Annotated in this window: 44 protein-coding genes (1 of these 44 running past the window's edge); 39 read left to right on the top strand and 5 right to left on the bottom strand. The window is 40.3% G+C overall.

Going from position 1 to position 57,671, the window contains the following annotated elements:
- The 5 genes from BLP54_RS11190 to BLP54_RS11170 form a co-directional block, all read left to right on the top strand.
- Positions 1–4,770: the end of a ribonuclease E domain-containing protein gene (locus BLP54_RS11190; RefSeq protein ID WP_090169688.1), read on the top strand. The gene continues 6,258 nt to the left of window position 1, outside the view; 4,770 of the gene's 11,028 nt are visible here — the last part of the coding sequence; the start codon falls outside the window, past its left edge; the stop codon is at positions 4,768–4,770.
- Positions 4,771–4,933: 163 nt separating this feature from the next.
- Complete coding sequence (locus tag BLP54_RS11185; RefSeq protein WP_090169686.1) at positions 4,934–5,779, top strand: Rpn family recombination-promoting nuclease/putative transposase; 846 nt, start codon at positions 4,934–4,936, stop codon at positions 5,777–5,779.
- 131 nt (positions 5,780–5,910) lie between these two features.
- The gene (locus BLP54_RS11180) at positions 5,911–7,089 is read left to right on the top strand and encodes a class B sortase (RefSeq protein ID WP_090169684.1); all 1,179 of its coding nucleotides are present in this window, start codon (positions 5,911–5,913) and stop codon (positions 7,087–7,089) included.
- Positions 7,090–7,132: 43 nt separating this feature from the next.
- A complete protein-coding gene (locus BLP54_RS11175) occupies positions 7,133–9,034 on the top strand; it encodes a hypothetical protein (protein WP_090169682.1) in 1,902 nt (633 codons plus the stop codon).
- Between the two features lie 10 nt (positions 9,035–9,044).
- Positions 9,045–9,692: a lysoplasmalogenase family protein gene (locus BLP54_RS11170; protein ID WP_090169681.1), complete on the top strand. Its 648-nt coding sequence runs from the start codon at positions 9,045–9,047 to the stop codon at positions 9,690–9,692.
- A 5-nt stretch (positions 9,693–9,697) separates the two neighbouring features.
- Here BLP54_RS11170 and BLP54_RS11165 read toward each other — a convergent pair whose 3' ends face one another.
- Positions 9,698–12,250, bottom strand: a complete 2,553-nt coding sequence (locus BLP54_RS11165; RefSeq protein ID WP_090169679.1) for a hypothetical protein — start codon at positions 12,248–12,250, stop codon at positions 9,698–9,700.
- A gap of 137 nt (positions 12,251–12,387) precedes the next feature.
- On the opposite strand from BLP54_RS11165, the gene BLP54_RS11160 reads away from it, so the two are divergent.
- The gene (locus tag BLP54_RS11160) at positions 12,388–14,574 is read left to right on the top strand and encodes an LTA synthase family protein (protein ID WP_090169676.1); all 2,187 of its coding nucleotides are present in this window, start codon (positions 12,388–12,390) and stop codon (positions 14,572–14,574) included.
- Between the two features lie 48 nt (positions 14,575–14,622).
- Here the strand turns inward: BLP54_RS11160 and BLP54_RS11155 are convergent, their stop codons facing one another.
- The 4 genes from BLP54_RS11155 to murC form a co-directional block, all read right to left on the bottom strand.
- A complete protein-coding gene (locus tag BLP54_RS11155) occupies positions 14,623–15,801 on the bottom strand; it encodes a ribose-phosphate pyrophosphokinase (protein ID WP_090169674.1) in 1,179 nt (392 codons plus the stop codon).
- Between the two features lie 26 nt (positions 15,802–15,827).
- Positions 15,828–16,820, bottom strand: a complete 993-nt coding sequence (locus BLP54_RS11150; RefSeq protein ID WP_090169672.1) for an ATP-binding protein — start codon at positions 16,818–16,820, stop codon at positions 15,828–15,830.
- A gap of 12 nt (positions 16,821–16,832) precedes the next feature.
- A complete protein-coding gene (locus tag BLP54_RS11145; protein ID WP_090169670.1) occupies positions 16,833–17,957 on the bottom strand; it encodes a DnaD domain protein in 1,125 nt (374 codons plus the stop codon).
- A 214-nt stretch (positions 17,958–18,171) separates the two neighbouring features.
- Entirely contained in the window at positions 18,172–19,551 is a 1,380-nt protein-coding gene (gene murC / locus BLP54_RS11140) for a UDP-N-acetylmuramate--L-alanine ligase (protein ID WP_090169668.1), read from the bottom strand.
- Positions 19,552–19,861: 310 nt separating this feature from the next.
- Here murC and BLP54_RS11135 point away from each other — a divergent pair, with 310 nt between their 5' ends.
- From BLP54_RS11135 to BLP54_RS10970, 33 genes are all read left to right on the top strand, one after another.
- A complete protein-coding gene (locus BLP54_RS11135; RefSeq protein WP_090169730.1) occupies positions 19,862–21,136 on the top strand; it encodes a glucose-1-phosphate adenylyltransferase in 1,275 nt (424 codons plus the stop codon).
- Complete coding sequence (glgD, locus tag BLP54_RS11130) at positions 21,133–22,266, top strand: glucose-1-phosphate adenylyltransferase subunit GlgD (protein WP_090169665.1); 1,134 nt, start codon at positions 21,133–21,135, stop codon at positions 22,264–22,266. The genes BLP54_RS11135 and glgD overlap by 4 nt, the downstream gene beginning before the upstream one ends.
- Positions 22,267–22,271: 5 nt before the next feature.
- A complete protein-coding gene (spoVG, locus tag BLP54_RS11125; protein WP_028247506.1) occupies positions 22,272–22,532 on the top strand; it encodes a septation regulator SpoVG in 261 nt (86 codons plus the stop codon).
- 6 nt (positions 22,533–22,538) lie between these two features.
- Positions 22,539–23,108 carry an aminoacyl-tRNA hydrolase gene (gene pth, locus BLP54_RS11120; protein WP_090169664.1) on the top strand — a complete coding sequence of 190 codons (570 nt, stop codon included), beginning with the start codon at positions 22,539–22,541 and terminating at the stop codon, positions 23,106–23,108.
- 129 nt (positions 23,109–23,237) lie between these two features.
- Positions 23,238–24,485 (top strand): BTAD domain-containing putative transcriptional regulator, encoded by a 1,248-nt coding sequence (locus tag BLP54_RS11115; protein ID WP_090169662.1) that lies wholly within the window; start codon positions 23,238–23,240, stop codon positions 24,483–24,485.
- A complete protein-coding gene (locus tag BLP54_RS11110; protein WP_090169660.1) occupies positions 24,485–24,907 on the top strand; it encodes a hypothetical protein in 423 nt (140 codons plus the stop codon). The genes BLP54_RS11115 and BLP54_RS11110 overlap by 1 nt, the downstream gene beginning before the upstream one ends.
- Positions 24,908–24,930: 23 nt before the next feature.
- The gene (locus tag BLP54_RS11105; RefSeq protein ID WP_090169658.1) at positions 24,931–25,905 is read left to right on the top strand and encodes a transglutaminase-like domain-containing protein; all 975 of its coding nucleotides are present in this window, start codon (positions 24,931–24,933) and stop codon (positions 25,903–25,905) included.
- An 11-nt stretch (positions 25,906–25,916) separates the two neighbouring features.
- Entirely contained in the window at positions 25,917–26,969 is a 1,053-nt protein-coding gene (locus BLP54_RS11100; RefSeq protein WP_090169656.1) for a type II secretion system F family protein, read from the top strand.
- Between the two features lies 1 nt (position 26,970).
- Positions 26,971–27,327, top strand: a complete 357-nt coding sequence (locus BLP54_RS11095; RefSeq protein ID WP_090169653.1) for a hypothetical protein — start codon at positions 26,971–26,973, stop codon at positions 27,325–27,327.
- Positions 27,328–27,351: 24 nt separating this feature from the next.
- Positions 27,352–27,891, top strand: a complete 540-nt coding sequence (locus BLP54_RS11090) for a DUF4860 domain-containing protein (protein WP_242870692.1) — start codon at positions 27,352–27,354, stop codon at positions 27,889–27,891.
- Positions 27,881–28,261, top strand: coding sequence for a hypothetical protein (locus BLP54_RS11085; RefSeq protein WP_090169650.1), 381 nt, complete (start codon positions 27,881–27,883; stop codon positions 28,259–28,261). The genes BLP54_RS11090 and BLP54_RS11085 overlap by 11 nt, the downstream gene beginning before the upstream one ends.
- 20 nt (positions 28,262–28,281) lie before the next feature.
- Entirely contained in the window at positions 28,282–28,650 is a 369-nt protein-coding gene (locus BLP54_RS11080) for a hypothetical protein (protein ID WP_143002018.1), read from the top strand.
- A gap of 18 nt (positions 28,651–28,668) precedes the next feature.
- Positions 28,669–29,775, top strand: a complete 1,107-nt coding sequence (locus BLP54_RS11075; protein WP_090169645.1) for a type IV pilus twitching motility protein PilT — start codon at positions 28,669–28,671, stop codon at positions 29,773–29,775.
- 9 nt (positions 29,776–29,784) lie between these two features.
- Positions 29,785–31,434, top strand: a complete 1,650-nt coding sequence (locus BLP54_RS11070; RefSeq protein WP_090169643.1) for a SulP family inorganic anion transporter — start codon at positions 29,785–29,787, stop codon at positions 31,432–31,434.
- Between the two features lie 32 nt (positions 31,435–31,466).
- Positions 31,467–34,994, top strand: a complete 3,528-nt coding sequence (gene mfd, locus BLP54_RS11065; RefSeq protein WP_090169641.1) for a transcription-repair coupling factor — start codon at positions 31,467–31,469, stop codon at positions 34,992–34,994.
- A 69-nt stretch (positions 34,995–35,063) separates the two neighbouring features.
- Positions 35,064–36,212: a peptidyl-prolyl cis-trans isomerase gene (locus BLP54_RS11060; protein WP_090169639.1), complete on the top strand. Its 1,149-nt coding sequence runs from the start codon at positions 35,064–35,066 to the stop codon at positions 36,210–36,212.
- A gap of 3 nt (positions 36,213–36,215) precedes the next feature.
- Complete coding sequence (locus tag BLP54_RS11055; protein ID WP_090169636.1) at positions 36,216–37,961, top strand: ABC transporter ATP-binding protein; 1,746 nt, start codon at positions 36,216–36,218, stop codon at positions 37,959–37,961.
- Complete coding sequence (locus BLP54_RS11050) at positions 37,961–39,697, top strand: ABC transporter ATP-binding protein (RefSeq protein ID WP_090169634.1); 1,737 nt, start codon at positions 37,961–37,963, stop codon at positions 39,695–39,697. Before BLP54_RS11055 ends, BLP54_RS11050 begins: the two co-directional genes overlap by 1 nt.
- Positions 39,698–39,754: 57 nt before the next feature.
- Complete coding sequence (locus tag BLP54_RS11045) at positions 39,755–41,050, top strand: UDP-N-acetylglucosamine 1-carboxyvinyltransferase (protein ID WP_090169728.1); 1,296 nt, start codon at positions 39,755–39,757, stop codon at positions 41,048–41,050.
- 1 nt (position 41,051) lies between these two features.
- Positions 41,052–41,273, top strand: a complete 222-nt coding sequence (locus BLP54_RS11040; protein ID WP_090169632.1) for a Lar family restriction alleviation protein — start codon at positions 41,052–41,054, stop codon at positions 41,271–41,273.
- A gap of 231 nt (positions 41,274–41,504) precedes the next feature.
- Positions 41,505–43,007 (top strand): methyl-accepting chemotaxis protein, encoded by a 1,503-nt coding sequence (locus BLP54_RS11035; RefSeq protein ID WP_090169630.1) that lies wholly within the window; start codon positions 41,505–41,507, stop codon positions 43,005–43,007.
- 190 nt (positions 43,008–43,197) lie between these two features.
- On the top strand, positions 43,198–45,609 hold the full coding sequence (locus tag BLP54_RS11030; RefSeq protein WP_090169628.1) for a clostripain-related cysteine peptidase: 2,412 nt from the start codon (positions 43,198–43,200) through the stop codon (positions 45,607–45,609).
- A gap of 315 nt (positions 45,610–45,924) precedes the next feature.
- Positions 45,925–46,845, top strand: coding sequence for an ECF transporter S component (locus BLP54_RS11025; RefSeq protein WP_090169625.1), 921 nt, complete (start codon positions 45,925–45,927; stop codon positions 46,843–46,845).
- 65 nt (positions 46,846–46,910) lie between these two features.
- Positions 46,911–48,098 carry a bifunctional phosphopantothenoylcysteine decarboxylase/phosphopantothenate--cysteine ligase CoaBC gene (coaBC, locus tag BLP54_RS11020; RefSeq protein WP_090169622.1) on the top strand — a complete coding sequence of 396 codons (1,188 nt, stop codon included), beginning with the start codon at positions 46,911–46,913 and terminating at the stop codon, positions 48,096–48,098.
- 537 nt (positions 48,099–48,635) lie between these two features.
- On the top strand, positions 48,636–49,463 hold the full coding sequence (locus BLP54_RS11010) for a hypothetical protein (protein ID WP_090169618.1): 828 nt from the start codon (positions 48,636–48,638) through the stop codon (positions 49,461–49,463).
- A 118-nt stretch (positions 49,464–49,581) separates the two neighbouring features.
- On the top strand, positions 49,582–50,943 hold the full coding sequence (locus BLP54_RS11005) for a hypothetical protein (RefSeq protein WP_090169616.1): 1,362 nt from the start codon (positions 49,582–49,584) through the stop codon (positions 50,941–50,943).
- Positions 50,944–50,966: 23 nt separating this feature from the next.
- On the top strand, positions 50,967–51,629 hold the full coding sequence (locus BLP54_RS11000; RefSeq protein ID WP_090169614.1) for a ribulose-phosphate 3-epimerase: 663 nt from the start codon (positions 50,967–50,969) through the stop codon (positions 51,627–51,629).
- Positions 51,626–52,330 (top strand): IspD/TarI family cytidylyltransferase, encoded by a 705-nt coding sequence (locus tag BLP54_RS10995; RefSeq protein ID WP_090169612.1) that lies wholly within the window; start codon positions 51,626–51,628, stop codon positions 52,328–52,330. Before BLP54_RS11000 ends, BLP54_RS10995 begins: the two co-directional genes overlap by 4 nt.
- A gap of 26 nt (positions 52,331–52,356) precedes the next feature.
- Positions 52,357–53,403, top strand: coding sequence for a galactitol-1-phosphate 5-dehydrogenase (locus BLP54_RS10990; protein ID WP_090169610.1), 1,047 nt, complete (start codon positions 52,357–52,359; stop codon positions 53,401–53,403).
- Positions 53,404–53,506: 103 nt separating this feature from the next.
- Positions 53,507–53,719: a helix-turn-helix domain-containing protein gene (locus BLP54_RS10985; RefSeq protein WP_090169608.1), complete on the top strand. Its 213-nt coding sequence runs from the start codon at positions 53,507–53,509 to the stop codon at positions 53,717–53,719.
- Complete coding sequence (locus tag BLP54_RS10980) at positions 53,720–54,991, top strand: type II toxin-antitoxin system HipA family toxin (protein ID WP_207646783.1); 1,272 nt, start codon at positions 53,720–53,722, stop codon at positions 54,989–54,991.
- A 552-nt stretch (positions 54,992–55,543) separates the two neighbouring features.
- On the top strand, positions 55,544–56,068 hold the full coding sequence (locus tag BLP54_RS10975; protein ID WP_090169605.1) for an EGFR-like transmembrane domain-containing protein: 525 nt from the start codon (positions 55,544–55,546) through the stop codon (positions 56,066–56,068).
- An 87-nt stretch (positions 56,069–56,155) separates the two neighbouring features.
- Positions 56,156–57,283, top strand: a complete 1,128-nt coding sequence (locus tag BLP54_RS10970) for a hypothetical protein (protein ID WP_090169601.1) — start codon at positions 56,156–56,158, stop codon at positions 57,281–57,283.
- Positions 57,284–57,671: the final 388 nt, after the last annotated feature.

Raw genomic sequence — 57,671 nt, 5'->3', positions numbered from 1 at the left:
GACAGGACAGGAAAGGCAGGCCCAGATGATACACTTTCTGTAGAGGGTCAGTATATTTGTAGAGGAACGGCAACATCTGTTAAGGATGAAACGGGTAATACTGTATGCTTCCTGGATAATTTATCGAATGCGGCGCTGAGCATGAATCCTTCTGTTTATGATTACACAGGTAAGACCGGTGTAGATTCTATTCAGCCTGTAATAAAGGGAATTTTAGGTACTAAGGGTACAGATTATGAAATATCATATGAATACAAAACTTATAAAACAGATTCTGATTTTGTAAACCCTGCACCTACAGAAGTAGTTAAAGCTGGTTATTATAATGTAAAGGTTAGCGCTACAGCAAATAGCAAGTATTATTCAGCGGATTCCGTTAAAACACTTGAATTCTGGGTAAAATATAACCTTTCTACAGCTACTATGGACTTTATCAATCCAAGTAACAATACGCAATTAGAGGAGAGCGTAGAGTATACAGGTGATCCTTTTGATATGGAAAAGAGAGTAAGAGTCACAGTAAAAGATTTAGGTGACTTATATCTCTATGATGCAGGAGGACATGGAACTGAATTAGTCAAGATTAAGGACAGTGATAAGTCATTTACAAATATAGGAGAGCATCCTGTTACAGTGCTTCCGAAGGATACGGAGCTTGTAAGATCAGATACAAGTTTGACTAAGAACTTCTATATTACTGAGGTGTCACTGAAGACCAAGGCTACATTTGAGTTTGTTGATGATGTTTCGGATTTACGATATACAGGTGGTCCTATAGAACCTGCGGTAAAAGGTTATATCCCTACCGCTACAGGTAAAATAGACCTAGTACAAGGAACAGACTATCGTGTTTCTTATACTGACAATACCAGGGCGTCTGATAGCAATTCGTCAGGTGTAAGAATTACAGGTCTTGGCTCATATGCATGCCCTGCATTTACAACGAATCTAACATTTAGAATTAAACCATTGGATTTAACAGATTCAAAGGACATTGCTAGGATTGAAATTGAAATAAGTGATGCAACATATAATGGATATTATATTAATCCAGATGATGTTGATCAAAATGATCCAGACAAGGGTTATGCAACAGTAAGACCAACATATGCTTTATACTGCAAGGATTCTAAGGGTGTAAGACGTCAGCTGTTGGAAGAAAAAGGCAATGTTACCAGTGGTGATTGGAAGGCACAGGATTGGACTAATAATTACACTGCTAAGGAAAAGGCTGAAACAAATATAGTGAATTCCGGAGCACCTTACTTTAGAATTGTGCCAGGTTCTTCTGGAAATATAATTAATCAAACAGTTGCGTCATTCAATATCAACAAGCGTGATATTAGTAGTGGCTCTGTTACTATTGCCCAGAGAACAGCAGAATACACAGGTGGAGCTATCGACGTATCCAACGTTGTAAAGCTTACAATACCTTATACAAACCCTAAGACAGGTAAGACATTTAATGTTCCACTGACACAAAAGGGTGCATATTCAACATTAGATACCTCTAAGAATTATGATTATGAGGTAACTATCACTGATAAGGATGGTAAACACTATCCAGATGGCAAAATATATAATACTGGTGTATATACAATCGAAATTGCAGGAAAGAACAACTGCGAAGGTCAAAGAGAGGAGACATTTGAGATAACACCAAGGTCTCTCTCAAACAACTTCCATTACTACTATAAGTCAGCAGATAGCAAGTTCTATCCTAAGAATTGGGAAGATTGTTATGTGCCAAGTACTAGCAGCACAACGAACCCTAAGTATGAAGTTGAAGATTCGTCAGATGCTAATGGATTAAAGATATCGATAGATGATGTACCTAAGATTAATTCACCAGAATATCCTAATAATAAGCCTAGCATTACAATCTACGACAAGGGCGCTATAGTGGTTACCACTAATGCTGATGGTACGACAGAGGAGTCTCAGGGTAAAGAGCTTGTTGAAAATGTAGATTATAAGGTAACACCACAGAACAATAGTGGTGCAGGCTCTGCCGGTTGGAGGAGAAATGGTACTGCAACACAGAACGCAGATATAGCTGATGGTTCGCCATATGTAATTATCGAAGGTTTGGGTGATTATAAGGATAGCATTAATATTCCATACAACATTGGTAAGAATATTAATAATCAGGAATGGAAGATTCATTTTAAAGCAAAAGAGGATTATGACTATGATCCAAGTACTGCAGAAGATGCATATCAGCTTACCTTTGAATACAATGGTCAAAACCAAAAGCCAACGGTAACTGTTCGAGATAAGAATGGTGCGGCTACCCTTGCTAGAGGTACTCATTATGATGTGTCATTTACGGATGAAGCTGGTAATGAGGATGCTGTTACTAATGCTGGATATAAATATGTAATTATCACAGGTAAGGGTGATTACTGTGGAACTATCAAGCAGAAGTATAGTATTACCCGAAAAGGAGTAAATGCAAAAGCATATACCCATAATGAAAAGCTGCCAGGAATAGGTGCCTTTACTAATGAGAATCCTATGAAGGCCACAAGCGATGGAAGTGCAGCAGGTACAGAGGTATTGGAGTTTGCACTATCAGGTACTAAGATTGCCAGATTAACAGAAGAAACTGCAAAGAAGTATCTCTATGATACAAAGCTGATTCCATCTGACGATTACAAAGATTATATAGGCTACTACTATGTCAAATATGATGGAGAGGAATTTGTACCTACGGTTACCGTCACAGATAAGACATTATCAACCAATAACATCATTAATAATGATGCTGATTTGCAGCCTATCAATAGTGATACTATTAGCAATGCTAATAAGGCTTCCACATTTAAATATAATGATGTGTCTAAGAAGTACGAGCTTGATACTTACTGTGATGTGAAAATCGAGTTTAAGGTTTCAGCTACTGAGGATACAGAGGCTAGTAACACAGCTGCATCTGAAGCGATAAGTTCTGGCATAGGAAATTATTATGTTCCTAAGAACAGTGCGGCGTTCCACATTCGCTACATCTTAATACCAGATAAATTTGATGAAAAGACCTTTACGGTCACTTTCAAGAATCAGCATAATGATAATAGATATGAATATGATGGAACAGAGCAGACGCCTGATATTTTAGTAAAGGCAGGATCTAAGGAGCTTAAGGAAGATATAGATTACACTATAGAGTACAAGGACAACATCTATCCAGGTGAAGCCAGCATTATAATAACGGGTATCAATAACTATGCCTTGAAGGAGAATGTAGTAACAAAGAACTTCATCATATATGGTGACATAGGTGATGCTGTTACTTATTATCTGGACACTCATGACACTGCGGATGAGAGTGATGATACCTTTGTTATGATAAATGAGCCTATCCAGCAGTACACAGGAACGTATATTACCTATGGCGAGCCAGAGATTTATCTGTTCTTTGCTCCAGATAGACGAGGCGTAAGTAAGGAACTGGCACTGAAGCATGAGGATACAGCTACAGAAAAGGCGGCATATACTGCTACAGGGCATAGGAGAATTAATGAAAACGACGAGTATTCATTAGGCGGATATGTAACCTATACAGGTGTGGCTCCATATTGGACAGGTGAGAAGGAAGTAAGATACAGTGTAGAGTTTAATGCTGATGATGTAAGAATTAAGAATCTTGAGTCTTCCTACACCTATACTGGATTTAACATTATTCCAGACTTTAAGCCAAGTATATCTACTGCTACAGTTACTAAGACAGAGATATCAAAGGGTAGCGGAGAACCATATACAGAGTTTAATGAAAGAGATCTTTCTAACTTTGAAGCAATAGAGAAGGATTACTTCAAGACACCAGGTACATTCAAAGTCAGACTGTCTTATCAGATTGGAGACAGTGCTGAGAAGAAGGGACAGGTTGAGGGTGAATACGAGATTGTGCCAGTAAATCTAAACGCTAATAACGTAAAGGTTCTCTATTCTATCAAGCAGAGATATACTGGTAGAAAGGTTAAGCCTTCAATTGTTGCTTACATTGAGTCTACAAACCTTAGATCGCTTGCTAAGCAGAGGTATGATTTGACAAAGGATAAGGATTACACTATTGATTACAATGAGAGTAATCCTAATGGCAATATTGAGAATGTAGGTTTAATGACTATTAAACGTGTAGAAGGTAATAAAAATATTGCTGCTGCTTCAAGAACAGAAGTCTTTGATATCGTGCTTGGAAGCATCACTGGACTTGGAATAATCGAGAACACAGGAACCACAGCGACAGTTAAGTGGAATCAGGAAATCTATTCTACAGGAACAGAGCTGATGCTCCAGAAGATGAACAGCAGTGGTAATTATATTGATTGCTACACAACACCTATTAAGAAATATGGTTCTGACACTACACACAAGTTTACTGGCTTAACAAGTAGTTCAAACTACCGAGTACAGGTTCGAGCCTTTGTAAATGGAAACCAGAATAAAGGGGTAATTAGCACACTTAATGTACCAACTGGTGTGGCTAGCACAGATATCACTGTAACAAGCGATTCGGCTCAATCTGCTACAATTAAGTGGGATAACTATGGTGATGCTACGCTCTACTACATCTATAGAGCTGAGACATCTTCAGGTGATGGAACTATAGTGGCTATAGTACCTACTAACATGACCTCTAAGCAGTTTACAAATACTAACCTGACAAGCGGTAAGACATATTATTACTACGTTGTCGGTTATTATTTGAACAATGCAGACCTGAAAAGAATTAATGAGTCACCACATATTCCAGTCACAATTAAATAGTTGATTTAAAATTGATGGAGGCAGCCAATGGCTGCCTCTGTTTTTTGTAAGAAGAAATTAATAAGTTGAAAAGGGAAAAAAATTATGATATAAATACAAAGTCTTTTTTCGTTTTTTTCGTTTTATAATCCCATTTGATTTGTGTCATATTAGCGGAGGTAATATGACAAAGAAAAAATTCAATATTGAAGAAGAAACTTGTTTTGTGATACCTGACGGATATCCATCTGGTGACACACCATTGGAGATTCCTATGACAAACGATTATTTATTTAAAGCGCTTTTACAGGAAAATAACAATGTGTTAAAAGGATTAATAGGTGCGTTGTTGCATCTAAAGCCGGATACTATCCAAAGTGCTACAATCGAGAATTCAATAATTCTAGGACAATCAATTAGTGAGAAGCAGTTTGTTTTGGATATTAAGGTGTTATTGAACAATTCCTCTATAATAGAACTTGAAATGCAGGTTGTGAATGAGCATAATTGGCCAGAAAGATCACTTGCATATCTAGGAAGAGAATTTGCAGAGATTGCTAAGGGTGGGAAATATATTAATATTCGCCCTGTACATCAAATAGGAATCCTTGATTTTACACTGTTTGAGGATGCACTAGAGTTTTATTCGACCTATAAGATGAAGAATGTTAAAAATGGAAGAATCTATAGTGACAAATTCACCATATCGGTGTTAGACTTAAAGCAGATAGAACTAGCAACTGATGAGGATAAGGAATATAAAATAGATCACTGGGCGAAGTTGTTCAGTGCGAAGTGTTGGGAGGAGATTTATATGCTAGCTAAAGAAAATCCTATAATAGCTGATGCAACAGAAACTCTCCATTATCTAACAGGGGATGAGCTTATCAGAGAACAATGCTTTTGGAGAGAGGAAGAGCTGATTAGTAGACAAAATCTTACGGAAGCATTGGATGAAGCAAAAGCAGAATTAGAAGAGAAAGATGCTATAATTGCTGAGTTAAAGCGCCAGTTAGCTGAAAAAGAATAAATAGTCACCCTGGGTTTTGAGACCTAGGGTGTTTTTTATTGTTGCGGTAAAAAAGAAAAAAATGTGGATTTTATGCAATTATAGATAAGAACTGCTAAAATAAAGAAAAAGTATATGGGGCGTATTAATGTATGGCGGAAAACAAAAGGTTCATCATAGGTGGCTTCGAGTTTGAGACCTACTATGAGTACAGAGCAGCACAGGAGGATGTAAAGAAAATAGAGTGCATCAATGCGGAGCTTGATATCCAAGATCCTGAGGTTGCTTTGCGCCTTTATAACGACATTCGTGACGGTATTATTACCTTCAATAGCCCTATAGGAAAGCAGTATGTAGACCACGTGGCAGACATCGTAGCCAACAAGTCTGCAGGTATGCTTGATGACAGGGAAATCATAGAAGAAGCAGCAGGAAAGGCTAAGAGTTCTAGGCTCTTTGGCCTTATTTTTGTGGGTATTGCAGCAGTATTGATTGTAGTGTTCGCTGGAATCGAGATTAAGGAGATAGCTGAGACTAGAAAAATCGCTAAGTTACAGGAAAGTGTCCAAAAAGCATCGAACACTAATAATTCACAAAATAACGTTAAAATTGATAATGAAATTGACGATATAGGTACTGTAGAGGATTCAAATGCAGGTCATGGTGAGGAAAATAACACACCTGCCAAAGTCATTGAGGATGATTTAATCAACAGCCCATGGGACACTCATTATGTAGAGGGTGAGCGAGTAATTCTTCCTGAACTTACAGAACTATATTCGGCAAACCACGATTTGGTAGGGGTTTTAGAGATAGTAGATACTGATATCAACTATCCAGTTGTTCAGACTCCAAATGATCCAGAATATTATCTTCGCAGGGATTTTTATGGCAACGATAGCACAGGCGGCACTTTATTTGTGGACTATCGATGCGACATATTAAATCCAACCACCAATACCATTATTTATGGTCACAACATGCGTAAAGGAACCATGTTTGGTGGTTTAAAGCGGTACCTAAATTATGATTATTATCAGGCACACAAAAAGATAATATTTAAAACTCTTTACGAAGAGCAGGAATATGAGGTTGTAGGAGTAGGTTTATCAGAAGTGGGATATGACGATGATGACACCTACAAATACTACGATTTTATCGACGCCATAACTGGTGCTGAGCTTCAGGAGTTTTTAGATAACATCCAGCGTTTATCTGCATTTGATGAGACTATCGATATTTCAAGCACTGATAAAATATTGACTCTCAGCACGTGTAATACTTATAAGGAAGACGGCAGAATGTTCATCGTAGCAAAGAGAGTCAAATGATTGACACTTTAATGTATGCCTTGATATTTGGGGTGGGGATGCTATGGTGAAAAAAGGATTTTTTAAAAAGACAGGATGTATTCTAATTAGCTTATCTATTATTCTCACAGGCTTCACGTTCTTTGGAAGCACTGTTTCTGAGGCTGATGGTAGCTACGAAAATGGGGCATATATTGCTACCGGTGGAGATACGATTAGTTCAACCACATTAAACGCTACTCAAAAAAGTGAGTTATCGAAGGTAACTTCATCTGGAGATCTTGCTATTAATGAGGCTGCCTTACAGAATTGTCCATCATTAAGTCAGGTTTATGTAGATGGTTCGCTGACATTAGATCGTTTTTCGTTAGCAGATAATCAGAGTTTGACTTCTGTATATGTAACTGGAAATATGTATGGTGCTCATGGAAATACCTTTGCAGGAAGTGATTCAGTAAGCATTACTATTGCTGGTCAGAATCCTGGCTCTGGATATTATATGGAAAATGGAGTGCTTTACAATGGTAGCACCCTTGTTTATGTAACCTGGAGTGCAGGATCAAGACTAGTAGTACGTAGTGGTACTACAAAGATAGATGATCATGCATTTGATAATAGTATTGTAACAGAATTAGTATTTAATAACGGTGGAGCAGATTCTATAGTTGCTAATGGATTTGGAGAACAAACAAATTGGCCACGCGATAACACTATCTGCTATGCATATGGTTCTACAGAAACATCTGCTTCGGAAGTAACGGATTATTTTACTCGAAGATGTGCAAATGCAGGAAAAGATAAGATTCAGTACGATTCTGGCTCAAGTGAAGGCGGAGGTGGAAGCTCCGATCCAGAAGAAGAGTTTTCATATACAATAATTAAGAAGTTTATGTCTAAGGATGGAGTTGAGGATTCTACTAAGTATTCTTCTCAGTCATATGGTCCATATACAACAGCACAAACAGTAACAGTACCTACCTACACTGATTACACGGTTGTTGTATATAAGGACAATGTTCAGACAAGCGGAACCTCATTTACAGTATCAACTGACACAACCTTTAGATTTGAATATACAGCCACAGTTGATGACCCATCTGACCCAAGTGATTCCGGTGACCCAACTCCTACAGGTTCACCGACACCTACAGGTTCGCCAACACCTACAGGTACACCTTCAAATGGTAAAATGTACACCGTTACTGTAGTGGACGAGTTCTACAAATCTGATATGTCAACTATGACAAAGACTATTACCCGTTCAACAAACAAGTATGTTGACGGTGCATCATATTCATTTAGCCCTACATCTTATACAGGATACTCTCATTGGGGCGGAAGAAATGAATCAGGTGTTGTACATGGTGATATGAAGGTTTACTTCTTCTATAAGCCTATTGATGGTAAGTCAGCGACTACAGCTGCAGCAACTACAGGCACAAATAATACACCTGGAATTACTGCAAGCGCAGAGGCACAGACCACTAACAAATATGTTGTTACCAAGGGCGGTGGCCAGGTAATAGCTCAGAATAACGGCGATGTCGTAATTGTCTGCAATGGTGAGTTAAGTAAATTGTTATATATCCTGATGGATGGTGCCGTACTTAACAGCGCTAACTACACATTAGCATCAGGTTCAACAATATTAACACTAAAGAAAGATTATGTAGCAACTCTTTCACCTGGAGATCATGTAGTGCAGTTCCAGTATGATGATGGATACGCATTGACAGGACTTAAGGTGGTAGGCTCAAAGGCTACAACAACAGTTTCATATAAGATAAGCTCAGATGGTTCTATTTCATCTGGTCATACTAAGGATACTACCCCTAAGACGGCGGATGGATTCGACGCCAGATATCTGCTATGCATGGCAATATTCCTTCTTGGCGCCGGTTCAATACTTATGGGAAGACAGAGAAAGCTGGAGATGATTTTGGCAGACCAGCGAGAAGACTATTAAGGTGGAGAAAATGATTATCGAGACTATTATTTACGTGGCACTGTTAATTGCATTATTTTCAGTATGTGATAATAGCTTATCAAGGAGGTACTATGTCCCTTTAAAGGTGGTATGTAGTGCCTCCTTTTTAGTGATTCTTTGGATTAATCAGTGCTTTTCACAGAAGCTGTGGTTGCTGTTCTGGGCGCTTCTAGCATGCTTTGTAGGAGACCTGCTGATGGGCCTGTTCAACACATACATGAGAAAACAGTTTATGGCTCTGGGAATCATTGCATTTATGCTTGGCCATGTTGGACTGCTCAATTATATGTGCAGGATAACAGAGGACACCAGCATGTGGGTATTCATTCTGCCAATAGTGGTTTGTCTGCTTTTGGTGTGGATGAAAAAGGCATGGCATCTTCATATGGGACGTTTATTTGTACCATGCCTGATATACTGCTATTTCGTCACTACAATGACTTTTAAAGCTATTGAGTGTGGAATGGCGGGTATGGGAGAAATAGCCTGCGCAGGAGTTTTGTTCCTGCTGAGTGATTTTACCATCTTATTTTTGTACTTCTTCCATTTTCCAGACAAAAAAAATAAGAGACTTGTCCATTTTGTAAATCTAGCGACATACTACATGGCAATTCTCTTATTTATATTCAGCCTTTAGGCTATTTATTGTAAGTAGCTTACAAATACGTTACCAAATGATGCGAAATAGTCCGTGGCCTCGGTCATGGACATTTTTGCGTTTTGTCCCTTGATAGGGTCGAAGTAAATGATGGTTGAGGCATCATAGCCTATTATCAGTACGGCTGTGTCTTCGCCGGTGTAAGCGTAGACTGGAGTGCCGTTGTTTACATAATAGAGAACTTCTGAAAGGCTTGCGCCTGTTAAGTCAAGGATGGTGTAATCCTTGAGTGTCTTTGTAAGTATGGAAATAGGGGTCTCACCATTCTCTAAGAGAGTGTGAACCTGAACATTTTCACCCTCGTGAACAAGCATTGCTGACAGTGCTCTTGCTGAGCCACTTGCCTCGTAATCGCTGGAACCGATTGTGATAGGGCTGATGGAATTCTGATAAGCCTTACGACCTCGCTTCCATATATATTTTGGCTCGTTATCAAGGACGATGCCCATTTCCGTATCTGCCATGGCGATGGCATCGATAAGATTATCGGTAGCAAGCTTTACCTTGTTACCAACATAAACAAAGTACTGTGTAGAGCTTGTAGCCGATGCAACAGAGATACTGTGGTTTTCATCAGCAAGTACTAAATCTGTAACATCATATTTAATCTTACCTAGCTTTTCATCTTCTTCGAGAGGGGTCATATTCAGTACGACTACCTGCTGTTTTACATCGTCTATCTCGGTAGTGATAGGAACAGCCTTGTTTTGCTCGCCGGCACTGTTTTTGATAGTGTCTTCTGGTGCAGCAAGAATGTTGCCGTCTTCGTCTATCTGGATTCTGTCAAGATAGATAGTATAGGACTGAAGGCTAACATCTGAGATGTATAAGCCCGCCTTTTTGTAATTCATCAACTGGCGCTCAGAACCACTGGTGATATCAGCAATGGTGAGAGAATACATAGGGTAAACCTTTGAACCCGCGCCATCAGTGGTGATGTCGTCTTTGTATATACGGCCGTAAATCAGATCCTCATCCATAAAGGCTAGTGGACGAAGGAGCTGGCCGGAATCAGCTGTTATATCGAAGGAGTGTCCAGTCTCCAAATCGATGATGTGGATAGCATCGGAAACGGTGGCATCCTCCATCCAGGCGAGATAACGACGTGAACCTGAGGAAGCGTACTGGCGATCATCAAGACCAGTAAGAAGCTCCTTAGTGGTCAAATCGTTAAGGTTCATATATAGAAGAGTTCCATTTACCATGATGTAGAACTCATTGTCAGCTGTCTCATATAAAAGGTCTGAGAAGTTGGCATTCAATATCTGGAAGGAGCTGGTAGATGGAATGAATACCTGCTCTGTGGAGATATTGGTGATGGCGTCGTAGTGATAAAGGTTGATACCGCACAAGCCCTCGTGTGGGCCTGAATTCATGTAGCCGTAAACTACGTAATCCATGGTACCAGACTCATCGATATTAAGAATGAGTACCTGATGCTGGTCGTAGGTAGAACGACTGTCGGTAGGGTCGTCCACGAAGCTGAAAATCTGCTTTACCTGACGGTCGGTCTGATTGTACTGGTAAAGGCTGCCGTTCTGAACGAAGGATACGATGGTGCCAGTCTCGTTTGAAAGGTACTGAACATCGGTATCAGTTATACCTATATTAACAAGGTTGTTTTCGATGGAGATGGAATTCTTATCCAGAATCTGCTCCATTGTACGGTCGTAAGCAAGGAGATAGAGGCGGTCTGCTGTATAGCGGATACGATAGTCCTCAGTACAGGTGTAATATTCCTGCTTGCCGTTGTTATCAAGATTAAGTGTGTAGCCAAGTGTAAGGCTGATATAGCTGGAACTGATATCAGTGAGGGCTACATTTGTTTCACCCACCTGTTTAGCTTTAAAAGTACCATAGGAAATCTGAGAAAGATTTGAATTGATAGTTACATGACTCAAATCCTGATTTGCCATGGATGGCTTTGGCTCGATATAAGTGGATAAATCAGAGGCATCCTCTGAAAGAGCTGTATGATGGAAGTACTGAGCAAAATCCAGAATCTCTTCCTCGTTACAACCCTGTGGCTGCATGATACGTGTGTAATAGTAAATCTTGTTAGAATTACTGGTGAGGGTGATTACCAAGAGATATTCTTCGTTGGCATCAATAAGGTTCTCAGCCTGAAAGCCTGCGGTGAGTACACCGTTCTTGCTCTTATATTTCAGTGCATTTTTGGAAATGTTACGCTGTGTATCCAGAGAGCGTATCTCATAGGAAAGACCATCGATGTCGTAATCATTGGTGTCTATAGATAAGGAAATGTTACGCTGGTCATCCAAAGGAATGATGGCATCTCTCATGTAGGCTGGATCCATCTCGGACAAATAGCCGTGGAGCTCTGTGGTAGCATCATTGAGATAATTTACCCTGACAACAGGCAGGGTAGGAGATGCTTGCTTAGAGACTTCCATGGTCTCAGATACATTAGTTATGATTTCAAAAAATACAAGGGAAGCTACAAAAACGACGAATAAAATGGCTATTCGCTGGATTATTTTGGTAGGAATCCCCTTTTTATAGAATTGTAATTTCATTAAGGACTCGCTTTCTTGCTTAATAAAAAATAAAGTGATATAATCCGTGAGATTAAAACACATAAGTATAATAGCATTAATTTTTAGTACTGTCTTGCTAAATTAAGATAGATGAGATTTTTTATATCGGAGGATTCATGAAGAAAGTACTTAAGAAAATAAAAGCCGGTTTTAGTTGGCTTGGTAATAATATAAAAAAACCATTCATGAAGCTTGCTAATTCAAAGGCTGTTCAGGGGTATCTTGGCTCTAAGTTCCACAGAACCTGGCTTGCTCTTTGGGATAAATACGCATTCTGGATGCACATACCACTTGCGATGGCCATCATATTCCTTATGGAGTGGATGTCACGCCATTCATTTACAGCGGCATGTACATTTGTATCAGATCACACAGGTCCTTACTTATTTAATTCATATTGCGTATTCGTAGCATTATCAATCGTATTTCTCAGTAAGAGAAGAGGCTGGTGGCGAGTATTCATCAGCATGGTATTTATAATTCTTGGAATTATAAACTGTGTCATTTTGTTGAATCGAGTATCACCTTTTGGTTATACAGATTTATATATGATTAGTGACCTGCTTACAATGCAGGATTCCAACTACTTCTCACCCCAGCAGGCTATGCTGACCATTATCGCATTGATTGTCTACATTATAATAATGAGCATTTATGCAGCCCGTGGTCCTAAGAAGGAAGATGGAAAGCCATTCTGGCAGAGATTGATACTTGTAGTTGCTTTATTCGTATCACTTTATCCATCGACAATTCTTCTTAGAAATGCCGGAATCATGACATCATATTTCGGAAACCTTGCACAGGGATACCTTGATTATGGTTATTTATATGGCTTCTCTACATCCGTTTTAGACAGAGGTATGAACAGACCTTTCGGATATTCAGAGGCTAAAATCGATACAATTTTGGAGAACGACGGAGCATATATCCAGACACTCCAGACAGCAGATGGAACAAGACCTAATATAGTAGTTATCCTTTTAGAGTCTTTCTACGATGTTTCAGAGTGTAAGTTCCTTGAGACTAGCGAGGATCCAATTCCATTCATCCACTCACTGGAGCAGAACTACTCTACAGGACACTGTATCGTGCCTGTAGTTGGTGCCGGTACCTGTAACTCAGAGTTCGAGGTTCTTACAGGTCTCAGTTGTAACTTCTTTGGACCAGGTGAGTACCCACAGAAGACTATCCTTAAGGAAGTAGATGTAGAAAGCTACGCCGATGTACTTAATGAGATTGGTTACACATCTCACGTAGTTCATAACAATGGTGGTAACTTCTATTCAAGAAAGAACGCATTCTCCCAGATGGGATTTGATACCTTCACATCGAAGGAGCTCTTAGATATTACAGAATACACACCACTTGGTAACTGGCCTACAGATGATATTCTTCTTCAGGCTACACTTGATGCCATGGATACTACAGAAGGCAGCGATTTTATCTACACAATCACTGTTGAGGGACACGGCTCTTATCCAGAGTACGAGGTCGAGAAGAATCCTGAAATCAAGGTTAAAGCCAACGGTAAGACTGAAGGACAGAATTACGCTTGGGAATACTATGTAAACCGTATTCACAACGTAGACGATTTTATCAAGCAGTACATTCAGGCCTTTGATGAGCGTGGAGAGGACACTATCGTTATCATGTTTGGTGATCACCTCCCAACAATGGGTCTTACAAACGATGAAGTTGCAACAGGCGATTTATATAAGACAAAGTATTTCACATGGAATAACTTTGGAATGGAAAAGAATGATATGGATCTTACTTCATATCAGCTTGTATCAGAGTATTTAAACAGACTTGGTATCCACAATGGAAACATTAATGGATATCACCAGACAGCAATGGCTGCAGGTAAGAAATACGGTACCAGCGAGTACATGAACGACCTTAGAATGCTTCAGTACGACATTATGTATGGTGACCGCTATACATATAAGGCAGGCAAAGAATACAAGGCTTCTGACATCGTTATGGGTGTTAATGAGGTAAATGTAGACAGCGCATATTTCTTCAATGGAAAGCTTCACATTTACGGCGATGAATTCACCAAATGGTCGAAGGTATTCGTCAACGACGAACAGGTTTCTACAAAGTATGAATCTGGTCAGGTACTTACAATAAATGCTAAAGACGTTAAGAATGGTGACAAGATTAAGGTTTGCCAGGTCGGAAGCTCAAATACAATCTTCCGTGAATCCAACGAGTACGTGGTCTATGATCCACACTATGTTGAGGAAACTGAGGAAGAGTCAATAGAAGATGGCGAGGCTGAAGCTGATTCAGCTGACTAAAGACATTAAAAAAGGCTCCGCACATTATGTGCGGGGCCTTTAGTGTTTTTAGTATTCGCCGTTTTTGTAACGTGTGATGAGCTTTTCGATACGTCCATATGGATTGAGGAGCTCTGAGATTGAGCACTCGTGATTGAGAGTATCGATGATGTATGCGATGTACTTAGACATATCACACTTGATGAAGTAGTCTTTGCTCTGAACTTCTTCTGGAAGGTAAGTAAGGTTTGTTGTAACAACACGGTAGATAATGCCGTCTGCAACAGCTTTATCGAACTTATCCATTCCGTTTGTAAAGAGTCCGAATGTGGCTACTACGAAGATACGCTTTGCGTTGCGCTTCTTAAGCTCTGTAGCTACATCTATCATTGATTCGCCAGAAGAAATCATATCATCTACGATGATAACGTCCTTACCAGCAACGTCATTTCCAAGGAATTCGTGAGCGACGATAGGATTACGTCCATCTACGATGCGGCTGTAATCACGACGCTTGTAGAACATACCAACATTAACACCTAAAACAGATGCCATGTATACGGCACGCTTTGTACCACCCTCATCTGGTGAGATAATCATAAGATTATCGTTATCAAGCTTTAAGTCCTTGCAGTTCTTAAAGATGCCCTTAAGGAACTGGTATGTAGGTGAAACTGTCTCAAAGCTGTGAAGTGGAATCGCATTCTGAACACGTGGGTCGTGAGCATCAAATGTGATGATGTTATCAACACCCATGTTAACGAGCTCCTGAAGTGCCATAGCACAATCAAGGGATTCACGAGCACTTCTACGGTGCTGACGTCCTTCGTAAAGGAATGGGATAATAACAGTAATGCGCTTTGCTTTTCCCATAGCTGCTGCGATGATACGCTTTAAATCGCAGAAGATATCATCTGGACTCATGTGGTTCTCATGACCACAAACAGTGTAAGTAAGGCTGTAATTTGTAACATCAACAAGGATGTATAAATCAAGTCCACGTACAGACTGCTTAATAATACCCTTTGCTTCGCCTGAACCGAAACGTGGGCAATCGGCATCAACAATGTAGGAATCACTACGGTAACCTGCTAGAGTGATAATAGACTGGTCGCTTTTACGCTCCTGTCTCCACTTAAGAAGGTAGTCATTAACTCGCTCCGAGATGGCTGTACAGCTCTTGTGTGGAATTAATCCAAGCTCAGCCATAGGTGGTGTGTTTTCCAACACGATTTCATTATTTGGCATTGTTTGCTCCTTGAAAGATATTTTATTTATTTATTCATCATTACTTTCTTAATACGAATATCATCTCCAATGAGCCTGATGGCATCATAATATGAAAATACTCGCGAAGTAATTCTTTCACTGTAAGTATCTCTCATTTCTTCGAGAGAAAGGTTTGTGGAAATCACTGTGGATTTGTTTCTGAGCAATCTTTCATTTAAGCACTGGAATAGCTTTGTAATAGTGAAATTATTAGGAAATTCAGTGCCGAGGTCGTCGATGATGAGCAGGTCACAATCAAAAATCTGATCGTGTAAATCCTCAACATTAACGTGTTTTTTGAAAGTCTGATCCTCAAATACTTTGAATAGCTCAGAGGCTGTAAAGTAAATAACAGATATGCCTTCGTCTAATAGCGCCTTAGCTATGCAGTTGGAAAGAAAGGTTTTACCGCAACCAGTCTGTCCAAGCAACATTAAATTACCACCTTTTGTCTTGAAATTTTGCACAAAGTTTTGCGCTCTTTCTAGGGCTATTTGTGCAGTAGCCCTTGCGCTGACGTCAGAATTACCCTCATAGTAATTTTCGTCGTATACATTTAAGTCAAAATAGTCGAAATTTTCCTTTGAAAGGATGTTGCTGATGTTAGACTGCTTGTAAACTAGATTGATAGCAGCCTGCTTGAAGCAGTGGCAACGTTTTCCATCTACATAACCTGTGTCCTTGCAATCAGGACAGTCGTATGGTGGCTCAAGATAATCAGCAGGAAAACCTGCCGATTCCATAAGATTAACGCGGCGCTTTTTTAATTCTGAGAGCCTTTTTCTTGACTCTGCAGCCGCTGTTTGTATATCGCTGCCGCTGAAGATGGCAGTGATAGAAGATACTGAAACCTTTGAAACTTCTTCATCTAACTGTGAAAGAGCAGGAATAGCTGAGTAAACCTCATCAGTACGGTAAGCAACGATTTGATTATTACGAGCCTGCTTGTGGTTGTACTGACGCATAAGAGCATCATACTGTTCATTAGTTAATGCCATATGTATTCCCCCCTAGTTTCCTAATAATTTTTTCTCTAATTCAACGTAATTATAATCTCTCTGTGAGAAATTCTGGAACTTTGTTGTGTTCTTTTGCTTTGCAGCTGCGCTACCATTAGTTCCATTATTTCTTGCACGTGCAGCTGAAGAAATGTTAGCTACATTTGCCATGCTGTGCTCATAATCAAGTCTTTCAACGTCTGCCATTGTCCTGACGCCTGACTTGTGCCAGCTTGTGATGATGGAATCGGCATACTGGAAGGATGCTTTGTTAGTCTGCAGAATAGTGCGCTTGCAGGCTTCGCTAATTAAATCAAGATCCATTCCGTATAAACCTGACCATTTATTAACGAAGTTGAGCTCTGACTCAACTAATACTCTTCCTGAAATACCGAAAGACTTCATTACAGAGTACACAAGGTTGTTACGTGCGCTTGATGTGCTGATAGCCTCGTCTACTGTAGTGATACCGTCCTCAGCCCAGTTGCGAGCAACGGTGTCCATGTAATGGAAGCTGCTGTGTCCACCGCCGATGCAGGTCTCTACAAGGTATTGGATAAGATCCACTGAGAAGTGGAGGCTGTCATACCAGAATAGAAGGGTGGTTGTGTCGCTGATAGACAGTGGTCGCTTCAGATAAGTCTGAATAGCGAAAATCATATCCTCCACCTGTGAGTCTTCACTGAATGCTCTGAGCTGGTCAGGGCTGTAGCTTGGTTTCGTCTCAGCGGTGTATACAGAAGCAATATTGTTGGTCGCTGTAGTAGTGACGCGAGCAGCCTTGTTCATGGATGTAATGTTGGATATGACAGGACTCTCTGTTCTGCCATATCCATTTCCATTCACATCGACTAAGTAGATTCCAGAAAGCTCATTATCTGAAGAATACTCAAGGCGAAGCAGGCCTACTTTCTCCCAATAAGTAAAGGCACGCATTACGTCTTTCTCTGTGTGGTCTAAACAGTCCGCCAACTGCGAGATGGAAAATTCGAACCCATCTCTAGTAAGACAACGAAGCAGATAAAGGTAAACCTTAACATATTCTCCATTGGCGTCTTTCATGAAATCGTCTATGAAAGTATTTGAAACACAGGTGAAGCCTGTGCTTCCAGTTGTGTGCAACATGATGTCAGCCATAAATTATTCATCTCCCTCTTTACTATGTGGCAAATTATAGCAAAGTCACATTGAAAAGAAAAGGCTCTGAAGTCCTGAAACCCTTGTAAATAAAGGGTTTGCGAGGATTGTGGATAATGTGGAAAAGTGTCCCCAAGGTAGCAAAAAAGGGATAAAAAAATCCACATTTCTTTGTGGGGAAAATACCTCAAAAAAATGTGGATAATGTGGATAACTAATTCTTAAGTAGATTTTCGCCTACTAAATACACGTCTCCGGCTCCCATAGTTATCAACAAGTCATTGTTTAAAAGATTTTTTTTCAAAAATTTTTCACAGGCGTCAAATGTGCCTAAATAATGGGCTTCTGTTCCAAGCTTTTCAAGACGGTCTGCAATGTCCTTTGAGCTGACTCCGTAAATGTCTGGCTCGCGGGCTGCGTAAATGTCTGGAAGGATAACTAAATCAGCGGCGCTTAAAGCCTCTGCGAAATCATCTAATAAACTAAGTGTACGTGTGTAAGTATGTGACTGGAAGCAAACCACTACACGGTTGTGTGGGTAGTTTGCTGCAGCTGCAAGGCTGGCACGAATCTCTGTTGGGTGATGTGCATAGTCATCAATAACAGTAGCTCCGTTGTAAGTGCCCTTAAGCTCAAAACGACGATGTGCACCGCCAAACTTTGAAAGACCAGTTTTGATACATTCATAATCAACACCCATCTCAATGCAAAGTACAATAGCTGAAAGTGCATTGCTGATGTTGTGGTCTCCAGGTACGTGAAGAGTGATTCTTTCAAGGGCCTGTCCCTTGTAAACAGGTACGAAGCTTGCAAAGCCCTTCTCGTCGTAACTTATATCAGTAGGAACAATATCTGCTTCACCGTGAAGAGCGTAGGTGATTACCTTACATTTAAGGCCTTCTGTGAAGTAGGAAGTATTTTCAATCTCATTATTGATAATAAGGATTCCGTTTTCAGAAGTGTTCTCAGCGAACTGTCTGAAGGATGCACGAACATTATCAAGGTTCTTGAAGAAATCAAGATGGTCTGCTTCTACATTAAGAATGATGTTGTACTTAGGGAAGAAGCTGTGGAAGCTGTTTGTGTATTCACAAGCCTCTGCTACGAAGACATCACTGTTACCAACATGAACATTGCTGTGGATAGCGTCAAGAATAGCACCAACTGTAATAGTAGGTTCTGTTGATGTCTCAAGGAGAATCTGACTAACCATTGAAGTGGTAGTAGTCTTTCCGTGAGTACCAGCAACTGTGATGGACTCGCTGTAGTTTGCCATGATTTCACCAAGAAGCTCTGCACGTGTAAGCATTGGCTTTCCTGAAGCCTTTGCTGCCATAAGCTCTGGATTATCTTCTGAAATAGCTGCTGTGTAAACAATTAAATCAATATCCTCTGTGATATTAGAAGCAGCCTGTGGGTAATTAACCTTTGCTCCGAGAGCCTCAAGGTGCTTAGTTAAATCAGAGGAATCTCTGTCTGAACCAGAAATAGTAAATCCTGCTCCAAGAAGAATCTCAGCAAGACCGCTCATGCTGATACCACCGATTCCGATAAAGTGGACGTGGATTTTGTTATTAAAATCAATTTTATACATTGTTTTTTCTTCCTTCTTTTCTTATTAAAGAATACCTTCCCTACAATACCCCCAATTGCGTCTACATTCAAGGGTCAAGTTGGTAAAAAATATGGATTATTTTAGTGAATATGACGGTGAATTGTCAAATAATTAACGAGTATATCGTAAAAAATTAGAATAATATTGCGTGTAAATTATCACTTTGTTATACTAAATGCATAAGAGTGTAGAATTCGTTAAATTTTACAACTTTTAATGGGGAGTGCTAGAGTTCTTTTTAATTGGCACATCCTTGACGGACACCATGAGAAAGGCAGATGAAAAAAGGATGATTAGAAAAGAAATGATCGCAATGCTTTTGGCTGGTGGGCAAGGAAGCCGCTTGGGCGTACTAACGTCAGACGTGGCAAAGCCAGCTGTCTCTTTCGGAGGTAAGTATCGTATTATCGACTTTCCTCTATCAAATTGTATCAATTCAGGGATTGATACCGTTGGCGTACTAACGCAGTATCAGCCACTTGTTTTGAACTCTCATATTGGAATTGGTATTCCATGGGATTTGGATCGAAACAATGGTGGTGTTACTGTTCTCCCTCCTTACGAGAAGAGTGATACATCTGAGTGGTATTCTGGTACAGCTAACGCAATTTTCCAAAACATTAAGTACATGGAAAACTATAATCCTGAGTATGTGCTTATCCTTTCGGGAGATCACATTTACAAGATGGATTACGAAGCTATGTTAGATTTTCATAAGGCTAAGGGTGCTGATGTTACTATTGCTGTAATACCAGTTCCTATTGAGGAAGCATCGCGATTTGGAGTTGTTATTGCTGATGATGATAAGCGAATCAGCGAGTTTGAGGAGAAGCCACCTCAGCCACGTAGTAATTTGGCTTCAATGGGTATTTATATCTTTAGTTGGAAGGCTCTTAAGGAATCTCTTTTGGCCCTTAAGGATCAAAGCAATTGCGATTTTGGTAAGCACGTGCTCCCATATCTTCATGAGAAGGGTTCGCCAATGTATGCTTATGAGTTTAACAGCTATTGGAAGGACGTAGGAACACTTGGTTCATATTGGGAAGCCAATATGGAGCTTATAGATTTAATTCCAGAGTTCAACCTCTACGAGGAATTCTGGAAGATATATACTAATCAGAACATCATTGAACCACAGTTCGTAGCCAGCTCTGCAGTAGTAGAAAAGGCGATTGTGGGCGCGGGTGCTCAGATTTATGGAGAGGTATACAACTCAGTACTAGGCGCAGGCGTAGTTATTGAGGAAGGCACAGTTATCCGCGATTCCATCATTATGGAAGGCGTTAAAATTGGAAAGAACTGTGTAATAGATAAATCGATTGTTGCCGAGAACACAGTCATTGGCGATAACGCTAAGATTGGTCAGGGCGAGGAAGTAGAAAGCAGACTGAATGCCAGCGTATATTCCTTTGGATTAGCGGTAATCGGAGAAAATTCTATTATCCCAGCAAATGTAACTATTGGAAAGAACACAGCTATCAAGGGCGAGACCAGCGAGGGAGATTATCCTGACGGACAATTAGCTAGTGGTGGCTACATTATCAAGGCAGGTGATCGATTATGAAAGCATTAGGAATTATACTAGCAGGTGGAAATAGCAGCAGAATGCAGCAGTTGACGGACAAGCGTGCCATCGCTGCAATGCCAATAGGCGGAAGCTACAGATGTATTGATTTTGTTCTTTCAAACATGACAAATTCACACATCCAGACAGTAGCAGTACTTTCACAGTACAACGCTCGTTCTCTAAACGAGCATCTTAATTCATCAAAGTGGTGGAACTTTGGTAGAAAGCAGGGAGGTCTTTTCCTGTTCACACCAACAGTTACTACAAACAATAGCTGGTGGTACAGAGGTACTGCAGATGCTATTTGGCAGAACATTGATTTCTTAAAGAAGAGACATGAGCCATACGTAATCATTGCAAGTGGAGATGGCGTTTATAAACTGGACTTCAATAAGGTTCTCGATTATCATATTGAGAAGCAGGCTGATATCACAGTGGTTTGCGCTAAGCTTCCAGAGGGCGATGACATCAACAGATACGGTGTGGTTACAATGGATAGAGATGGCAGAATCACTGAGTTCGAAGAAAAGCCTATGGTGGCAAACTCTGATATGGTTTCTGCTGGTGTCTATATCATTAGAAGAAGAGCTCTTATCGATTTATTGGAGGAGTGCAATCGAGAGGGCAGGTACAATTTTGTTACAGACATTCTCATAAGATACAAGAGCATGAAGAAAATTTACGGCTACAAAATGGAAGGCTACTGGTCAAACATTGCAGACGTAGACAGCTACTTCAAAGCAAACATGGATTTCTTACGCAAGGATGTTAGAGATAATTTCTTCCACTCTGAGCCAGGAGTCTTCTCTAAGACTCATGACCTTCCACCTGCAAAATATAACGCAGGATCAAGGGTTAAGAACTCGCTTATTGCTGGAGGATGTATCATTAACAGCACTGTAGAGAATTCTGTACTGTTCAAGAAGGCGTTTGTTGGAAACAATTCGGTGGTTAAAAACTGCGTCATTTTGAACGGAGCATATATAGGAGACAACGTGCACGTGGAGAACTGCATTGTAGAAAGCCATGAGACGTTGCTCAGCGGATCCACATATATTGGGGAAAATGGAATCCGCATCGTTACCGGTAACAAGAACAGATATGATATGCCAGTTGGGGAGGTATAACACAAATGCAAATTACAGACATCAGAATTCGCAAGATTGAAAAAGAAGGCAAAATGAAAGCTGTTGTTTCAGTAACAATCGATGAGGAGTTTGTAATCCACGACATCAAGATTATTGAAGGAGATAAGGGACTGTTTATCGCAATGCCATCAAGACGTGGTTCTGAGGGCGGCTATAAGGACATTGCTCATCCTATCAAGTCTACAACTAGAGAGCAGATGCAGACAATGATTCTTAATAAGTATAAAGAAGAGTTCCCTGAGTAGTATTTTATGTATTTAATTGTAGGTCTAGGTAATCCAGAGAGAAAGTATGATGGAACCAGACATAATGTAGGATTTGAGGCGATTGACGCCATCTCGAAGCAGTTTGGAATCGAGGTAAACCACAAGGAACACAAGGGTCTTGTGGGAAAGGGAATCATAAACGGAAAGAAAGTGATTCTGGCAAAGCCACAAACTTACATGAATCTCAGTGGTGAGTGTGTTTTACCACTTACAGATTATTATGAAATTGATCCGACTACAGAGATGATAGTCATTTCAGATGATGTATCACTTTCTACAGGAAATATCCGTGTTAGAAAGAAAGGTAGTGCTGGCGGACATAATGGTCTGAAGAACATCATTAATCTCTTAGGAACCAACGAATTTCCACGTATCCGCGTAGGTGTTGGAGAGTGTGAAGGCGATATGATTGCCCACGTTCTCGGACGATATAACGCAGAGGACAGAGAGAGGGTTGACGCATCCATGGAGAAGGTTATTGGAGCTGTAGAAATGTTCTTAGATGGAGATTTAGACGCTGCAATGAATAATTACAACAGAAAAGAAGAGAAATAGGATAGAACTTACGGGCATACTTAAAAGTGTGCCCTTTTTTGTAACATAGTTATTTACAATAACGGTTAAAAAATCTATACTTAGGGTTGTAACAAGTAGGCAATATCCGTAGTAGAAAAGGGATGAGTGATGGTTAATCAAACAATTATTATCAAAGCAAGAATGTTAGGAAATGTGGAGGTTTTGTACAATGATAAGCCTTTCACAATCGAGAGAAACAATACTACAAAGGTAAATCAGCTTTTCCAGATGTTACTATATTATACAAACGGCTTACCACGTGAGCAGGTTATGTATAATTTGTTCCACAACGAGGATATCGCTGATGAGTCTAACAGTTTAAGAGCACTTGTCTTCAGATTAAGAAAGGCACTTCCAAAGGTAGGTCTTCCAGATGAGGATTATGTTCATGTAAAGAGAGGAACATATCGCATTAGTCCAAACGTTACGGTAGAATGCGATGCTATTGAATTTGAGAATATTGCAAGACAGGCTCTTGCATCAGAAGACATAAAGGAACAGCAGAAGCTGTTAGAAGAGGCTGTTAAGCTTTATAACGGAGATTTTTTACCAGGTCTTAGTGGCGTTGAATGGGTTGTAACTGTTCAGGTTAAGCTGAAGAAGCTCTACGATAGATGCTTAAAGCAGCTTATGGAGATGTATGTGCTTCAGGAGAAGTACGACAAGCTCTACAAGGTAAGTCACAAGGCTGATGGATTATATCCATATGACAACTGGCAGACTTATGAGATGCAGGCTCTTATCGAGCTTGGCAAGGCTAAGGAGGCTCTCAAGCTTTACGAGGATACTGAGGCCCTTATGTTCCAGGAGTTGGGCGTTTCTGTATCAGCAGAAATGTCAGACCAGCTTAATAAGCTTGGCGAGCAGATTAAGAATAATACAGATGTAATCAGCGAGGTTAAGAAGAATCTTGATACTTCCAAGGAAGATATTGAGGGTGCCTTCTATTGCACATATCCTATCTTCGTTGAGAGCTATAGATACATTAAGCGCGTAATTCGTCGTTCAGGTCAGTCTGCATGGCTTATGCTTTGCACAATTACTGATGGTAAGGGATTTGCCCTTAATGATTCAGATCGTTTAAATCTTCTTTCAGACGAGCTTTCTGAGGCAATCAGAACATCAGCACGTGGAGGAGATATGTACGCAAGATATAGCAATAACCAGTTTGTTGTACTTCTTCTTGATATTACTCAGGAGGATTGTGTTTTGGTTCAGGCAAGAATCAATGAAAACCTCAGCAAGGAATCAAGAAAGAGATACATCAAATATCATCTTGCTCCAGTTAATTTGGCAAGTGCAGGAACTGATAACGATACAGAAGAGCTTCAGGATATTGTAAAGGGAGAGGACTAATGCCAGTATCAGCTAGAATGAAAAGAACTCCAAATTGCGTTGGAATCTGCATTGATGAGGACAAGAACTGCTTCAGAGGAAGAGTTTATAGTTGTTTCTCTAAGGAGCCACAGACTTTCAGCGACATAAATGAGTTGTTTTACATAGTAGACAGTGTTATGGATGCACTGAGTTTCCCAGCTATCAAGACCAAGAATAGAACCTTCAAAAAGACAGAAGCTGAGTTTACACCAGCAACTATCGATGTTGAGAACAAGGTTTTGGGAGCTGATGAACTAATTCCTGCTGATGTTAGTAAGGGCTTTGTGCTTATGGTTACAAGCCGTGATAATGTCACCTGGCAGGGAATTATATATGACAAGACAAAAGACGAAGAATTTAATTTCAATAGCGAGGTAGAACTTATAAGATTGTTGAAATAGTGTAGAGCAAGTGGAGGAAGCAAGTGGGAAGATTTAAATATTTGCTTTCACTGATTGTTCTGAGTATTAGCCTGGTGGCCTGCGGAACCCTTGAAGGGAACGCATCGTTGCAGGCCGGTTCATCAGGGGACAGGGTAGTTGCTTCAGCGGGAAGTACTCAGGCCAAAGGGTCTAAGGGTACCAGAACCAATGAAATCAAAGTCCTTGAACCGGTGGCTAGCGGTGTGACTGTTTATTCCAACAGTGACGCTGCTATAGACGCCAGCAATGCAGCTGATGGATATGTGATGGTAAAGTATACCGGCAGCGCCGCTAAGGTTAGAATGCTAATAGAGACACCAAAGGGAAATACATACAATTATCTGATGGCACTTGATGGAAACTATGATGTTTATCCATTGTCTGAAGGTAGCGGAAAATACAAAATCGGTGTCTATGAGAACCTACATGATGACCAGTATGCAACAGCATTTTCTCAGTCAGTGAATGTAACTCTAAAAGACGAATTAAGCGTGTTCCTGTATCCTAACGCCTATGTGGATTTTAATGCATCTTCAAAGGCGGTGCTAAAGGGTGCAGAGCTGGCAACAGGTTGTAATACCGACCTTGAGGTGGTGAAGAATGTGTATCACTACATAATCGAGAATGTATCCTATGATTATCAAAAGGCGGCTACGGTTCAATCTGGCTATATTCCAACTGTAGATAGTACATTGGCTACAGGCACTGGAATTTGCTTTGACTATGCCTCATTAATGGGGGCAATGCTAAGGTCTCAGGGAATACCAACCAGACTTGAGATTGGATACGCCGGAACAGAGTATCACGCATGGATATCTGTTTATGTTCCGGATGTAGGATGGATAGACAACATAATACAATTTGACGGTACACGATGGACATTGATGGATCCAACACTTGGTTCCTATGCAAGTAAAAACATTGTTAAGAAATATCTAGAAGACAATACCTATTACCAGTTAAAGTATAAATATTAAAGGGTGGGGCTATGAGTGAGAAATCTAGAAAGAAATTAACGTCAGAGGAATTATATGCATTCTCAGATGAAATGGGAATGATGATATCAAGCGGTGTTTCAGCAATTCAGGGACTTACCATGATGATTGATGAATCAGAGGGTGGTGAGGAAAAGGAGCTTCTTACTGAGATGGAGCAGGTTGTGGGAGAGACAGGTTCTCTTTCAAAAGCCATCGAGGGCGCAGGAGTTTTCCCAGATTATTTTGTAGAGATGGCAAAGATGGGTGAGCAGACCGGTAAAATGGACTCTGTTCTTATTAATCTTGCGGCTCATTATTCAAGAGAAATGGCTATCAGCAATGCCATTCGAAGTGCGGTTACATATCCGCTTATGATGGTTGCAATGATGCTTGTAATCATTATTGTTTTAGTTACAGAAATTATGCCTGTCTTTGATAGGGTCTTTAAGCAGCTGGGCGGCACAATGGACGGTCTTTCAGCAGGCTTTCTTACAGTAGGAAAATTCATGAAGAGCAATGGCGTATTATTCTTAATTCTTTTGGCTGCCATTGTGATATATCTCATTGTTATTAATAAAACTGCATGGGGCAAGGAGCACCGTAACGGTATTCTTTATAAGAGCCCAAGATTTAAGTCAATCCATTCTAAGATTGCTACAAGTAGATTTGCATCTGCCATGGCCATGACTTTATCAAGTGGTATGGATGTAATGCAGTCTCTTGATGTGAGCGGTCGAATAGTAGATGCGCCAGAATTTGAGCAGAAGGTTGAAAAGTGCAAGGATTCCTTTGCAGATACCATGGATATTGGAAAGGCCTTCTCTATGTCTGGAATATTTGGCGGTCTCTATGGAAGAATGGCAATTTTAGGCGCAAAAACAGGAAATATGGAGACGGTATTGGAGAAGGTAGCTACAACCTATCAGCAGGAGGCAGACGAGGAAATTAACGATTTAATCGCTGTTGTAGAACCAACGTTGGTTATTATCCTTTCTGTTATTGTTGGTATTATTCTTCTTTCAGTTATGTTACCACTGTTAAACATTATGTCAGGGATGATTTAATATGGCTAAAACACGATTTGGAAGCCTAGATGGCATACATCAAATCAGAAAAAAGAATGTGGCCTCTACGACACTTATATCTGCAGGCATGTTCATTCTCATATTTATTGGATTTTTGTTTGCAGTATCCATGGCATCTAAGGGCTCTATTGATGAGCAACGAAGTAATTTGGAGTCTGCAATAGACAGGGCTGTTATGCAGTGCTACGTCACAGAGGGCCGCTATCCTGAGAGCTTTGAGTATCTTAGAAAGAACTATGGAATTATCTATGATGATGAGCTTTTTAGGGTGGATTATGTGATTTTTGGTACCAATATGAAGCCGGATATAACGATTATAAATCTGGGTGATAGGTAGTTTGGGGAGGAAAAAGTCTTGGCAATGAACAAGAATCGATTGCAAAAACATAATATCGATATCATGTTCCTCATGATTCTTTTCTTGATATTCACTTTTTCTGCAGTGAGTGTTCTTTTGCTGGCTGTAAATTCCTATAAGGCTGTAGTTGTAGCAAATGAGGAGAATTCTAACACCAGAGCAGCAACGGCTTATATAAGGGAAAAGGTAAGACAGCACGATGAGTCGGGAAGTATAGAGATTGCAGAAATAGACGGCAACAAAGCCATTAAAATGAAGGAAGCAGAAGGATATTATCTCTACATTTATTATTTGGATGGCTATCTGATGGAACTGGAGACAAAAGAGGGGGCTGGAGTAACAGCAGACTTTGGAAATCAGTTACTTAAAATAAATGGAATGGACTTTAGTTGGAAGAACAATCAACTAATGGAGGTTCAGGTAGAGGAGACCACTGGAGAGAAAAGAATAGTAGATATAGGAATTAAATCAGCAATTAATTATACAGAAAAGACCTCTGATACTGAGGAAGATTCAGGAGAGGAGGTGCCAGATGCAGACTAGGAATAATGGTTCGCGTATTTTTATGACCGAGCTAATGTTTTCAATCTTGTTTTTCATTATAGTATCTGCGATATGTATTCAGTGCTTTGCTACCGCCTATGCAAAGAGCAAGGACGCCAGTGAGATAACAGGGGCTGTGAATGTGGCGGCTAATGCAGCAGAGCAGTATCTGGCTGACCCTGGATTTGAGGGTTATACAGAATATTACGATGAGAACTGGCAGATAGTCGATGACGAGGGTGTTTATAAGACTACAGCGATTATTACAGAGGCAGAGAACAAGAAGAGCTGTGAGTCCATGCATATTGTGGTAGCAACTGCTGATGACAGGGAAATCTATTCACTTGTTGTGGAAAAAGCTTTGAAATAAAGGTATTGGTGTGGATTAATATGGAAGAGCAAAAGAGAACTAATCGCACAATAATAAATATTGGAACCTCGCTAATGGTAGTTATACTCATTGGCCTTGCTTTTGCTGTCATTGCGGCTCTTGCAATATCATCTAGCCACAATAATTACAGCTTAAGCGACAAGCAGAGAATTCATACAGATGAATATTATGCGGCATCAAATGAGGCCTACGAGAGGATAGCAGAATCAGGCTGGGCTGATCAGGAATTTACTGTTAGCATTAACGATTCACAGGATTTAAATGTAAAGGTAAGTAGTGGTGAAATAGTCAGCTGGGAGGTTATTAATAATAGCAGCTGGGAGGCAGACAGCACTCAGCCAATAATCACTTTGGATGATTGGAATTAAGGGGATTAAGGAGGAGTTATGGCTGTAGATATCGTAACTTATTTAACAGATGCGGTAAAAAAGTACAGGGCTTCTGATGTATTTATCATCACAGGCCGTGAAATTTCCTTCAGAGTTAACGATATGGTTATGACCAGATCGGAATTGGAAAGCAATAGCGATATAAAATCTGAGCAGGATGAGGGTCCTGTTATGCCTGCAAAGGCTGAGGAGCTTGTGACTCAGATTTATCAGCTTGCAAAAAGAGACATGGATTTCTATAAGAAAAATGGTGATGACGATTTTTCTTTCGCTATAAAAGACGTTTCACGTTTCAGAGTAAACGCCTTTAAACAGAGAGGTACCTATGCGGCAGTAGTACGTATTATTACCTTCTCCCTGCCAGATTACAGGCAGCTGGGCGTCCCTGAATCTGTTATTAATCTTTCAAATGAGTCTAAGGGACTGGTGCTGGTTACAGGTCCTGCAGGAAGTGGTAAATCAACTACGCTTTCATGTATTGTAGATAAGATTAATAAAAACTATAATAAGCATATTATCACCTTGGAGGATCCGGTTGAATACCTCCACAGACATGATAAGTCTATTGTTTCCCAGAGAGAGATTCATCTTGATACTGAAAATTATGTTACGGCTCTTCGTGCGTCCTTGCGACAGAGTCCTGATGTTATTTTGCTTGGAGAGATGCGTGATGCAGAGACTATATCTGTAGCCATGACTGCAGCGGAGACAGGACATTTGATTTTATCAACACTTCACACCATTGGTGCGGCAAATACAATCGACAGAATTATCGATGTTTTCCCATCAGAGCAGCAGCACCAGATTGCTCTGCAGCTTTCCATGGTTATAAAGGCCGTGGTATCGCAGCAGCTGGTACCTGCAGTGGATGGAACTTTAGTGCCTGCATTCGAAGTAATGACTGTTACACCGGCCATCAGAAACATGATTAGGGAGAATAAGGTGCCACAAATTGAGGGTGTAATTTACTCAAGTGACACTGATGATATGGTTTCTATGGATTCAAGTCTTTACAAGTTGGCAAAGGATGGTAAAATCACTAAGGATACTGCATTAGAGTTCTCAGTTAATGCAGAAATGCTAGGAAGAAGATTAGGAGTGTAAGAATTACGTATGGAACAATTTAAACCGATGCTGTTCACCTGTATGAAGAAATACAGCAAGGAACAGTTTGTAAAAGACGTTGTATCTGGAATTATAGTGGCAATCATAGCATTGCCACTTTCTATTGCCTTGGCTCTTGCCTCTGGCGTAGGCCCAGAGCCAGGTTTGTACACAGCTATCGTAGCAGGATTTTTGATTTCCTTCTTCGGTGGTAGTACAGTTCAGATTGCTGGTCCCACAGCAGCTTTCGCTACAATTGTAGCAGGAATTATCGCAACTGATGGAATGGACGGACTTATTATCGCCACCATCATGGCTGGTATTATTCTTATTTTACTTGGTATTTTTAAGGCTGGTGCACTTATTAAGTTTATCCCTTATACAATCACCACAGGATTTACAGCTGGTATCGCTGTTACTATTCTCATTGGTCAGTTCAAGGATTTCTTCGGAATGGATTTCCACGGAGAAAAGCCAATCGAGACAATGGATAAGCTTAGACTTTTCTTTGTAAATATTGATACTATCAATTGGCAGGCAGTGCTTGTAGGTGTTGTTTGTCTTGCAGTTCTTATTATTTGGCCAAAGTTCTTTTCTAAGGTTCCAGCATCTATTATTGCTGTATTCGTTGGAATTTTTATGGTTAAGGGACTTGGATTAAATGTTAACACTATTGGTACTCTTTATCCTGATTTAAAGGCTGGATTACCTTCTGTATCAGTGCCTCATTTCTCACTTGCAGTTATTAAGAATGAGATGCCAAATGCCTTTACAATTGCTATCCTTGCTGCTATTGAGTCTCTTCTTTCAGCAGTAGTTGCAGATGGAATGGTAAACAGCAAGCACAGAAGTAATCAGGAGCTTATCGGTCAGGGTATCGGTAACATTGGTTCAGTATTATTCGGTGGTATTCCTGCTACAGGCGCTATCGCACGTACAGCAGCTAATATCAAGAACGGTGGACGTACACCAATAGCTGGTATGGTTCATTCAATCACATTACTTATTATCCTTGTTGTACTTATGCCTTTTGCGAAGTTTATCCCAATGCCATGTATTGCAGCTATTCTTTTCCAGGTTGCTTACAATATGTGCCAATGGAGACCATTCACAAGACTTGTAAAGTATGCACCTAAGTCAGATATTATCGTTTTAGTGCTTACATTCGTGCTTACAATCGTATTTGACCTTGTTGTAGCTATCGAGTGGGGCATGATTGTTGCATGTATCCTCTTTATCAAGAGAATGAGCGAAGAGACACATGTAAGTGGCTGGACATATCAGAGTGATGAAGAAGAGTTCGTAGATGATCTTCGTCCAGTTGCTAAGGAAATTCGTGTATTTGAGATTACAGGACCACTTTTCTTTGGTGTTTCTGATATGCTTGCTGAGAGCATTAACGTAAAAGATTACACAAAGGTTCTTGTTATGAGAATGCGTTCTGTACCTGCAATTGATATCACAGCTCTTCGTGCTCTTAGAGATTTGGTAGAGCGTGCAGAGAAGAAGGGTGTTACCGTTGTATTCTCACATGTAAATGAGCAGCCTCGTCAGATGATGGAAAAGGCTGATTTTATTAAGCTTGTAGGCGAGGAAAACTTCCAGCCTAACATTGATGCCGCTCTTGATAGAGCAGAAGCTCTCCTTTGGTTAAAGTAATTTGCTAGATTATTAAATATAGGTTAAACTTTATGAAGGCTTTTTTAGAACCATTTGAATCACTTACAGCAGTAGAGTCTCTTAGGGAGGCTCTACTTAAGTTTGGAAAGATATATGATATTACTGGGTGCGCTGATAAGGCGCACCTTATTTATGGTATAGGCCATGATATTAGCTATAAGCTTATTGTTACCAGTGATGAGCTGAAGGCCAGAGAATTGTATGAGGAGTATCGTTTCTTTGACAGTGATGTAGTGTATTTCCCTGCTAAGGACTTTCTTTTCTATCAGTCGGATATCCGAGGCAATGCCCTTACTAGAGAGCGTATGCAGGCCATAGAGGCTGTAATCAGCAATAACGCTTGTACGGTTATTACAACTATTGATGCGCTTATGAATAAACTACCTGCTATGTCTTATTTTGAGGATGGTGTGGTAGCTATTTCTGATACAGATAGTGTGGAGCTGGAGAGCCTTCGTAAGAAGCTTGTGGCTATGGGCTATGAGAATGTGGGCACCTGTGAGCATCCGGGAGAATTTGCAGTGCGAGGTGGTATTATCGATGTCTATCCTTTGACAGCGGAATTACCAGTTCGTATTGAATTATGGGGTGATGAAGTAGATAGTATTCGTTCTTACGATCCTACAAATCAGAAGTCTATCGAAAATATAAATTCTGTTTTAATTTTTCCAGCGGTTGAATTAATACTGGGCGCTGACGAAGTCGAAGCAGGTTTGGCAAAGATTGAAAAAGAGCGTGATGAAAGGTATGAAAAGTACCGAAAAGAGATGAAAACGGAGGAAGCTTTTCATCTTAAAACCTATGCCGACAGAGTAATCGAAGAGACTCGAGAGTGGGGACTCAGTCAGGAGCTGGAGACTCATCTTACATACTTCTGTGATAAGCTTGGTTCCTTTGTAGATTTCATGCCGAAGGGCACTTATGTGTTTATTGATGAGGTTCAGAAGGTAATTAACAAAGCTGAGGTTACAGAGACGGAGTTTGCAGATGCTATGACCCGTCGTGTAGAGGCAGGATATATGCTTAAAGGCCAGATGGATATGCTTTACGGTGTGGCTGAGGTCTTTGGAAAGCTTGAAAGATACCCTATTACACTTATGTCTGTCCTTGATGCCAAGAATAAGCTGCTTAAATCAGCAGATCATTTCAGCATAGCTGTTCAGGGTGTAAATGCTTATAACGGAAGTTTTGAGCTTCTTACCAAGGAGCTTTTACAGTATAAAAAGAGAAAATATAAGGTGCTTCTGGTAACAAGTTCTGCTACTAAGGGACAGCGTCTTGCAGAGGACCTTTTAGACGAAGGCTTGAACTCATATTTCACTACAGATTTGGATCACAGGATAAATCCTGGTGAGACAATGATTTGTGTCGGAAATATTAAAAGAGGATTTGATTACCCTGATTCGGCCTTTGTAATGCTGTCTGATGGAGATATCTTCGGACATGTCAGAAAGAAGAAAAAGAGAGTAAAAAGATACGAAGGAGAGAGTATTTCATCCTTCTCTGATCTACATGTTGGCGATTATGTGGTGCACGAAAATTATGGCCTCGGTGTCTATAAGGGTACCGAGCAGATGGAATTGGACCGTGTAATCCGAGACTACATTAAAATCGAGTACGCAAAGGGAAGTAATCTTTATGTACTCACGAATCAACTAGACCAGATTCAGAAGTATTCAGGGCCGGATGGAAAGAAGCCTAAGCTTAATTCTCTCGGTACAGGTACTCAGGAATGGACTAAGACAAAGCAGAAGGTTCAGTCTGCGGTAGGTATTGTGGCTAAAGAGTTGGTAGATTTATACGCTCTTAGACAGAATACCGATGGCTTTGTTTACGGGCCTGATACAGTATGGCAGAAGGAATTTGAGGAAAGCTTCCCATATGAGGAGACGGAAGGCCAGCTTACAGCCATAGAGGCTGTGAAGGCAGATATGGAATCCAGAAAGATTATGGATCGCTTAATCTGTGGTGACGTAGGCTTCGGAAAGACAGAAGTAGCCATGAGAGCAGCTTTCAAGGCTGTTCAGGAGGGCAAGCAGGTAGCTTACCTGGTGCCTACCACAATCCTTGCCCAGCAGCATTACAATAATTTTGTTCAGCGTATGGGTGGATATCCAGTAAACATGGGCCTTTTATGCCGTTTTAGAACTGCTGCGGAGCAGAAAAAGACTATTGAAGGCCTGAAAAATGGCATGGTAGATATAGTTATTGGAACACACAGGCTTCTTTCGAAGGATGTGGAATTTAAGGATTTAGGACTGCTTATCATCGATGAGGAGCAGCGTTTCGGCGTAAATCATAAGGAACGCATAAAGCAGATGAAAAAGACGGTGGACGTGCTGTCACTTTCTGCTACACCTATCCCTCGAACCCTCCATATGTCCCTTGTTGGAATACGAGATATGAGCGTTTTGGATGAGGCGCCAATGGAAAGAACCCCTATCCAAACCTTTGTATTTGAATACAACGAGGAGATGGTTAGAGAGGCTATTGTGCGCGAAATGGCACGAGATGGTCAGGTTTATTACGTGTTCAATAGAGTGCGTGGTATACAGGATATGGCTGCTGAAATTGAGAGGTTGGTGCCAGAATCAACTGTTGGCTATATTCACGGCCAAATGACAGAGGCCAAAGTCGAAGATGTTATGATGCAGTTCATTAATCATGAGATTGATGTTCTTGTGGCCACTACAATCATCGAAATTGGTCTGGATATTTCTAATGTTAATACAATCATCATCCATGATTCGGATAATATGGGACTCTCGCAGCTTTATCAGCTTAGAGGACGTGTTGGTCGAAGCAATAGAACGGCTTACGCCTTCCTTATGTACAAAAGGGATAAGATGCTGAAAGAGGTGGCTGAGAAGCGTTTGGCGGCTATAAAGGAGTTTACGGACCTTGGTTCTGGCTTCAAGATTGCCATGCGCGATCTGGAGATTCGAGGTGCAGGAAATCTTCTAGGCGTGGAGCAGCATGGTAATATGACAGCGGTAGGTTATGACCTGTACTGTAAGATGCTGAATGAGGCGGTTAAGCGTGAAAAAGGTGAGGTTAAAGAAGATAGTTTCAATACCTCTGTGGATATTAATATCGAGGCTTATCTGCCTGATACCTACGTTTCCAATGAGGAGCAGAGAATCGATATTTACAAGCGAATTGCAGCTATCGATTCGGAGGAAGCAAGGGATGATATGTTAGATGAGCTTGTGGATAGATTTGGTGAACCAAAGAGGTGCGTACAGAATCTTCTTTGGGTGGCAATGTTACGTGTAAAAGCTCACGACGCTTATGTTACTGCAATTGAGCAGAAGGGTGACATAATCAGGATTGTGATGTATGAGAAAGCAAAGATAGATGTGGCTCAGATTCCAGCTTTACTGGAGCGGAACAATCCACATATTACATTTGCCGCAGATCCTAAGGCTCCAGCGTTTATTTTCAACACTAAGGCTAATACGAGAATAAAACCTAACGAAGTCTATGATTATCTACAGGATTTCTTATCTGATTTAAGGTCTCTAAAAGTTGATAATTAGACTAATATTAACTATAATCGAAACGTTAGAAAAAATAATGGGTAGGGTTTACCCAGGAAGAAGGAAATAATGAAAAAAGCATACGTAAAGTCAGCTTGCATTGCAGCACTTTCAGCTGCAGTTTTATTTACAGGCTGTGGAAAACTTGATCCAAACGAGACACTTGTAACTATAAAAAATGGAGATAAGACAGATACCATTTCACTTGGACTTGGTAATTTCGCTGCAAGATATCAGCAGTCAATGTATGATCAGTATCTTCTTTCATACTACGGAGAAGGTATGTGGAAGCAGGATATGTCAGGCTCTGGCTCGACACTTCAGGATGAGACAAAGGATGGGGTTCTTAGTGACCTTGAGGAGCAGTATTTAGCTAAGGCTCACGCAGAGGACTACAGCATCACCCTTACAGATGACCAGAAGAAGGCTATCGAAGATGCAGCAAAGAAGTTCATTTCAGATAATGAGAAGGATTCTTTAGAGCAGATGGGCGCTACAGAAGATACAGTTAAGGAGTACCTTGAGTACAGAACATACTATACTCTTGTAGCAGATGCAGCTAAGAAGGAAGCAGACAAGGATATTACAGAGGATGATTGCTGGATGCGTACCTTCTCTTATGTTTTATTTGATACAACAGGTAAGACAGACGAGGATGGCAATGTAGAGCCTCTTTCAGATGATGAGAAGTTGGAGAAGAAGGCAAATGCCAAGGCACTTGCAGAGGCTGAGGACTTTGATGCAGAGGTAGAAGCTCTTGAGGCTACTAAGGACTCTTACTCATACCTTAAGGGTGAGGAAGAAGACAGCACAATGGATAGGGAAATTATCAAGGCTGCTGAATCGCTTAAGGAAGGCGAGGTTTCAGCTGTAATCGAGGTTCAGGACGCTGGATATTATGTAATCAAGCTTGAGAAGGATCATGATACAGAAGCTTCAGACAACAAGAGAAGCTCTTTACAGACAGAAGCATTTAACACACTTATGGATTCATGGAAGGAAGCTATCGAGTGGACTGTAGATGATAAGGTTTGGGATAAGGTTCAGTTCACAACTTTATTCAAGGCTCCTGAGAAGGAGGAAGAGTCTACTAAGGAGACTACAGAAGATACAGCAGAAGATACAGTAGAAGAGACTACAGAGGACACAACTGAAGAGACATCTGAGGAAAATACAGAGGAAAATACTGAAGAAACAGAGGATTCAGAATCAAATTAAATTATGAGCTTTGTTATCAGTTACGTAAAAAAATATAAAAATAAAGCAATTTTAGCCCCACTATTCAAAATGCTAGAGGCGATATTTGAGCTTTTGGTTCCACTTGTTATGGCGCAGATCATTAACAAGGGAATCGCAGGCTCAGATACCCACTACATCATTAGAATGAGTGGGGTTTTGATTTTCCTCGCTGTAGTGGGTTTGATGTTCTCTATCACTGCTCAGTATTTTAGCGCATATGTGGCTGTTTATTCGGCAGCTGAAATCAGAAGAGATGTGTTTGCTAAGATTTTATCATTGTCTCAGGGTACAAAAGAAAAGGTGGGAGACGAGGTCCTTACCACTAGAATAACAAACGATATAAACCAGGTTCAAAGTGGAATTAACATGGTTTTAAGACTGTTTTTGCGCTCCCCGTTTATTGTTGCCGGCGCCACTATTATGGCGTTTATTGTTAATGTTAAATCAGCATTAATTTTTTTAGTGGTAGTAGCGGTGCTATCTGCAATCGTGTATTTCATTATGAAATATACATTGCCTAGATACAAAGCAATCGCTGCTAAGCTGGAAAAGGTGTTGCATTTAACCTCTGAGAATCTGGAAGGAGCCAGAGTACTTAGAGCCTTCTGTCAGGTAGATAGTGAAAACGATGAGTTCCAGAGCAGAACAGCAGAACTTACTGGTATGCAGATTGGTACTGGAAGAATATCAGCGCTTTTGAATCCTGTGACCTATGTGGTAGTAAATATAGGCATTGTAGCCTTGATTTATGTGGCTATGAAGCAGGTAGATAAGGGCTTTATCCTCCAGGGCGATGTTGTAGCGCTTGTGAACTATATGGGGCAGATCCTTATTGAGCTTATAAAGCTGGCTAATCTTATTGTGCTGTTAATGAAGGCGTTTCCATCTGCTGTACGAGTGCAGGAGCTTATGGAAATGAAATCTGATGAGCGATATCAGAGTAAGTTCAATGCAGAGAAGAATTTGATAGATAATGCTAAGGAGCCAGGAACCATTATCGTTGACGATGTAAGCTTTAGCTACAATGGCGGAAGTGAATATGATTTAGAGAATATCAATCTTGTGATTCCGGGTGGTTCAAGCCTTGGAATTATAGGAGGAACTGGTTCCGGAAAGAGCACCTTGGTAAAGCTTTTGAACCATACTTATGACGCTACAAAGGGCGAAATTGAGATAGATGGTCAGAATGTTAAAAGATTAGAAGATTCTAAGCTTGCAGAGTACTTTGGAGTGGTTCCACAGCACGCATCACTATTTCATGGCACAATCAGAAGCAACCTTACAATGAAGAAAAATAGCGCCTCCGATGAAGAAATTAAAACAGCATTAAATATTGCACAGGCGTTAGACTTCGTTGAGGCTAAAGAAGGTGGAATTGATGCTGAGGTTACAGGACGTGGTAATAATTTTTCAGGTGGTCAGCGTCAGCGTCTTACAATAGCCAGAGCTCTTGTTGGGAATCCTAAAATTTTGGTTTTCGATGATTCATCTTCCGCTCTTGATTTGGCTACAGAATCAAAGCTACGAGCGGCTTTGAGAAAGTTGACTTGGAAACCAACTATCATAATTATTTCTCAGAGAGCCTCTGCTGTAAGGGACACAGATCAGATTTTAGTCCTTGATGATGGAAAATGTGTAGGGCTTGGAACCCATGAAGAACTCCTTGAAACCTGCGAAACTTATCAGGAAATCTATTATTGCCAGTTTCCTAGAGAGGAGGCAAAGTAGTGGAAAATAAGTCTCAATCAAAAATATTAAATAGAGTTTTAATAGAATTGAAAGCATATGATCTAGAGATTTTAGTCTCAATTTTATGTGCGTTAGCAACAGTTATCTTATCTTTGAGAATTCCAATTCTAACAGGAAAGGCTGTAGACTGTATCATAGGACCAGCAGAGATAGATTACGAAGGGTTATTTATAATATTAAAGGCAATTTCTTTTAATGTTGTAGCTACTGGTGCTATTCAATGGATTATGAACAGGGTGAATAATAAAATCACCTACAATATCACAAAGAATCTCAGAGACAGGGCTTTTGCAAAGCTACAGCACATGAAGCTTGCAGCAATAGACAGTCATCCTCACGGTGATTTTGTCAGCCGAATTGTTGCTGATGCAGATACTTTCTCAGATGGATTGTTGATGGGATTTACCCAGTTATTTACTGGTGTGCTTACAATCTTGGGAACTATTTATTTCATGGTAATTATTTCATGGAAGATAGCCATTGTAGTTATTATTGCTACTCCATTTTCCTTGCTTTTAGCAAGATTCATTTCAGAGAAGACATACAAGTATTTTGGCGAGCAAGCTAGCCTTAGAGGAGAAGAGACTTCTTATATAGAAGAAGTTATCGTAAACAAGAATATAGTTCGTCATATGAACTATGAAGATAAGGCTCTTGAGAAATTTGAGGATTTGAATAACAATCTTGCGGATGCGTCAATGCGAGCTACCTTCTATTCATCTACAGTCAATCCAAGCACAAGACTTATAAACAACCTGATTTATGCTGCGGTTGGAGTGTTTGGCGCGTTGATGGCAATCGGCGGAGGAATAACAGTCGGTGGACTTACCTCTTTCCTATATTATGCAAGCAGCTATGGAAAGCCTTTCAACGAAATCTCAGGTGTTATCACAGAATTTCAGAATGCCCTGGCTTGTGCTGAGCGTATTTTTGAAATGATTGACGCTGAGGTAGAGACGAATGAAGGCCAGTTCAACATCGATAGTGCCAAGGGCGAGATTGAATTCAAGAATGTATGCTTCTCATATGATAAGAGCAAAAAGCTTATTGAACATCTTAATCTTAAGGTGGAACAAGGCAAGCGTGTTGCGATTGTTGGCCCTACTGGTGCAGGAAAAAGTACAATTATTAATCTTTTAATGAGATTTTATGATATTGATGTTGGTGAGATTCTTATCGATGGCGTAAATATCAAGGATATAGATATAGATAATCTTCGAAGAAACTTTGGAATGGTGCTTCAGGAGACATGGTTGAAAAATGCTACCATCAAGGAAAACCTGAAAATGGCCAGCCCAGATGCCACAGATGAAGAGATTATCGAAGCGGCTAAAGCAACTCATGCACATAGCTTTATTAAAAGAATGCCTTATGGCTACGATACAATTTTATCACCAGAGAACGGATCTCTTTCACAGGGACAGATGCAGCTCCTTTGTATCACTAGAGTAATGCTTAATATTCCGCCGATGTTAATTCTGGATGAAGCAACATCTTCAATCGATACCAGAACAGAACAAAAGATACAATCAGCATTTAATAAGATGATGCAGGGCAGAACTACCTTTGTTGTAGCCCACAGACTTTCAACTATCAGAGGGGCTGATATTATTTTGTTCGTCAAAGATGGTCAAATTGTTGAGCAAGGTAATCACACAGAGTTGTTGCAGAAAGACGGATATTATGCTAAATTATATCGGAGTCAAATCGCATAGGGAGAACTATGCCCTTTTTTGGCTTATAGAGATTTTGAGAGAATTGTAGGAGACAATATGGAACAGTATGTGATAAAAGGCGGCACTCCACTTTGTGGTGAAGTGGAAATCAGTGGCGCTAAGAATGCGGCACTGGGAATTCTTGCAGGTGCCATAATGACAGACGAAACTGTTACAATTGAAAATCTGCCAAATGTCAAAGATATAAATGTACTTATTGGAGCTCTTGAGGACATCGGAGCTTCAATTACTCGTGTTGATGAGCACACAGTTAAGATTAACGGTTCTAGCATATCAAGACTGTCAGTGGATTATGAATACATTAAGAAGATTCGTGCTTCATATTATTTGATGGGAGCACTTTTAGGAAAGTATAAGAACGCCGAGGTTGCGCTTCCAGGTGGTTGCCTTATCGGCGCGCGTCCTATCGATTTGCACGTTAAGGGTCTTAAGGCTCTTGGAGCAAACGTAGACGTTTCTTATGGTCTTTGGTCAGCACGTGCTGATAAGCTTGCTGGTAGCCACATTTACCTTGATAAGGTTTCTGTAGGTGCTACTATCAATATCATGCTTGCAGCTGTTCTTGCTGAGGGAAAGACTACTATCGAGAATGCAGCTAAGGAGCCACACGTTGTAGATGTTGCTTCATTCCTTAACAGTATGGGAGCAAATATCCGCGGCGCAGGTACAGATGTTATTCGTATCGTTGGTGTTCCAGCACTTCACGGTACTACCTATGCGGTTATTCCAGATCAGATTGAGGCTGGTACATATATGTGTGCAGCAGCAGCTACACATGGTGATGTTCTTGTAAAGAATGTTATTCCTAAGCATTTAGAGGCTACTTCTGCAAAGCTTATCGAAGCTGGTTGCGTTATCGAGGAATATGATGATGCAGTTCGCGTTATCGCAAAGGGACGTAAGCTTACAAAGACTCACGTTACTACACTTCCTTACCCAGGCTTCCCTACAGATATGCAGCCTGAGATTACAGCAGTACTTGGTATTGCTGATGGTACTAGTACAGTTACAGAGTCGATTTTCGAGAATCGTTTCAAGTATGTAGATGAGCTTGCCCGAATGGGAGCAAATATCAAGGTTGAGAGCACAGTAGCTATCGTTACTGGTGTTGAGAGATATACAGGCGCTCAGGTTTGCGCACCAGACCTTCGTGCAGGTGCAGCGCTTATCATTGCAGGTCTTGCTGCAGATGGTATTACAGTTATCGATGATATCAAGTACATCCAGCGTGGATACGAGGATATTGTTGGTAAGTTCAACAAGCTCGGCGCTGTTATGGAAGAGGTTGATTCTGAAAGAGATTTACAAAAATTTAAGTTGAAGGTTTCATAAGATGGATTTTACAGAAAAGTTTGAATTACATGAGTGCCCTATCTGCGGCGGGGCTGGGCTCATGGAAGAAGAGGATCACGGTTATTATGTAGCATGTCTTGATTGCGGAAGCTACACAGGTACCGTAGGATACAAAACTGAAGAAGGCCGTGAACAAGCAGCTGAAAGATCGGCAATGCTTTGGAACACAGGCAAGGTAATTAACAGTGCACCAGGAGAATAAAAACAAATACGAATAGTTTTAGGACATTTCAGAATAAAATTCTGAGATGTCCTTTTTTAGTATTAGAAGAATTATGTTACTAATAGAAAAACGTGTTGGAATATATGCAAAATGAAAGTTTTGTGAAAATTCTGCCAAAATTTATAAAATGACAGAAAAAGTTGATATACTAATTCTACTAGAGTAGGGGAATAATATGTTTTTTATTTTAATAAATGGAGGACAGAACCTATGCCAGAAAGAGAAGAGATTCGTGATGATTCTATGGATTTGAAAACTAAACAGATGCTGGAGAAAAATAGGCTAGCCAGATACTGTGGAACAATTACTTGTCTGGCTTTGATTTTTTGTACGGTAAGGTCTCTAGTAATAGATGGAATGAATGTGCTGGATTTCATTCGACTTGCTGTTACAGTTTTAGATATAATTCTTTTCCAGGTTACATATAAAATGTATGGAGAGAAATATAGATATAAATATGTGGTGACGCTTTCAATGGTGGCAATGTTCGTCCTTAACATATATGCACCAAATGATCGCAACATGTATATCTTTATGTATACAATCATTTTGATTGTAATGATATATGGTGAGGCCAGTACAGTACGAATTGGTTGCTTTATCGCAAACTTCTGCTTAATCACTTCGGGCTTTATGGAGCTCAGAAAAGGTAATATTACAGGCCGTGAGCTTGTTACGGAGATGGTATTCAGTTTGATTGCATGTACCATTTCGGTTGTAGTATGTAAGCAGCAGCGTCGTCAGACGACTGAGGTTCTTGATACAATTAAAGAAAATGCTGCAGAGATTAAAGAAACATCTGATACAATCGTTGAATTGGCAGAGCAGTTAAATCAGAAATTTGTTGAGGCAAATGAAGTTTCCGACAGACTTAACGAATCAATGGAAGCCACAAACTCTTCAGTTAATGAGATTGTTGAGGGTACAAAGAATACAGCAGAGGCTATTGAGAATCAGACAAATAAGACTGCAGTTATTCAGGAAAGCATTCAAGCTGTTGAGCAGGAAGCTAACAACATTGATGATGTATCTGGTCGTGTAGAGGAATCTGTTAACGAAGGTGTTGATCTTATTAATCAGCTTAAGAGTCAGGCTGAGGAAGTAGCAAAGATTAACCTGGAGACAGCTTCAACTACACAGGCATTAAATACAAGTATTCAGGATGTACAAGCAATTACAGAGACAATTCTTGGTATTTCAAGTCAGACAAATCTTCTTGCTCTTAATGCATCTATCGAGGCAGCAAGAGCTGGTGAGGCCGGCAAGGGCTTCGCAGTAGTAGCTGATGAGATTCGAGCTCTTTCTGAAAGTACACGAGAAGCTACTGAGGAGATTTCAAGAATCATCGAAAGACTCACAAGTGATGCACGTTCAGCATCGGCAGCAATGTCAAAATCAGCTGAGTATGCTCAGAAGCAGAATGACCTGATTTCTGAGACAGGAACAAAGCTTGATGCAATCAAGGAAGGTTCTGATGAGCTTAGAGATGGTGTTGTTCAGGTAAAGGGCTCAGTTAGTGAGGTTCTCAGTGCAAATACACAGATTATGGATAACATTACAAACCTTTCTGCAACATCACAGGAGGTTGCAGCAGCCGCTGATACAGTAGGAGCTGTAAGTGATGATGCCATGGATGCTCTCCGCAATATGAACGATACCCTTGAAGTAATTAATAAGATTGCTAGAGAAATGGAAGAGATGGCACTGAAGTAAACTAAATAATGAACACTGAGAAGGCACTGTTACGCTCTCAATCCTGAGGTATTACTCCGTCGAGCTGAAGAAAGCTCTCCTTGAGTAACACTCAGAGATTGATAGCTACAGTGCTTTTATTTTGCACATTAATTTATATTAGAGTAGAATTACTTCATAATCCATTTATTCGTGTTGGGAGGAAATACATATGGCAGACAGACCAGTATCAAGAAAGAAGAATGTAACCGGTTCTGGTTCGGCTAATCGCCGTGGTAGTGGACTGGGAAGCGGTCCCGTAGGCGGAGGTTCAGGCGGTCATGTGCCAGGAGGTTCTGGCTCTGGAGGTTTTAGTGGAAATCGTGATGGTGGCTACGGAGGAGGCGGTGGTCTTGGAAAGCTTATTATCATTGCACTTGTAGTATTACTTGGAGGAGGCGGTGGCCTTGGTGCTTTTCTTGGAGGCGGATCAGGCGGAACTGGTACAGGCTCTCTTTCTGGGGATAGTGCTACAAGTACCATAAATACAATTGGTACGATGGCGTCTCTGCTTCTAGGTAGTGGAGGCTATACGAGTACGGCTGCCAGTGGAAATTCCAGCTGGAGTAGCAAGGCAAACACTGGTGTTTTGGATGAGACTGTAGCTGATGGTGCCAGAGATAAATATACTGTGCTTAAAGGGGACGGTAAGGACACAACTACTATCATGGTATATATGTGTGGTACTGACCTGGAGTCCAGAGGAGCCATGGCTTCAAAGGATATGCAGGAGATGCTTAATGCTACTGTCGCAGATAATATCAATCTGATTGTTTACACGGGAGGCTGCGCTGGTTGGAAGAATAATTTTGTAAGCAACAAAACTAATCAGATATACCAGATTAAAAATGGGAAGATGAATTTGATTAAGGATAATCTCGGTGATCTTCCTATGACTGATCCTAATACTCTTTCAAGCTTTATCAAGTGGGGTGCTCAGAATTATAAAGCTGACAGATATGATCTTATTTTCTGGGATCACGGCGGTGGCTCAGTAACTGGCTATGGTTATGATGAAAAGCATCAGAATGCAGGCTCCATGGATATTGCAGAAATCAACAAGGCACTTACTGATGGTGGTTTGAAGTATGATTTTGTAGGCTTTGATGCATGCCTTATGGCTACAGTGGAAACAGGCCTTATGCTGGATGCCCATAGTGATTACATGATTGCATCAGAGGAAACAGAGCCTGGTATCGGCTGGTATTATACAAACTGGCTTACAGAGCTTTCAAAGAATCCATCTATGTCTACCTTGGAGATAGGCAAGATTATCGTAGACGATTTTGTGGCTCAGTGTAATCAGCAGTGCGCCGGTCAGAAGACTACATTGTCTGTAGTTGATTTGGCTGAGCTTACAGCAACCGTGCCAGAGGATTTAAAGAGCTTTGCAGATTCGACAGCAAGTCTTATCGACAAGAAGGAATATAAGGTTGTTTCAAATGCCCGCTCATCAACAAGAGAATTTGCCACCTCTTCAAGAATAGATCAGATTGATTTGATTGATTTTGCAATCAAGATGGATAACGAGTCTGGAACAGAGCTGGCGTCATCTCTTAAGGGGGCAGTAAAGTACAACAAGACATCAAGCAATATGACTAATGCCTACGGTCTTTCAATCTATTTCCCATATCGTCAGACCAGTAAGGTGGACAATATGGTGGATACCTATGATGAAATAGGTATGGACGAAAGCTATAGTAACTGCATTCAGAAGTTTGCATCGATGGCTTACTATGGACAGAATTCAACAACCTATGATTCGAATCCAGCCAGCATGCTGTTTGGTGCGGGAAATACAGATTATAACACTATGAATTCGCAGGCAATTGCCAGCATATTAAATGCCTATCTATCCTCTTCAGGTAGTTCATCTCCGAGATTTTTGAATAATGGAGTATCGGTAGATGATGCAGCAGAGTATATAGCAAATAACAACATTAGTAATGTTGCAAATATGGAATGGACTCTGAATTCTGCTGGGCAGCAGGTAATCTCTTTAGATGAAGATCAGTGGGAGAACGTGCAGGAGATAGAATTCTCTACCTTCGTTGATGATGGCGAGGGTTACATCGACCTTGGTCTTGATAATGTATTTGAGTGGGATGAGAACAATAATCTTATCGCAAATACAGATAGAAGCTGGCTTGCAATCGATGGTCAGATAGTGGCTTATTATCACATCGATACTACTGGTGATTCTAGCAATTATACAATCACAGGACGTGTCCCAGTACTCCTTAACGATGAGAGAGCAGATTTGATTCTTGTGTTTGATAGCGAGCATGAGGATGGCTATGTGGCAGGTGCTACCTATGACTACAAGGATGGTGAGACAGAGGTTATTGCAAAGAATCTTACAGAGCTTGAGCCTGGGGACACACTTGATTTCATAAGTGATTATTATGATTATAGTGGCAGATATACCGATAGCTATTTCCTTGGCGAGCAGATGACAGTTAGCACTGCCATGGAAGATATGAAGATTTCAAATCTTGTAATTGAGGATAAGGATATATTGATTTCATATGTCTTTACCGATATATATGGTAACAGCTACTACACCGAGGGACTATCGGAGTAGCTGATGATTCTATTCTATAGATGTGTGGAGACTTCATGCTGATGTAAAGGAAACATCAGCATGAATCCTGCACAGCAGGACATAATTCCTAAAGGAATTTTGGTCAGAGTAAAGTATGAGTTTTTCTGATGAAAAACTCATACTTTCAGAAGTCCAGACAAGATCCACAGCGACTTGTACCGGACTTTTGACACATATGAATCTATGTGATAGAATTCATGTGCTGTTAAATTTTTATCAATTAAATTAGCTTGCAAAAAACTGTTTTAACAGGAGGAGACCCGCCTAAGGGCTTCTACCAGAAGGAGGAAACATATGCAAAGCAACAATTCTAAGACCTATGAGCTTGTGCTCACAGCGTTATTCGTAGCCATTATTGTAGTTATGGCTTCAACACCACTCGGATATATTCCACTCGTAGTTATCAATGCAACAACACTTCATATTCCAGTTATCATTGGTTCTTTATTCTTAGGACCAAAGAAGGGAGCTTGCCTTGGCGGAGTATTTGGTATCACAAGCTTTATCAAGAGCTCACTTACACCTACTCCATCAGCTTTCGCATTCTCACCAGTGGCTGCACTTACAATGCTTCCACATGATACTGTAGGACAGGCAATCGCGCTTGTTTTCAAGAGCACATTCATTGCTATCGTTCCTAGAATTCTTATTGGTGTAGTTCCTTATTTTGTATACGTAGGAATCAAGAAGGCAATCAGCTCAGAGAAGAAGGTAGTTTACGGTTCAATCATCAACGTAATCATCTCTTTCATCATGGGATTTGGTGTATTCGCTTTCTTCAATAAGATGATTTCTGAAGGTAAGGTAGGATTTTCAGTTACAGCTGCTCAGGTAATCGGCGCTGTTGTTGGAATCGCAGTATTCGTAGCTATCGAGTATTTATTTATGAATAAAGATGCTAAGGCACTTGGATTTATCACAGCTGGTATTTCTGGTGCTATGACAAATACACTTCTTGTTATGGGAAGCATCTATGCATTCTACAGAATCCCATATTCAGAGGTTCTTCAGATCGACCCAAGTGCTCTCATGGGAGTAATTGGCGGGATCATCAGCTTCAACGGTGTTATCGAAGCAATCGTTGGTGCTGTAATCGTTTACCTTGTTGGCATTGTACTTGATAAGATTAAGCCAGCAGGTGTATATTCAGGAAAGAAGTCTGGCAAGGTTCAGGCTGTATCAGAGGTTAAGACTGCTGAGTCTATGGCTCAGTAGGAGACTTCATCAAGTAAGCTAAGATATAAAACAGCAATACGATAGTCCGGAGGTAATAAGGAATTATGTTAAAGGGTAAATGCGTGGTACTTGGAGTAACAGGCTCCATTGCAGCATATAAGATTGCAAATCTTGCATCAGCCTTAGTGAAATTAGGCGCTGATGTTAATGTCATCATGACTAAAAATGCCACCAATTTTATCAATCCAATTACCTTTGAAACATTAACTAGCAATAAATGTCTTGTGGACACTTTTGACAGGGATTTTAAATTTAATGTTGAGCACGTGGCTTTGGCAAAGCGTGCAGACATTTTCATGGTGGCACCAGCCAGCGCTAATGTCATAGGGAAGATGGCACATGGAATCGCTGACGATATGCTCACTACTACTATTCTTGCAGCAAAGTGCAAGAAGCTTGTGAGCCCAGCCATGAACACAAACATGTTCACAAATCCTATCGTGCAGGACAATTTAGAGATATTGAAGAAATATGGCTTCGAGATTATTCAGCCAGCAAGCGGATATTTGGCATGCGGTGATACTGGTGCAGGAAAGATGCCTGAGCCAGAGGTATTATTACAGTACATACTTAGAGAAATCGCTTTCGACCACGACCTCGATGGGAAGAAGGTTATGATAACGGCAGGGCCTACTCAGGAGGCAATTGACCCAGTCAGATACATTAGCAATCACAGCACTGGAAAGATGGGCTATGCTATCGCTAGAGCGGCAATGCTTAGGGGAGCAGAGGTTACACTCGTAAGCGGTCCAGTGGCTATCCAGCCACCTATGTTTGTAGATGTAGTGAATATCAAGAGCGCTGCCGAGATGGCTGAAGCAGTGAAGTCTCGAGCAGGGGAGATGGATATAATAATTAAGAGTGCAGCAGTGGCTGACTATCGACCAGCAACTGTAGCTGCGGAGAAGATAAAGAAAAAAGATGGCGAAGCTTCTTCTATTGAGCTTGAGCGCACAGAAGATATTCTTTCTTACCTGGGCGCAAACAAGAAGTCAGGCCAGTTTATTTGCGGATTCTCCATGGAAACGGAAAACATGCTGGAGAATTCCAAGGCCAAGCTCAAGAAAAAGAATGTGGATATGATTGTAGCTAACAACCTGCGCACTGCAGGAGCAGGCTTCGGCACCGACACCAATGTGGTTACATTAATCACAGCGGACGATGCCCGTGAGCTTCCTATCATGTCTAAGGACGATGTAGCCCAGGCTATATTGGATGAGATAGTTAAATAATTATGATTGATTTGGACCCATGCGAGCATGGGTCCTTTTTGGGTTAGAGTTATTAACGCTTTACAATTGTGTAACATCATGGTATTCTGTAACGGTTCATTAAGAACCATTCATTAGACTTATATTTTTTATGGTTTGCGAAGTTCATTCGCAGATAATTTCCCACATTTTCTTAATATTATAGGTGTTTGCTGAGTGTTTTTGGTTGGCACAGGTGGCTGTAAGAGCTGGTAAGCATATAATTTTGGAGATTATTGAAAAATTATATGCTTGGAAGGCGATTTTGGTCTTTGGGAAAGGGCAGGCGCGCATATAATTTTGAAGGTCTTTATGAAATTATATGCTTGGAAGGTGGGTTTTGGCTTGTGGAAAGGGCAGGCGCGCATATAATTTTGAAGGTTTTTATGAAATTATATGCTTGGAAGGTGATTTTGCCCATTGGGAAAGGGTTAGTGCACATATAATTCTAAAGATTTCTGCAAAATTATATGTGCAAGGGTAATTGTGAAGAAGATGTAATGGTAGTTATGGAGTAGCATGAAAGAAAATAGTAATAAGAATAAGATTTTATTTGATGATAGATATATAGAGAACATAGCGGCGCGAAGGCTCTGTGTTGAAGAATTGATAAAGGATTTGGAAGGAGAAATAAAAAAGGCTCCAGAGGGATCATTAAGGATTGTAGATAAAAAGAGTTACGTGCAATATTACTGGTGCAAGGATTGTAAAGATACTAATGGAGTGTATATTCCAAATGAAAAAGTCTACATAGCTAAGGCTTTGGCACAGAAGGAATATAACAGGAAAGTGTTAAAGCTGGCGCAAAAGGAGAAAAGTATCATTTCCAAGTATGATGCGTTCTTAGGAAAAGAATCTTATCAGAAGATATATGATGATATGCGTGATGCTAAAAAGAAGATTGTAGAGCCAATACATCCTGAGATGAATGAGTTTATTCAGTCATGGCAAGCTGAAGAATATGAGCCGATGCCATTTATGGATAATACGGAGTTTTATTCAACAAATGGAGTGAGGGTTCGATCAAAATCTGAGTTGATAATAGCTAATTTATTGGAACAATATGATGTTCCCTATAAGTATGAGAAGCCCCTAATACTAAAGGGAAAGGGAACAGTTAGACCTGATTTTGTGTGTTTGAATAAAAGCCAAAGGAAGGAATATATTTGGGAGCATTTTGGGATGATGGATGATTATGATTATGCTAACAAGAATATCTTGAAGCTTAATGTGTATCAGCAAAATGGATATTATTTAGGGGTGAATATGATTGCATCCTTTGAGACTTCTCAACAACCAATTAGCTCGAGAAATATTAAGAGCATGATTGAGAAATATCTTCAGTAATTGTGATAATTCCGTGTAATCATGGCAAATCGTTGAATATAGCCACGGTTAAACCTATAATATTCATATAATAACATTTGGGTATTTTCGCTTTATTGTCTATACATGGGGAGTTGGGATGAGGAAGCAAGGGTTCAAGCAGGTAGAGAATTACATCGAGCTGTTTCGGAAGCTCTGTGAAGGTGTTTATCAGGAGCTGAGTAAGAAGGAGTCTGGGATTTCTAAGGCCTGTGAGTACCTGGAATTGGCACAACAAAAGGCCATAGATTTAGGAAATTATATAGAGGAAACTGAAGGTGAGGGACATAAAACAGTATCTCATCTGGAAGAATTTTGCGAAGTTCTCTTTCAGATACATGAAGAAATTCAATCTGACAGAGGACTTTCTGCGTCTTCGGCGAAAGGAAGAATAGAGCATTGTATAAACGAAATTGATAAAAGTGCACACACAGATATCCTTATAAGAAAAGTGGTAATATTTCTGCCCTACAAAGCATCTATGTGGGATTCATTGGAGTCGGTGTGGATGAAAGCAAGGGATGATGAAAATATCGATGATTTTGTGATACCGATTCCTTACTTCGAGAGAGATGCTGAAGGTGGATTGAATAAGATGTTCTATGAGGGCAATCAGTATCCCGATTATGTGCCGGTAACAGACTTTCAGGAGTTTGATTTTGCGGGGGTTCATCCCGATGAAATATACATTCATAATCCGTATGATGAGTGTAACTACGTCACAAGTGTGCATCCATTTTTCTATACACAGAATCTAAAAAAATTTACAGATAAGCTAATTTATATTCCTTATTTTGTATTGGAGGAGCCAGATTTGGATAACGAAGTGGAGATGGAGCATATATACAATTTTGCTTTGACTCCAGGAGTGGTTTATTCAGATGAGGTTATCCTGCAGTCGGAAAAGATGAAGCAGGCATATGTTCAGTGTCTTGTAAAAAGGTTTGGTGAGGAGAGTAGAGCAACTTGGGAGAGCAAAATCAAGGGAACAGGATCTCCAAAGTTTGATCGAATCCTAAAGCTAAAGGAACAGCCGCAGGAGATACCGGAGGAATGGAAAAAGATTATATATAAGCCTGATGGCACAAAGAAGAAAATCGTCTTTTACAATACAGGCGTTGTAGCCATCCTTAATCAGGAAGAAAAGATGATTAAGAAGATAAAGGATGTATTTGAGGTTTTCAAGGAAAATAAGGATGATGTGGCGTTGTTGTGGAGACCGCATCCGCTTATTGAGGCTACCTTGGAAAGTATGGTGCCAGATATTTTGGAGGAGTACAGGGAGATAGTAAAGCAATATAAGGCTGAAGGATGGGGGATTTATGATGACACCTCCGATATGAACAGGGCGATAATTATTAGTGATGCCTATTATGGGGATGGCAGTAGCATAGTACAGCTTTATGAAAAATTGGAAAAACCGATAATGATACAAAATACAGAGGTTTTGTGTTGCGAATAATGTGATTGTGGGAGAGGGGAGCTATGGAGTTTGAATTAAATGCGTCTATGATGTGCGCTAACTATGGTCACTTGGCACGGGAGATAAATGAACTGGAGGAGGCGGGAATTGATTCCTTTCATATCGATATTATGGATGGTCGATTTGTGCCTAACTTTGCAATGTCGCTGAACGATTTGAGCTATATTGCAAGCGTGACATTTAAGCCGATGGATGTGCATCTCATGGTTGAGCACCCAAATAACACCATTGATTTGTTCATCAGAAATCTTCGTAAAGGCGATACGATTTACATTCATCCTGAGGCTGAGTATCATCCTTCCACAACTTTGCAGAAGGTTATAGATGCAGGGATGGTGCCAGGAATCGCCATAAATCCAGGCACAAGTATCGAGACAGTTAAGGAGATGCTGAAGATTGTAGATAAAGTTCTGGTAATGTCGGTAAACCCTGGTAACGCTGGACAGATGTATCTTCCATATGTAGGTGAAAAAATTGATAAGTTACTGAAATTAAAAGAGCGATATGGCTTCAAGATTTACTGGGACGGAGCGTGCTCGGGAGGTAAGATTTTGGAATTTGCGCCGAAGGGTGTAGACGGCTTTATCCTTGGAACAACCTTGCTTTTCGGAAGAGGAAGAACCTATAAGGATATCTTGGCAGATATAAGGAAGTTGAGAATATGACGATTGCGATAGTTCTTTCCGGTGGAACGGGCAGTAGAGTGGGGGCGGTTGTTCCAAAGCAGTATATAGAAGTGAATGGGATGCCGGTAATACTCTATTGCATAGAAACGCTGGACGAGAGTGAAAAAATTGATCAGATACAGATTGTTGCTGAGGCTGAATGGCAGGATAGAATTATGGACTGGCTGGATGCCTTTGGTTTGGATGCAAAGATTCTCGGCTTTTCAGAGCCAGGTGAAACAAGACAGGGTTCCATTTTAAATGCGCTGAAGGATATCTGCGATGTGGCGGAGGATGATGATTATGTTTTTATTCATGATGCTGCAAGACCGTTGTTGTCGCTGGATTTAATAAGGGAAACTGTTGATGGAATAAAAGGTTATGATGGGGTGATACCTGTGCTCCCGATGAAGGATACGGTATATCTTTCAAAGGATGGGCAGAGTATTTCATCATTATTGGAGAGATCTGAGGTTTTTGCTGGACAGGCACCTGAGATGTTTGTTTATGGGGAATATTGTAAGGCTAATAAGGTATTGGAGGATTCAGGCAGAATCAGAGCAATAAATGGCTCTACTGAACCAGCCGTTTTGGCGGGAATGAAAATCCATATGATAGATGGAGATGAGAGGAATTTCAAGATAACAACACAGGCAGACTTGGAAAGATTTGTGGAAATAGTGAAGCAGGATGAGCAGTAAACCAAGGGTTGGTAGAGGATATTGGGATGAAAGCTTTAGTCTTGAAAGATATTGGAAAATTAGAAATAGAAAATATTGATAAACCTTCTCCGGAGCCGGGGGAGGTTTTAGTTAGTGTGAAGGCTTGCGGAATCTGTGGGTCTGATATCCCAAGGGTGTACAAAGATGGTGCCCACAATATGCCACTGGTAATCGGTCATGAGTTTGCGGGAGTAGTGGAGTCCTGTGGTGAAGGCGTTGACGAGAAGTGGATTGGAAAGCGAGTGGGTGTATTTCCGCTGATTCCATGTGGAGAATGCGAGTGCTGCAAAATTCGTAAATACGAAATGTGCAAGAGATATTCCTATAATGGCTCCCGTCGAAATGGTGGATTTGCTGAGTATGTTACTGTTCCAGAATGGAATTTGATTGAGCTACCAGAGACAGTGACTATGGAGCAGGCAGCTATGTTTGAACCTATGGCTGTGGCGGTGCATGCAATCAGAAGAGTGAATCCATCCAGCGAAGATGCTGTGGTAGTGATGGGACTTGGAACCATCGGGCTGCTTGTTATCATGTTCCTTTTGGATATGGGTGTGAATAATATTTTCGCCATAGGGAATAAGGATTTCCAAAAGAAGCTGGTGATGGAACTAGGTGTACCAGAGGAGCATTACTTTGATGGCAGTAAAGATAATGCGGCTGAATGGATTATCGCAAATACGAATTATTTGGGCGCAGATGTTTTCTTTGAATGTATAGGAAAGAATGAATCATTAGCTGTGGGTATCGAGGCCGCGGCACCACTAGGAAAGATTTGTACAGTGGGAAATCCTTATTCGGATATGGGATTGGATAGAGATGTTTATTGGAAGATTTTAAGGAATCAGCTTACGCTGACGGGTACATGGAATTCGTCTTTTACGCATGATATATCGGATGATTGGAATTATGTTATTCTAAGATTGCAGCAGGGTGCTGTTCATCCAGAAAAATTGATTACCCATCGATTTGGGATGGATGAGATTTTAGAAGGCTTTGAAATAATGCGCGATAAAAGGGAAGAATACGTAAAGATATTAGGAATTATTTGACTTAGCCGTACGGCTCATTATATAATGAGAAGGAGAGGAATTAGCCGTACGGCTAAATTTATATACAAAATCAAGAATTTCGCCGCACGGCGAAGAGGTGAATATGAAAATTACAGATTCAAAATCATTTGGAATGGCTATAAGAGAAAGAAGAAAAAAACTAGGTTATACGCAGAAATACATTTCTGAATTTACAGGGGTAAGTGTGAGTTTTTTGTCAGATTTAGAAAATGGAAAAAAGACTATTGAACTGGATAAGGCTTTAAAAATTGCAAACTTGCTAGGCCTTGATATGGAAATAAATGAGAGAGGTTAAATGATGCGAGAGCTAAATGTATTTATAGAAATAAATGGGCGACAGATATTTGTGGGACAGATAGTTGGTGAAGGCTATTTGGACGCTAGATTTAAATATTGTAAGGAATATTTAACTAGTAGTAATGCTATGCCTATATCAATATCTCTTCAGTTACAAGAAGAATATTTTTCTGCATCTCAGACTAAGAATTTTTTTGAAAGTCTTTTGCCTGAAGGATTTTCTCGAAAAGCAGTAGCTGAATGGATGAAAACGGATGAAAATGATTATATTTCCATTTTGGCAGTACTTGGAAAAGAATGTTTAGGTGCTATCAAAATAATAGAAGGTGACGGAGATGAACAAGCCGCTTATGTCAGATTATCAGAAGAAAAAGTAAAGGCACTTGCAGCAGAGGGAGCAACTAAATCAACAGAAATACTTATAGAAACACATCTTTCGCTAACAGGAGCAACAGGAAAGGTGGGGCTTTATTATAACGAGGCTGAGAATGCTTGGTATTTACCAAAGGGTGATGCTCCAAGTACACATATTGTTAAACAGAGTCATGTTCGCTTGAAGCAGATAGTAATAAACGAGCAATTATGTATGAAAGCAGCAAAAAGAATGGGGATAACTGTGTCTGATAGTTTTATTATTTGCCCAGATATTAATGCAGATGAAGAACTATTATATGCTACAGCAAGATACGATAGAGTTCTTTCTGAAACTGATTTTATAGATGGATTACAGCGACCATACAGGCTGCATCAAGAGGACTTTGCGCAAGCATTGGGAATATTTGCTGCAGAAAAATACGAGAAAAATCCATCAGGTTACATGGCGAGAATGTTTGATTTGATTAGAAATAATTCATCTAGTCCACTGGAGGATCAAGAAGCACTACTGAGAATGATCATTTTTAATTATTTAATAGGAAATACGGATTGCCATGTAAAAAATTTTTCGTTGCTTTATGGAAAAGATTTAAAATCAAAACGATTGGCACCAGCATATGACATAGTTGCTACAAGAGTGTACAAAACTACCCCAGAGATGTCATTTTTTATTGGAGGAGAGTTGGATATTGAAAAAATAAATAGAAATAGTTTTGGCAAAGCAGCATCGGAGATAGGAATATCAAAAAATCTCGTGCTAAGAATCTTTGATGAGATGGCAAATGAGATAGAAAAATCTATACAAGCAGCTGGGGAAGAATTGTGTAATGCTGGATTCATGAATGCTAAAGGGATTGGGAAAGCGATAAATGAGGGAGTAAGGAGAAGATTGTAAAACAATCAAAATGATGGTATAAGGTATGGATAATTGTATTACAGGTCCAGGTCCTATTGCAGTTTTACATGAATTTAAATTTTGGTCATATAAATGATATTTCAAGGCGGTGCGGCAGCAGCGCCTTTTCCTATACCAAAATATATTTCAAGAAAATTCGCAACATTCTGTGAAAACAGGAGTATTTTCCGACAGAATAATGTAAAATAGCATAAAGGGTGGAATACCCTCGAAAGATAGTGGTTTATCGCAGATTGAAAAATAAATATTGATAGGGCGCCAAAAAAACTCCTTGAAACGTTCCCACAAAAACAGAACAAAGTTTTCTCGCAAAATGCCAAAAACAGCTACGTAGTTTTTGTGAACTGTTACAAAAGATTTAAAATGATGAAAAAGTTAACACTTTTTTAACAGATAGGGTTTATTATAAGCACACTCACACCGATATAGATACTATAAGGGGGTGAGTCGCGCGGAACAAGTGTGTAAAGAAGTAAAACTAAATATGGTAAGAATGGAGAATGAACACAGAAGAATTTGGAGGGCTTAGACGTGTCAGATAATACAAACAGCAAGGGAAGTAACGGTTTGAAAATTGCGATAGCAGTTGGCGTAGTAGTTATAATCGCTTTGTTGGGAGTAATAATCTTCCTATTAGTAGGAAGGCACAAAGAAGAGCCTGAAAAGAGAAATGTGGTAGTCACTCAAGACAATGTAGAAGACGTTGTTCAAGAAATGGCTAGCGAAGATTACATTGAGCCAGGATATTATGAGGCATCAATGAGCACAACATGGACGTTTGCTACGGGTTCCGACGTTTCGGATGATGCATATGTTGCAAATGTTGAAGGAAACACCAATGATGTGTACTTTGATGTAGTTTTGGCTGAGGACGAAGACCAGGTAATATATAAGTCTCCAGTTATCCCAATAGGAGGAGAACTTCAGAATATTGCCTTGGATACTCCATTAGAGGCAGGTACGTATGATTGTGTATGTATTTATCATCTTATTGATGAGGAACAGAATACAATTAGTACACTGCGTGTAGGTATCACAGTTAAAGTGAACCAATAAGATTGAAAACTTAATATTGGGGAACGTATTAACAAGCACCTCGCCATGGATGGTGGGGGGAGGTTATGTTTTCAAGGAGGAAACTTTATGAAGTTAAAAAGAATTTTGGCAGTTGCTATGGCAACAACTATGGTATTGGGAATGTCTATGACAGCATTGGCTGCTGATGGAGATGCAACTGGAAACGGATCATCTGAAGGTAACGGAACATCTGAAGGTCATGTTGAGCAGAAACATATGAATGTTGTGCTTCCAACAAATGTAGAAAATGTTTTTGCATATACAATTGATCCAGAAAGATTGATTCAGACAACAAAAGGCGGAAAGTATGATGACGGAACAGTATTCCCTGAAGCTGAAAATGATAAGGGTGTTTATTTCCTTGTAGGGGAAAAAACATATGCTAATACTAGTAAAGAGTTACAGGTTATAAATAAGTCTAGTGCTGATGTTAAAGTATCATTAACAGTTAAGACTGTAGCAAATGCCGGAAGTACAGATATTGCTCTTGCAGATGCAGCGCTAGATGGTAGTGAGGAAGATCCAACATTATATTTAGCAGCAACAATTGGTGAAGGTGAAAATAAAGCTACACAGATTCTTTCAGGAACACCACAAACAATTGATAGAAAGTTGGAAGGTACACCATCAAACTATGAGATTATTGTTGGAGAAAATGCTTCCCATGAGAAAGAATATCAGTATAAGCAGAAGACATCAGGTTTGGCAACTTGGAAAGCATTAAAATTCTCTGTTTCAGGTGCTGTAACAGAAGGTTTAGCTATTGATGATGACACTACAGCTCCAAAGATTAATGTTACATGGTCATTTGCTGAACCAACATCTACAGACACAAATCTTTCTACTGACGGTGTTGGTACATATAGTGAAATACCAGCAACTTCATCAGCTGGTGCGATTACAGTACCTTCAACAGGTGGTGCAACAGTGGCTATTACGGTGGGAGAAGATGGAGCAGTTCCAACTTCTTTGACAAATACATGGTATAGCGGAAATATGCTTGAAATGACAAATGGATATGGTGCAGCTTATGATGAGTCAACTAATGTTATTACATTCGAAAGTGGTATAACAACTCACTTGAAGGATAGTTCAGATCAGTATCACGCAGATGCTGTTGGAGCAACTTATACTATAACATTCACTCCAGAAGAAGGTGAACCATATACACAACAATTAACAATTGCTGAATAAATATAGGATTATTAAAGGGGGTTCCCAAATATGGGAACCCCCTTTTCTTGTTTGCGCGCCATGGGCGCGCTCTAATGGGTGAAAGTCCCGAACATGCCCAGATAGTGGGAAGTGTATAGCCGAACAGCAAGGGTGTCCATTGTGAGGTGGAATCTGAAGGAAGCTGTAAGCAAATCTCCGGTCCGACGGACAGAAATCACATATAAGGCTAGGCTACGAGAGATAAGTTGGCAAGGAACAACGAAGTCTAATAACTATCACATTTGTAGTAGCAGAGTAAATGTGGCGGATATATGGAGAGAAAGAGCGTGCACCTTAAGCGTGGAGGTCTCACAGAGATTTCATTAGCCTAGTAACAACGAACTGTGAGAAGTCAGCCGAACCCATA

Origin of the sequence: Pseudobutyrivibrio sp. 49 (assembly GCF_900100545.1) — a bacterium.
Classification (GTDB): Bacteria; Bacillota; Clostridia; order Lachnospirales; family Lachnospiraceae; genus Pseudobutyrivibrio.
The sequence above is the reverse complement of the archived record's forward strand: the minus strand, read 5'-3'. Positions and strand labels throughout refer to the sequence as shown.

Bases quoted from the DNA above. Each gene is read 5' to 3' on its own strand.
- BLP54_RS11085 (WP_090169650.1), top strand. From the start codon at position 27,881: ATGCAGACTAGGAATAATGGTTCGCGTATTTTTATGACCGAGCTAATG.
- BLP54_RS11165 (WP_090169679.1), bottom strand. From the start codon at position 12,250: ATGAAATTACAATTCTATAAAAAGGGGATTCCTACCAAAATAATCCAG.
- BLP54_RS11010 (WP_090169618.1), top strand. From the start codon at position 48,636: ATGAAAGAAAATAGTAATAAGAATAAGATTTTATTTGATGATAGATAT.
- BLP54_RS11150 (WP_090169672.1), bottom strand. From the start codon at position 16,820: ATGGCATTAACTAATGAACAGTATGATGCTCTTATGCGTCAGTACAAC.
- BLP54_RS11115 (WP_090169662.1), top strand. From the start codon at position 23,238: ATGGTTAATCAAACAATTATTATCAAAGCAAGAATGTTAGGAAATGTG.
- BLP54_RS11005 (WP_090169616.1), top strand. From the start codon at position 49,582: ATGAGGAAGCAAGGGTTCAAGCAGGTAGAGAATTACATCGAGCTGTTT.
- BLP54_RS11100 (WP_090169656.1), top strand. From the start codon at position 25,917: ATGAGTGAGAAATCTAGAAAGAAATTAACGTCAGAGGAATTATATGCA.
- pth (WP_090169664.1), top strand. From the start codon at position 22,539: ATGTATTTAATTGTAGGTCTAGGTAATCCAGAGAGAAAGTATGATGGA.
- BLP54_RS11070 (WP_090169643.1), top strand. From the start codon at position 29,785: ATGGAACAATTTAAACCGATGCTGTTCACCTGTATGAAGAAATACAGC.
- BLP54_RS11040 (WP_090169632.1), top strand. From the start codon at position 41,052: ATGGATTTTACAGAAAAGTTTGAATTACATGAGTGCCCTATCTGCGGC.
- BLP54_RS11110 (WP_090169660.1), top strand. From the start codon at position 24,485: ATGCCAGTATCAGCTAGAATGAAAAGAACTCCAAATTGCGTTGGAATC.
- BLP54_RS11170 (WP_090169681.1), top strand. From the start codon at position 9,045: ATGATTATCGAGACTATTATTTACGTGGCACTGTTAATTGCATTATTT.
- BLP54_RS11175 (WP_090169682.1), top strand. From the start codon at position 7,133: ATGGTGAAAAAAGGATTTTTTAAAAAGACAGGATGTATTCTAATTAGC.
- BLP54_RS11135 (WP_090169730.1), top strand. From the start codon at position 19,862: ATGATTAGAAAAGAAATGATCGCAATGCTTTTGGCTGGTGGGCAAGGA.
- murC (WP_090169668.1), bottom strand. From the start codon at position 19,551: ATGTATAAAATTGATTTTAATAACAAAATCCACGTCCACTTTATCGGA.
- BLP54_RS11095 (WP_090169653.1), top strand. From the start codon at position 26,971: ATGGCTAAAACACGATTTGGAAGCCTAGATGGCATACATCAAATCAGA.
- BLP54_RS10990 (WP_090169610.1), top strand. From the start codon at position 52,357: ATGAAAGCTTTAGTCTTGAAAGATATTGGAAAATTAGAAATAGAAAAT.
- BLP54_RS10995 (WP_090169612.1), top strand. From the start codon at position 51,626: ATGACGATTGCGATAGTTCTTTCCGGTGGAACGGGCAGTAGAGTGGGG.
- BLP54_RS10980 (WP_207646783.1), top strand. From the start codon at position 53,720: ATGATGCGAGAGCTAAATGTATTTATAGAAATAAATGGGCGACAGATA.
- BLP54_RS11060 (WP_090169639.1), top strand. From the start codon at position 35,064: ATGAAAAAAGCATACGTAAAGTCAGCTTGCATTGCAGCACTTTCAGCT.
- BLP54_RS11180 (WP_090169684.1), top strand. From the start codon at position 5,911: ATGGCGGAAAACAAAAGGTTCATCATAGGTGGCTTCGAGTTTGAGACC.
- BLP54_RS11075 (WP_090169645.1), top strand. From the start codon at position 28,669: ATGGCTGTAGATATCGTAACTTATTTAACAGATGCGGTAAAAAAGTAC.
- BLP54_RS11025 (WP_090169625.1), top strand. From the start codon at position 45,925: ATGCAAAGCAACAATTCTAAGACCTATGAGCTTGTGCTCACAGCGTTA.
- BLP54_RS11090 (WP_242870692.1), top strand. From the start codon at position 27,352: ATGAACAAGAATCGATTGCAAAAACATAATATCGATATCATGTTCCTC.
- spoVG (WP_028247506.1), top strand. From the start codon at position 22,272: ATGCAAATTACAGACATCAGAATTCGCAAGATTGAAAAAGAAGGCAAA.
- BLP54_RS11055 (WP_090169636.1), top strand. From the start codon at position 36,216: ATGAGCTTTGTTATCAGTTACGTAAAAAAATATAAAAATAAAGCAATT.
- BLP54_RS11035 (WP_090169630.1), top strand. From the start codon at position 41,505: ATGCCAGAAAGAGAAGAGATTCGTGATGATTCTATGGATTTGAAAACT.
- BLP54_RS10970 (WP_090169601.1), top strand. From the start codon at position 56,156: ATGAAGTTAAAAAGAATTTTGGCAGTTGCTATGGCAACAACTATGGTA.
- BLP54_RS11000 (WP_090169614.1), top strand. From the start codon at position 50,967: ATGGAGTTTGAATTAAATGCGTCTATGATGTGCGCTAACTATGGTCAC.
- BLP54_RS10985 (WP_090169608.1), top strand. From the start codon at position 53,507: ATGAAAATTACAGATTCAAAATCATTTGGAATGGCTATAAGAGAAAGA.
- BLP54_RS11045 (WP_090169728.1), top strand. From the start codon at position 39,755: ATGGAACAGTATGTGATAAAAGGCGGCACTCCACTTTGTGGTGAAGTG.
- BLP54_RS11145 (WP_090169670.1), bottom strand. From the start codon at position 17,957: ATGGCTGACATCATGTTGCACACAACTGGAAGCACAGGCTTCACCTGT.
- BLP54_RS11160 (WP_090169676.1), top strand. From the start codon at position 12,388: ATGAAGAAAGTACTTAAGAAAATAAAAGCCGGTTTTAGTTGGCTTGGT.
- BLP54_RS11155 (WP_090169674.1), bottom strand. From the start codon at position 15,801: ATGCCAAATAATGAAATCGTGTTGGAAAACACACCACCTATGGCTGAG.
- glgD (WP_090169665.1), top strand. From the start codon at position 21,133: ATGAAAGCATTAGGAATTATACTAGCAGGTGGAAATAGCAGCAGAATG.
- coaBC (WP_090169622.1), top strand. From the start codon at position 46,911: ATGTTAAAGGGTAAATGCGTGGTACTTGGAGTAACAGGCTCCATTGCA.
- BLP54_RS11080 (WP_143002018.1), top strand. From the start codon at position 28,282: ATGGAAGAGCAAAAGAGAACTAATCGCACAATAATAAATATTGGAACC.
- BLP54_RS11185 (WP_090169686.1), top strand. From the start codon at position 4,934: ATGACAAAGAAAAAATTCAATATTGAAGAAGAAACTTGTTTTGTGATA.
- BLP54_RS11030 (WP_090169628.1), top strand. From the start codon at position 43,198: ATGGCAGACAGACCAGTATCAAGAAAGAAGAATGTAACCGGTTCTGGT.
- mfd (WP_090169641.1), top strand. From the start codon at position 31,467: ATGAAGGCTTTTTTAGAACCATTTGAATCACTTACAGCAGTAGAGTCT.